Annotated in this window: 57 protein-coding genes and 1 pseudogene (2 of these 58 running past the window's edge); 32 read left to right on the top strand and 26 right to left on the bottom strand. The window is 64.2% G+C overall.

The genetic code is table 11. The features are described 5' to 3' along the window. The 3 genes from IVA79_RS02605 to IVA79_RS02595 all read left to right on the top strand — a co-directional run. Positions 1 to 687, top strand: the end of a protein-coding gene (locus IVA79_RS02605) for an acyl-CoA dehydrogenase C-terminal domain-containing protein (RefSeq protein ID WP_247550214.1). Its footprint begins 1104 nt before the window's first position; only the last 687 of its 1791 coding nucleotides appear in the window; the start codon falls outside the window, past its left edge; the stop codon is at positions 685 to 687. A gap of 55 nt (positions 688 to 742) precedes the next feature. Continuing rightward, positions 743 to 1951: an acetyl-CoA C-acetyltransferase gene (locus IVA79_RS02600; protein ID WP_247550213.1), complete on the top strand. Its 1209-nt coding sequence runs from the start codon at positions 743 to 745 to the stop codon at positions 1949 to 1951. A gap of 169 nt (positions 1952 to 2120) precedes the next feature. Beyond that, positions 2121 to 4334: an FAD-dependent oxidoreductase gene (locus IVA79_RS02595; RefSeq protein WP_247550212.1), complete on the top strand. Its 2214-nt coding sequence runs from the start codon at positions 2121 to 2123 to the stop codon at positions 4332 to 4334. 422 nt (positions 4335 to 4756) lie between these two features. Here IVA79_RS02595 and IVA79_RS02590 read toward each other — a convergent pair whose 3' ends face one another. Both IVA79_RS02590 and gstA read right to left on the bottom strand, forming a co-directional pair. Further along, positions 4757 to 5065, bottom strand: coding sequence for a hypothetical protein (locus IVA79_RS02590; RefSeq protein ID WP_247550211.1), 309 nt, complete (start codon positions 5063 to 5065; stop codon positions 4757 to 4759). A gap of 232 nt (positions 5066 to 5297) precedes the next feature. After that, positions 5298 to 5912 (bottom strand): glutathione transferase GstA, encoded by a 615-nt coding sequence (gstA, locus tag IVA79_RS02585; protein WP_247550210.1) that lies wholly within the window; start codon positions 5910 to 5912, stop codon positions 5298 to 5300. Positions 5913 to 6037: 125 nt separating this feature from the next. Between gstA and IVA79_RS02580 the strand changes: the two genes are divergently transcribed. From IVA79_RS02580 to IVA79_RS02570, 3 genes are all read left to right on the top strand, one after another. Beyond that, the gene (locus IVA79_RS02580; protein WP_018644966.1) at positions 6038 to 6535 is read left to right on the top strand and encodes a MarR family winged helix-turn-helix transcriptional regulator; all 498 of its coding nucleotides are present in this window, start codon (positions 6038 to 6040) and stop codon (positions 6533 to 6535) included. Positions 6536 to 6634: 99 nt separating this feature from the next. Further along, complete coding sequence (locus tag IVA79_RS02575; protein WP_247550209.1) at positions 6635 to 8005, top strand: glutamate--cysteine ligase; 1371 nt, start codon at positions 6635 to 6637, stop codon at positions 8003 to 8005. 107 nt (positions 8006 to 8112) lie between these two features. Next, positions 8113 to 8691, top strand: coding sequence for a PAN domain-containing protein (locus tag IVA79_RS02570; RefSeq protein WP_247550208.1), 579 nt, complete (start codon positions 8113 to 8115; stop codon positions 8689 to 8691). Positions 8692 to 8919: 228 nt separating this feature from the next. Here the strand turns inward: IVA79_RS02570 and IVA79_RS02565 are convergent, their stop codons facing one another. Genes IVA79_RS02565 through tldD form a run of 3 tightly spaced genes read right to left on the bottom strand, consistent with a single transcriptional unit; the run spans position 8920 to position 11706 of the window. Then, positions 8920 to 9486 carry a nucleotidyltransferase family protein gene (locus IVA79_RS02565; RefSeq protein ID WP_247550207.1) on the bottom strand — a complete coding sequence of 189 codons (567 nt, stop codon included), beginning with the start codon at positions 9484 to 9486 and terminating at the stop codon, positions 8920 to 8922. A 16-nt stretch (positions 9487 to 9502) separates the two neighbouring features. Continuing rightward, positions 9503 to 10282, bottom strand: coding sequence for a signal peptidase I (gene lepB / locus IVA79_RS02560; protein WP_247550206.1), 780 nt, complete (start codon positions 10280 to 10282; stop codon positions 9503 to 9505). After that, on the bottom strand, positions 10279 to 11706 hold the full coding sequence (gene tldD / locus IVA79_RS02555; RefSeq protein WP_247550205.1) for a metalloprotease TldD: 1428 nt from the start codon (positions 11704 to 11706) through the stop codon (positions 10279 to 10281). The genes lepB and tldD overlap by 4 nt, the downstream gene beginning before the upstream one ends. A 135-nt stretch (positions 11707 to 11841) precedes the next feature. Here tldD and IVA79_RS02550 point away from each other — a divergent pair, with 135 nt between their 5' ends. Together IVA79_RS02550 and IVA79_RS02545 are read left to right on the top strand one after the other, a co-directional pair. Further along, positions 11842 to 12090 carry a DUF433 domain-containing protein gene (locus tag IVA79_RS02550; RefSeq protein ID WP_247550204.1) on the top strand — a complete coding sequence of 83 codons (249 nt, stop codon included), beginning with the start codon at positions 11842 to 11844 and terminating at the stop codon, positions 12088 to 12090. Further along, the gene (locus IVA79_RS02545; protein ID WP_247550203.1) at positions 12087 to 12329 is read left to right on the top strand and encodes a DUF5615 family PIN-like protein; all 243 of its coding nucleotides are present in this window, start codon (positions 12087 to 12089) and stop codon (positions 12327 to 12329) included. Before IVA79_RS02550 ends, IVA79_RS02545 begins: the two co-directional genes overlap by 4 nt. A 13-nt stretch (positions 12330 to 12342) precedes the next feature. Here the strand turns inward: IVA79_RS02545 and IVA79_RS02540 are convergent, their stop codons facing one another. Continuing rightward, a complete protein-coding gene (locus IVA79_RS02540; protein ID WP_247550202.1) occupies positions 12343 to 12888 on the bottom strand; it encodes an invasion associated locus B family protein in 546 nt (181 codons plus the stop codon). A 461-nt stretch (positions 12889 to 13349) separates the two neighbouring features. On the opposite strand from IVA79_RS02540, the gene coxB reads away from it, so the two are divergent. The 9 genes from coxB to IVA79_RS02495 all read left to right on the top strand — a co-directional run bounded on the left by coxB (position 13350) and on the right by IVA79_RS02495 (position 20444). Next, positions 13350 to 14189, top strand: coding sequence for a cytochrome c oxidase subunit II (gene coxB / locus IVA79_RS02535; RefSeq protein ID WP_247550201.1), 840 nt, complete (start codon positions 13350 to 13352; stop codon positions 14187 to 14189). An 86-nt stretch (positions 14190 to 14275) separates the two neighbouring features. Beyond that, entirely contained in the window at positions 14276 to 15895 is a 1620-nt protein-coding gene (gene ctaD, locus IVA79_RS02530) for a cytochrome c oxidase subunit I (protein WP_247550200.1), read from the top strand. Between the two features lie 61 nt (positions 15896 to 15956). Continuing rightward, positions 15957 to 16901, top strand: coding sequence for a heme o synthase (locus IVA79_RS02525; protein WP_247550193.1), 945 nt, complete (start codon positions 15957 to 15959; stop codon positions 16899 to 16901). Then, positions 16898 to 17074 carry a hypothetical protein gene (locus IVA79_RS02520; RefSeq protein ID WP_063197888.1) on the top strand — a complete coding sequence of 59 codons (177 nt, stop codon included), beginning with the start codon at positions 16898 to 16900 and terminating at the stop codon, positions 17072 to 17074. The genes IVA79_RS02525 and IVA79_RS02520 overlap by 4 nt, the downstream gene beginning before the upstream one ends. A gap of 5 nt (positions 17075 to 17079) precedes the next feature. Continuing rightward, a complete protein-coding gene (locus tag IVA79_RS02515) occupies positions 17080 to 17733 on the top strand; it encodes a cytochrome c oxidase assembly protein (RefSeq protein WP_247550191.1) in 654 nt (217 codons plus the stop codon). 79 nt (positions 17734 to 17812) lie between these two features. Then, positions 17813 to 18709, top strand: a complete 897-nt coding sequence (locus IVA79_RS02510; RefSeq protein ID WP_247550189.1) for a cytochrome c oxidase subunit 3 — start codon at positions 17813 to 17815, stop codon at positions 18707 to 18709. A 98-nt stretch (positions 18710 to 18807) separates the two neighbouring features. Further along, positions 18808 to 19209, top strand: coding sequence for a DUF983 domain-containing protein (locus IVA79_RS02505; protein WP_247550188.1), 402 nt, complete (start codon positions 18808 to 18810; stop codon positions 19207 to 19209). Further along, entirely contained in the window at positions 19206 to 19958 is a 753-nt protein-coding gene (locus IVA79_RS02500) for an SURF1 family cytochrome oxidase biogenesis protein (protein ID WP_247550186.1), read from the top strand. Before IVA79_RS02505 ends, IVA79_RS02500 begins: the two co-directional genes overlap by 4 nt. A gap of 117 nt (positions 19959 to 20075) precedes the next feature. After that, a complete protein-coding gene (locus IVA79_RS02495) occupies positions 20076 to 20444 on the top strand; it encodes a nuclear transport factor 2 family protein (protein WP_247550184.1) in 369 nt (122 codons plus the stop codon). Positions 20445 to 20513: 69 nt separating this feature from the next. Here IVA79_RS02495 and IVA79_RS02490 read toward each other — a convergent pair whose 3' ends face one another. Continuing rightward, on the bottom strand, positions 20514 to 21854 hold the full coding sequence (locus tag IVA79_RS02490) for an ATP-binding protein (protein WP_247550182.1): 1341 nt from the start codon (positions 21852 to 21854) through the stop codon (positions 20514 to 20516). An 85-nt stretch (positions 21855 to 21939) separates the two neighbouring features. On the opposite strand from IVA79_RS02490, the gene IVA79_RS02485 reads away from it, so the two are divergent. The 5 genes from IVA79_RS02485 (at position 21940) to IVA79_RS02465 (ending at position 27268) form a co-directional block, all read left to right on the top strand. After that, positions 21940 to 22584, top strand: coding sequence for a response regulator transcription factor (locus IVA79_RS02485; RefSeq protein ID WP_247550180.1), 645 nt, complete (start codon positions 21940 to 21942; stop codon positions 22582 to 22584). Positions 22585 to 23165: 581 nt separating this feature from the next. Then, the gene (thrC, locus tag IVA79_RS02480) at positions 23166 to 24584 is read left to right on the top strand and encodes a threonine synthase (protein ID WP_247550178.1); all 1419 of its coding nucleotides are present in this window, start codon (positions 23166 to 23168) and stop codon (positions 24582 to 24584) included. Continuing rightward, the gene (locus IVA79_RS02475) at positions 24581 to 25870 is read left to right on the top strand and encodes a pitrilysin family protein (RefSeq protein WP_247550176.1); all 1290 of its coding nucleotides are present in this window, start codon (positions 24581 to 24583) and stop codon (positions 25868 to 25870) included. Before thrC ends, IVA79_RS02475 begins: the two co-directional genes overlap by 4 nt. Before the next feature lie 38 nt (positions 25871 to 25908). After that, entirely contained in the window at positions 25909 to 26496 is a 588-nt protein-coding gene (locus IVA79_RS02470; RefSeq protein WP_212079711.1) for a GNAT family protein, read from the top strand. A 121-nt stretch (positions 26497 to 26617) separates the two neighbouring features. Then, positions 26618 to 27268, top strand: coding sequence for a hypothetical protein (locus IVA79_RS02465; protein ID WP_247550174.1), 651 nt, complete (start codon positions 26618 to 26620; stop codon positions 27266 to 27268). 224 nt (positions 27269 to 27492) lie between these two features. Here the strand turns inward: IVA79_RS02465 and IVA79_RS02460 are convergent, their stop codons facing one another. The 5 genes from IVA79_RS02460 to IVA79_RS02440 all read right to left on the bottom strand — a co-directional run bounded on the left by IVA79_RS02460 (position 27493) and on the right by IVA79_RS02440 (position 30132). Then, positions 27493 to 27978: an ATP F0F1 synthase subunit B gene (locus IVA79_RS02460; RefSeq protein ID WP_247550172.1), complete on the bottom strand. Its 486-nt coding sequence runs from the start codon at positions 27976 to 27978 to the stop codon at positions 27493 to 27495. 5 nt (positions 27979 to 27983) lie between these two features. Continuing rightward, positions 27984 to 28550, bottom strand: a complete 567-nt coding sequence (locus IVA79_RS02455; protein WP_247550170.1) for a F0F1 ATP synthase subunit B' — start codon at positions 28548 to 28550, stop codon at positions 27984 to 27986. 62 nt (positions 28551 to 28612) lie between these two features. Next, positions 28613 to 28843: a F0F1 ATP synthase subunit C gene (locus tag IVA79_RS02450; RefSeq protein ID WP_007599451.1), complete on the bottom strand. Its 231-nt coding sequence runs from the start codon at positions 28841 to 28843 to the stop codon at positions 28613 to 28615. Between the two features lie 53 nt (positions 28844 to 28896). Then, the gene (locus tag IVA79_RS02445) at positions 28897 to 29646 is read right to left on the bottom strand and encodes a F0F1 ATP synthase subunit A (protein ID WP_247550169.1); all 750 of its coding nucleotides are present in this window, start codon (positions 29644 to 29646) and stop codon (positions 28897 to 28899) included. 111 nt (positions 29647 to 29757) lie between these two features. Continuing rightward, positions 29758 to 30132: an AtpZ/AtpI family protein gene (locus IVA79_RS02440; RefSeq protein WP_247550167.1), complete on the bottom strand. Its 375-nt coding sequence runs from the start codon at positions 30130 to 30132 to the stop codon at positions 29758 to 29760. Positions 30133 to 30491: 359 nt separating this feature from the next. On the opposite strand from IVA79_RS02440, the gene IVA79_RS02435 reads away from it, so the two are divergent. Next, positions 30492 to 31013 carry a hypothetical protein gene (locus tag IVA79_RS02435; RefSeq protein ID WP_247550165.1) on the top strand — a complete coding sequence of 174 codons (522 nt, stop codon included), beginning with the start codon at positions 30492 to 30494 and terminating at the stop codon, positions 31011 to 31013. A 136-nt stretch (positions 31014 to 31149) separates the two neighbouring features. Continuing rightward, on the top strand, positions 31150 to 31623 hold the full coding sequence (locus IVA79_RS02430) for a secondary thiamine-phosphate synthase enzyme YjbQ (RefSeq protein ID WP_247550549.1): 474 nt from the start codon (positions 31150 to 31152) through the stop codon (positions 31621 to 31623). Positions 31624 to 31690: 67 nt separating this feature from the next. Here IVA79_RS02430 and IVA79_RS02425 read toward each other — a convergent pair whose 3' ends face one another. Further along, a complete protein-coding gene (locus tag IVA79_RS02425) occupies positions 31691 to 33316 on the bottom strand; it encodes an MFS transporter (RefSeq protein WP_247550163.1) in 1626 nt (541 codons plus the stop codon). Between the two features lie 338 nt (positions 33317 to 33654). Here IVA79_RS02425 and IVA79_RS02420 point away from each other — a divergent pair, with 338 nt between their 5' ends. Next, the gene (locus tag IVA79_RS02420; protein ID WP_247550161.1) at positions 33655 to 34326 is read left to right on the top strand and encodes a response regulator transcription factor; all 672 of its coding nucleotides are present in this window, start codon (positions 33655 to 33657) and stop codon (positions 34324 to 34326) included. 7 nt (positions 34327 to 34333) lie between these two features. Here IVA79_RS02420 and IVA79_RS02415 read toward each other — a convergent pair whose 3' ends face one another. After that, positions 34334 to 37174 carry a tetratricopeptide repeat protein gene (locus tag IVA79_RS02415; protein ID WP_247550158.1) on the bottom strand — a complete coding sequence of 947 codons (2841 nt, stop codon included), beginning with the start codon at positions 37172 to 37174 and terminating at the stop codon, positions 34334 to 34336. A 200-nt stretch (positions 37175 to 37374) separates the two neighbouring features. Between IVA79_RS02415 and IVA79_RS02410 the strand changes: the two genes are divergently transcribed. The 3 genes from IVA79_RS02410 (at position 37375) to IVA79_RS02400 (ending at position 39491) form a co-directional block, all read left to right on the top strand. Continuing rightward, positions 37375 to 37794 (top strand): organic hydroperoxide resistance protein, encoded by a 420-nt coding sequence (locus IVA79_RS02410; RefSeq protein WP_247550156.1) that lies wholly within the window; start codon positions 37375 to 37377, stop codon positions 37792 to 37794. A 35-nt stretch (positions 37795 to 37829) separates the two neighbouring features. Next, entirely contained in the window at positions 37830 to 38858 is a 1029-nt protein-coding gene (locus tag IVA79_RS02405; protein WP_247550154.1) for an alpha/beta hydrolase, read from the top strand. Between the two features lie 72 nt (positions 38859 to 38930). Next, positions 38931 to 39491, top strand: coding sequence for a cytochrome P460 family protein (locus tag IVA79_RS02400; protein ID WP_247550152.1), 561 nt, complete (start codon positions 38931 to 38933; stop codon positions 39489 to 39491). 808 nt (positions 39492 to 40299) lie between these two features. Here the strand turns inward: IVA79_RS02400 and IVA79_RS02395 are convergent. The 4 genes from IVA79_RS02395 to IVA79_RS02380 all read right to left on the bottom strand — a co-directional run bounded on the left by IVA79_RS02395 (position 40300) and on the right by IVA79_RS02380 (position 41672). Further along, a complete protein-coding gene (locus tag IVA79_RS02395; protein WP_247550151.1) occupies positions 40300 to 40629 on the bottom strand; it encodes a GcrA family cell cycle regulator in 330 nt (109 codons plus the stop codon). Positions 40630 to 40668: 39 nt separating this feature from the next. Next, the gene (locus IVA79_RS02390; RefSeq protein ID WP_247550148.1) at positions 40669 to 40845 is read right to left on the bottom strand and encodes a hypothetical protein; all 177 of its coding nucleotides are present in this window, start codon (positions 40843 to 40845) and stop codon (positions 40669 to 40671) included. A 138-nt stretch (positions 40846 to 40983) separates the two neighbouring features. Further along, on the bottom strand, positions 40984 to 41295 hold the full coding sequence (locus tag IVA79_RS02385; RefSeq protein WP_247550139.1) for a hypothetical protein: 312 nt from the start codon (positions 41293 to 41295) through the stop codon (positions 40984 to 40986). A gap of 161 nt (positions 41296 to 41456) precedes the next feature. Beyond that, on the bottom strand, positions 41457 to 41672 hold the full coding sequence (locus IVA79_RS02380; RefSeq protein ID WP_247550137.1) for a dodecin family protein: 216 nt from the start codon (positions 41670 to 41672) through the stop codon (positions 41457 to 41459). Positions 41673 to 41967: 295 nt separating this feature from the next. Between IVA79_RS02380 and IVA79_RS02375 the strand changes: the two are divergent. Next, a pseudogene (locus tag IVA79_RS02375) lies at positions 41968 to 42642 on the top strand (phytochelatin synthase family protein). A gap of 832 nt (positions 42643 to 43474) precedes the next feature. Here the strand turns inward: IVA79_RS02375 and IVA79_RS02370 are convergent. Continuing rightward, positions 43475 to 46984, bottom strand: a complete 3510-nt coding sequence (locus IVA79_RS02370; RefSeq protein ID WP_247550547.1) for a PAS domain-containing hybrid sensor histidine kinase/response regulator — start codon at positions 46982 to 46984, stop codon at positions 43475 to 43477. Between the two features lie 231 nt (positions 46985 to 47215). Between IVA79_RS02370 and IVA79_RS02365 the strand changes: the two genes are divergently transcribed. Together IVA79_RS02365 and IVA79_RS02360 are read left to right on the top strand one after the other, a co-directional pair. Next, complete coding sequence (locus IVA79_RS02365) at positions 47216 to 47518, top strand: hypothetical protein (protein WP_247550135.1); 303 nt, start codon at positions 47216 to 47218, stop codon at positions 47516 to 47518. Further along, entirely contained in the window at positions 47515 to 47940 is a 426-nt protein-coding gene (locus tag IVA79_RS02360) for a PIN domain-containing protein (RefSeq protein WP_247550133.1), read from the top strand. The genes IVA79_RS02365 and IVA79_RS02360 overlap by 4 nt, the downstream gene beginning before the upstream one ends. Before the next feature lie 41 nt (positions 47941 to 47981). Here the strand turns inward: IVA79_RS02360 and hemA are convergent, their stop codons facing one another. The 5 genes from hemA to IVA79_RS02335 form a co-directional block, all read right to left on the bottom strand. Continuing rightward, the gene (gene hemA / locus IVA79_RS02355) at positions 47982 to 49211 is read right to left on the bottom strand and encodes a 5-aminolevulinate synthase (RefSeq protein ID WP_247550546.1); all 1230 of its coding nucleotides are present in this window, start codon (positions 49209 to 49211) and stop codon (positions 47982 to 47984) included. 292 nt (positions 49212 to 49503) lie between these two features. After that, positions 49504 to 50565, bottom strand: a complete 1062-nt coding sequence (locus IVA79_RS02350) for an MBL fold metallo-hydrolase (protein WP_247550131.1) — start codon at positions 50563 to 50565, stop codon at positions 49504 to 49506. A gap of 205 nt (positions 50566 to 50770) precedes the next feature. Further along, positions 50771 to 52924, bottom strand: coding sequence for a methyl-accepting chemotaxis protein (locus IVA79_RS02345; RefSeq protein WP_247550129.1), 2154 nt, complete (start codon positions 52922 to 52924; stop codon positions 50771 to 50773). Positions 52925 to 53086: 162 nt separating this feature from the next. Next, the gene (locus IVA79_RS02340) at positions 53087 to 53812 is read right to left on the bottom strand and encodes an outer membrane protein (protein ID WP_247550127.1); all 726 of its coding nucleotides are present in this window, start codon (positions 53810 to 53812) and stop codon (positions 53087 to 53089) included. 224 nt (positions 53813 to 54036) lie between these two features. Continuing rightward, positions 54037 to 54357 carry a hypothetical protein gene (locus tag IVA79_RS02335; RefSeq protein WP_247550125.1) on the bottom strand — a complete coding sequence of 107 codons (321 nt, stop codon included), beginning with the start codon at positions 54355 to 54357 and terminating at the stop codon, positions 54037 to 54039. Positions 54358 to 54553: 196 nt separating this feature from the next. On the opposite strand from IVA79_RS02335, the gene IVA79_RS02330 reads away from it, so the two are divergent. Then, positions 54554 to 54838: a hypothetical protein gene (locus IVA79_RS02330; RefSeq protein ID WP_247550123.1), complete on the top strand. Its 285-nt coding sequence runs from the start codon at positions 54554 to 54556 to the stop codon at positions 54836 to 54838. Between the two features lie 103 nt (positions 54839 to 54941). On the opposite strand, the gene IVA79_RS02325 is transcribed toward IVA79_RS02330, so the two are convergent. Continuing rightward, positions 54942 to 55151, bottom strand: coding sequence for a hypothetical protein (locus IVA79_RS02325; RefSeq protein ID WP_247550121.1), 210 nt, complete (start codon positions 55149 to 55151; stop codon positions 54942 to 54944). Further along, positions 55148 to 55168 carry the 3' portion of a hypothetical protein gene (locus IVA79_RS02320; RefSeq protein ID WP_247550119.1) on the bottom strand. It continues 153 nt past the right edge of the window, so only the last 21 of its 174 coding nucleotides appear in the window; its start codon lies beyond the right edge, outside the window; it ends in the stop codon at positions 55148 to 55150. Before IVA79_RS02320 ends, IVA79_RS02325 begins: the two co-directional genes overlap by 4 nt.

The raw sequence follows: 55168 nt of genomic DNA, 5'->3' as shown, positions 1-55168 counted from the left end.
CTGAAGAGCGACGTCGCCCACCGCTCCGAAGACCCGAAGGACCGCCAGGCCGCCGACGATCACATGGGCCTGATGACCCCGGTGCTTAAGGGCTTCCTCACCGATTACGGCTTTGCCAACGCGGTGCAGGCGCAGCAGATGTATGGCGGTCACGGCTACATCGCCGAGCAGGGCATGGAGCAGTTCGTGCGCGATGCGCGCATCGCGATGATCTATGAAGGCGCCAACGGCATCCAGGCGCTCGACCTCGTCGGCCGCAAGCTGCCGCGCGACGGCGGCCGCGCCATCATGGCCTTCTTCGGCGAGGTCATGGCCTTCGCCAAGGAGAACGGCGGCGACGAGGCGCTGAAACCCTTCATCACCCCGCTCTCGACCTCGCTCGGCCATCTCCAGCAGGCCACGACCTGGCTGATGCAGAATGCGATGGCGAAGCCTGACAATGCCGGTGCCGCCGCAACCGATTACCTGCATCTCTTCGGCTTCGTCGCGCTCGGCTACATGTGGGCGAAGATGGCCAAGGTGACGTTAGGGAAGATTGCCGAGAGCGGGGCGACGCCCTATCTCTCGACCAAGCTCGTCACCGGCCGTTTCTTCATGGAGCGGATGCTGCCGGAGACGGCCGCCAATCTCGCGCGTATCCAGGCCGGCTGCGCCACCATCATGGAATTGCCGGCGGAAGCGTTCTGAGCCTGCTTCCGCTGCCTGCTCCCAATCGTATCGAACATCACATCAGGAGGGCGTCATGCCTGAGGCATTCATCTACGACCACGTTCGCACCCCCCGCGGCCGCGGCAAGGCGGACGGCGCATTGCACGAGGTCACGGCGCTCGCGCTCGCGACCGTGCCTCTGAAGGCGCTGAAGGACCGCAACAATTTGCCTGAGGATTCCGTCGATGACGTCGTGCTCGGCGTGGTCGATCCGGTCGGCGAGGCGGGAAGCGACATCGCGCGCTTCGCTGCGCTGAAAGCCGGTCTCGGCGAAGCCGTGCCGGGCGTGCAGATCAGCCGCTTCTGCGCCTCCGGCCTTGATGCCGTGAACTTCGCCGCCGCGCAGGTGATGAGCGGCCAGCATGAGCTGGTGATCGGCGGCGGTGCCGAGTCCATGAGCCGCGTCGGCATTGGCGCCTCCGGCGGCGCCTGGCCGATGGACCCGTCGATGGCCGTGCCCGCCTATTTCATGCCGCAGGGCGTGTCGGCCGATTTGATTGCCACCAAATACGGTTTCTCGCGCGACGACGTCGACGCTTACGCGGTGCAGAGCCAGCAGCGCGCGGCCAAGTCCTGGGACGAGGGCCGCTTCAACAAGTCGGTGGTGCCGGTCAAGGACATCAACGGTCTCACCATTCTGGCCAAGGACGAGCACATGCGTCCCTCGACGACGATGCAGTCGCTGGCGCAGCTGCAGCCGTCGTTCACGATGATGGCGCAGATGGGCGGCTTCGACGGCGTCGCGGTGCAGTCGCATCCGGAGATCGAGCGGGTCAATTACGTGCACCATGCCGGCAATTCCTCCGGCATCGTCGATGGCGCCGGTGCCGTGCTGCTTGGCAGCAAGGAGGCGGCTGCGAAATACGGCCTGAAGCCGCGGGCAAAGATCCGCGCGTTCGCCAATATCGGCTCGGAGCCTGCGATGATGCTGACCGGCCCGGTCGACGTCACCGAAAAGCTGTTCGCGCGCTCGGGCATGAAGAAGTCGGACATCGACCTGTTCGAGCTCAACGAGGCCTTCGCCTCGGTCGTGCTGCGCTACATCCAGGCCTTCGACATCGACAACGCGAAGATCAACGTCAATGGCGGCGCCATCGCGCTCGGCCATCCGCTTGGTGCCACCGGTGCGATGATCCTCGGCACCGTGCTCGACGAGCTCGAGCGCACCAACAAGTCCACCGCCCTCGTCACGCTGTGCATCGGCGGCGGCATGGGCACCGCGACCATCATCGAGCGGGTGTAGGTCCGTAGGGTGGGTTAGCCGAAGGCGTAACCCACCGTGCCACGTTAACAAAGTTGGTGGGTTACGCCGAGCAGATGCACTCCGTGCATCTGCAGGGCTAACCCACCCTACGAGACCCCCAATCAACCGCCGCGCCTGAGACCGGCTGCGGCACCGAGGAGCAACCAACATGTCGTACAAGAACTTCAAGGTTGAGACCGACGCAGACGGCATCGCGCTCGTCACCTGGGACATCCCGGGCCGTTCGATGAACGTGCTCGACGAGACCTCGACCAGCGAGTTAGAGGCGATCGTCAAGGCGACCACAGCGGATGCCGGGGTGAAGGGTGTCGTCATCACCTCGGCGAAAGAAGCATTCTGCGCCGGCGCCGACCTGTCGATGCTCGAAGGCATGAATCAGGCCTACGCGAAGGTCTTCAAGGAGCAGGGCGAGACTGCGGCGAACCAGATGCTGTTCGACCAGAGCCGTCGTTTCTCGCAGGTGCTGCGTTCGATCGAGACGTCAGGCAAGCCGTGGGCGGCCGCGATCAACGGCCTCGCGCTCGGCGGCGGTTTCGAGATCACGTTGTGCTGCCACTATCGCGTCGCCGCGGAGAATCCCAAGACCCGTCTCGGCCTGCCCGAGGTCAAGGTCGGCCTGTTCCCCGGTGCCGGCGGTACGCAGCGCGTGCCGCGCCTGGTGCCGCCGCAGGACGCCATGACGATCCTGCTCAAGGGCGATCCGGTTACCGTCGAGAAGGCCAAGGCGCTGAACCTGATCCATGCCATCGTGCCCGCCGCCGACCTCATCAAGGCGGCGAAGGACTGGATCAAGGGCGGCGGCAAGGCCGCCGCGCCCTGGGACGAGAAGGGTTTCAAGCTGCCCGGCGGTCCGGTGTTCTCCAAGGCCGGCATGATGATGTTCCCCGCCGGCAACGCGATCTATCGCCGCGAGACCTACGACAATTATCCGGCGGCGCGCGCGATCATGAGCTGCGTCTATGAGGGCCTGCAGTTGCCGATCGACGCGGCGCTGCGGGTGGAGTCGCGCTACTTCACCTCGGTGCTGCGCTCGAAGGAAGCGGCCGCGATGATCCGCAGCCTGTTCCTGTCGATGCAGGAACTCAACAAGGGCGCGCGCCGTCCGAAGGACGTAGCCCCGACCAAGGTGAAGAAGATCGCCGTGATCGGCGCCGGCTTCATGGGCGCGAGCGTCGGCTATGTCTCGGCCCGTGCCGGCCTCGACGTCGTGCTGATCGACCGCGACCAGGAGAGCGCCGACAAGGGCAAGGCGCATGCGCAGAAGGTGATCGAGGAGCAGATCAAGAAGGGCCGCGCCAAGCCCGGTGATGCCGAGGCCCTGCTCGCGCGCATCACGCCGACGGCGGACTATGCCGCCTTGAAGGACGTCGATCTCGTGATCGAGGCCGTGTTCGAGGACCGCAAGGTCAAGGCCGAGACGTTTGCCAAGGCGCAGCAATATCTGAAGCCGGACGTGATCTTTGCGTCCAACACCTCGACGCTGCCGATCACCTCGCTCGCCGAGAGCTTCAGGGATCAGGGCAAGTTCGTCGGCATCCACTTCTTCTCGCCGGTCGAGAAGATGATGCTGGTCGAGATCATCAAGGGCAAGAACACCGGCGACGTCGCGCTTGCGACCGCGCTCGACTACGTCCGGCAGATCGGCAAGACGCCGATCGTCGTCAACGACTCCAGAGGCTTCTTCGCCAACCGCTGCGTCGGCCGCTATGTCGCCGAAGGCAACGAGATGTTCCTCGAAGGCGTGCCGCCGGCGATGATCGAGAACTGCGCCAAGATGGCAGGCATGCCGGTCGGCCCGCTCTCGCTGTCGGATGAAGTCGCGCTCGACCTCGGCCTCAAGATCATGAAGGCGACGGAAGCCGATCTCGGCCCCAACGCCATCAACCCCGATCAGAAGAAGCTGATGGTGGAGATGGTCGAGAAGCAGGGCCGCCTGGGCCGCAAGAACAGCAAGGGCTTCTACGATTACCCTGAGAAGGGCAAGGGTCAGAAGAGCCTGTGGCCGGGCCTCTCGGCCCTGCAGCCGAAGCAGCTCGATCCTGACACGCTCGACGTCGAGGAGCTGAAGCAGCGCTTCCTGGTGGTGCAGGCGGTGGAAGCGGCGCGCACGGTCGAGGATCACGTCATCACCGATCCGCGCGAGGCGGATGTCGGCTCCATCCTCGGCTTCGGCTTCGCCCCGTTCACCGGCGGCACGCTGTCCTATATCGACTTCATGGGCACGAAGACATTCGTCGAGCTCTGCCACAAGCTGGAAGCGAAATACGGCTCGCGCTTCACCCCGCCGAAGCTGCTGGAAGAGATGGCGGCAAAGGGCGAAACCTTCTACGGCCGCTTCGCGCCGAAGAAGGCGGCGGCCTGAGTTACGTTCGCAACCGGGCTACGCATCCGAACAGCAAAGGCCGGATCATCGATCCGGCCTTTCTATTTTCCATCGCCGAACGTCGAAACGCGCGGCTGATACCACATCGTCTGCGAGACTGGCTTTCGAGATGCCTTCGTCACCGCGGCCGATGCGCACCTCGAAGCGCCAGCCATTCTGGTTGGTGAAGGCGATGTCCGCCCGCTCTTTCCGTCCCAGCTCCGCACTGGCACCGCTCTTGCTAACCAATCCACCGGATGGACTGTTAGCATTGAAAGTGTCCCTTAATGAGCCTCACGGTGTTTCAAGACAGCGCAGCCGGCGCCGCGGCACGACACGCCCCGTTTTTCCTAGCGGGGCCGTGGCCGAGCCGAAGGTTGCTCCGGCGGCGCAGAAAAATCCCCTCGTGGGCCGGCTTGGCCCTACTCGTTCTCTTCGTCGATGTGGCGATGGCCATGCTCGCCTGGTTCGCCGTCGATCTCGTCCTGCATTGACAGCTTCCCTCTGTGCACGTGGAACGTTCCGGCCAAATAGGCAAGCTGGCCGGCAAGGAGACAGCCGACGATGATGGGAATGCCCGTCCAAAATCCGAAGCCTGAAGTCTGAAGAACGGCTGCCGCAAGGATCGCGGTCGCCGGCGAGACCAGCAACAAAGTCCAAACTCGGAAGAAGAGCCCCGTCGCCAATCCAGTGATTGTGCTCGCGAGCAAGAGGAGCAATGCGGTTGTCACGAGAGCCTTCCAGTTCAGCGGCTCGGATCGCGAGCCTTAGCTGAAGTAGAGCCAACTGGATTGCTCTCACAAGGATGGTGACCTCCGCTGAGCGCGCAAGGCAGAGTTATTGTTAACTCCGACAATGCTCGTAAAATTCAGATCAATCTCAAGCGTCCGGTTTTCGCGAACGGTTCTAGCAAAGAGCCGGATCATTGATCCGGCTCTCATCATCTCTGTTGTGGTCTGGCCATTACTTCGCCTGGGCCAGCCCTTCCTTCTTCAACGCCTCCTGCACCTGCGGCCGGGCCGCGACGCGGGCTTTGTAGGCGGCAAGGTCGGGCATCGCCGCGAAGTCGAACTTCATCCGGTCGGCCCAGGTCAGCATCGTGAAGAGATAGCCGTCGGCCACCGTGAACTGCTTGCCCATGAGGTAGTCGCGGCCGGCGAGCTGGCTGTCGATATAGTTCAGCTTGCCCATGACGCGATCCCTGAAGAAGGCCTTGGCTTCGTCGTTCAGCGCCGGCGCGAACAGCGGACCAAAGCTCTTGTGCACCTCGGAGGTGAGGAAATTCAGCCACTCCAGCAGCTTGTAGCGCTCGGAACTGCCATGGGCCGGCGCCAGCGCTTTGCTTGAAGCCTGATCGGCGATCATCTGGACAATCACTGGGCCTTCGGTCACGATCTCGCCGCTGTCGAGGCCCAGCGCAGGGACCTGGCCCTTGGGGTTCAGCTTCAGATAATCCTCACCATTTTCGAGCTTCTTGGCCCGGATATCGACCTTGACCAGCTCATAGGGCAGGCCGGCTTCCAGGAGCGCGATGTGGGGGGACAGCGAGCAAGCCCCGGGCGCATAATACAGTTTCATGGAATTTCCTTCTCTGAAGCTTGGTTCCGCCGAAACAGCGATTACATGCAGTTGCTTGGAATAGTCAAGATTGATGCAGCTGCATCAAATGATGTAAGAGACGGGCGACGAGCTTGAGCGGGACCATGAAACGCAAACCATCGACCGAGGCGACTTCCGCCTGGATCCGCCTGATGCGGGTGCAGAGCCGCGTGCTCGATTGCGTCGAGCAGGACCTGAAGAAGGCCGGCTTCCCGCCGCTGGCCTGGTATGACGCGCTGCTCGAATTGTCGCGGGCGCCCTCGGGCGAGCTGCGGCCGGTCGAGCTCGAACGGCAGATGCTGATCCCGCAATATTCCACCTCGCGCCTGATCGACCGCCTGGTCGACGAGGGCCTCGCCTCGCGGCGCGAATGCAAGATCGACAAGCGCGGCCAGTTCGTCGAGATCACGGAAGCCGGCCGCGAGTTGCAGAAGCGGATGTGGGGCGCCTATTCGGCCGCGATCGAGAAATATGTCGGTTCGAAACTGTCCGATGCCGATGCCGTCAAGCTCAGCGGTCTGCTCGATCGGCTGGGCTGCTCGTGCGGCGAGATGAAGCTGCCGCCCGTCGCCAACGTCAATGAAAGCACGCCGTCGCGATGATCGCGCGGCACACCAGCACGTCCGCGCACCCGGTGGTTCGCGGACGATCCCCATCACCCTGCGCGCATTCGCTCGAAGCGCCTTTGATTAGAGTTTGATATGGCGCGAGACCAGATCGATATGACGCCGCTGCAGTCGCGCGATGAGCTCGTCGCGTGGTTCGAGGCCGGCTGCAAGGACCCGTCCGACTTCCGCATGGGCACCGAGCACGAGAAGACGCCGTTCACGCTCGAAGGCCACCGTCCGGTACCTTACGAAGGCGCGCGGGGCATCGGTGCGTTGCTCGAGGGCATGAAGCTCCTGCTCGGCTGGGAGCCGATCATGGAGAAGGGCAACATCATCGGCCTCTACGACGTCACCGGCGGCGGTGCGATTTCGCTCGAGCCGGGTGGACAGTTCGAATTGTCAGGCGCGCCGGTCGAGAACGTGCACCAGACCCAGAGCGAGCTGATGGCGCATCTTGCGCAGGTGCGCGAGATCGCAACGCCGCTCGGCATCGGCTTCCTCGGTCTCGGCATGACGCCGTCCTGGTCGCGCGCGGAGATCCCGATGATGCCCAAGGGCCGCTACAAGATCATGACCAATTACATGCCGAAGGTCGGCCAGTACGGCCGCGACATGATGTACCGGACCTGCACGGTGCAGACCAATCTCGACTTCTCCTCCGAAGCCGACATGGTCAAGAAGCTGCGCGTTTCGCTCGCGCTTCAGCCGGTCGCAACCGCGCTGTTCGCCAATTCGCCGTTCACCGAAGGCAAGCCGAACGGCTTCCTCTCCTTCCGCTCCGAGATCTGGCGCGACACCGACAATGCGCGGTCGGGCATGATGCCGTGGGCATTCGAGGACGGCATGGGATTCGAGCGCTATGTCGACTACGCGCTCGACGTGCCCATGTATTTCGTCAAGCGCGGCGAGGAGTACATCGACGTGTCGGGCTCCTCGTTCCGCGCGTTCTTCGACGGCCGTAACAACAACCTTCCCGGCGAGCGTCCGACGCTGTCGGACTGGGCCAACCATCTCTCGACGATTTTCCCGGAGGTGCGGCTCAAGCGCTATCTCGAAATGCGCGGCTCCGACGGCGGTCCGTGGGGACGTTTGCCGGCGCTGCCGGCGTTCTGGGTCGGGCTGCTCTATGACGATGTCGCGCTCGATGCCGCCTGGGAAATCGTCAAGCATTGGAGCGCGGCTGAGCGTCAGGCCCTGCGCGACGACGTGCCGCGCTTCGGCTTCAAGGCGCGGATCAAGGACCGTTATCTGTTCGAAATCGCCAAGGAATGCCTTGTTCTGGCACATGCGGGGCTGCGCCGGCGCGGCCGCATCGACCAGCTCGGCCGCGACGAAACGCGGCATCTGGAGCCGCTCGACCGCATCATCGATTGCGGCCGGACGCCGGCCGAGGAAATGTTGGACAAGTTCAACGGTCCCTGGAAGGGCTCGGTGGAACCGGCCTACGCGGAATACGCGTTCTAGGCCGGCAGGCCGATCGGGTCAGCCGTTCATCGCCCATACAGGTTTGCGGCGATCAAATGACCGGCTGAAAAAACCTGAGCGTCGTCAATAACTCGAAAGCTGTTCCGATGGGGAAGGGCCGCCTGTCCGGCGCCGTCATGGCAAAGGTCCTGGCAAGCGTCGTGGCATGTGTCACGCTGCTTTCGCTCGCATGCGCGAGCGTGCCGGCGCGCGCCCAGACTGCGTTCGATCGGCCCGGCGGCGACTATTTCAGCTCACCGGTCGCCTCCGGCGATCCCGAGGATTGTGCGCTGCTGTGCGAGCGTGATCGCCGTTGCCGTTCCTGGAGCTTCAATTATCCCGACGTCGAAGGCGGCTCGGCGGTGTGCTGGCTGAAGAACACCGTGCCGGCGCGCGTGCCCGGCAGCTGCTGCATCTCCGGTGTGCGCGGCGCCGGCGTGATCGAGCCGCGGGTCGAGGGCGTGGAGACGTCGATCGACCGTCCCGGCGGCGATCTGCGCAATCTCGAACTGAAGGAGGGGGACGGCGTAGAGGCCTGCAAGGCCGCGTGCACCGCCGACAACAAATGCCGCGCCTTCACCTATGCCCGCCCCGGCTACACCGGGCGCGAGGCGCGCTGCTTCCTGAAAAAGGAAATCAAGCCGCCGCGCCGCAAGGCCGGCTTCACGTCGGGCGTGGTGCGGTAGACAAGGTGTAGGGTGGGTTAGCCGCGCGGCTGCGCGAAGCGCAGTCCGCACGGCGTAACCCACCACTGTTCGTCTCCGCGGAAGCGAAAGAAGTCGTGCTAGGGTGGGCAAAGGCGCCCTTGCGCCGTGCCCACGATTTTTTCGATCCGGCCACAGACGCGTGGGCACGCTTCCGCCTTCGCTCTCCGAGCTACGGCGGACAAGTCGCTTTGCCCACCCTACGAGATCTCACTCTGCCGCAATCACCGTGAGCTCCGGCCAAAGCGCTTTCCATCGCGCAGCTTTCACAGCGTAATTCGCCGCCGAAAAATTAGGACCTGGATTTGGCCGTACGATCAGCCCTGCGACATCGTCAAAGCCGTGCGGCGCGTAGACCTCATAGCCATCGCCTGCGCGCCTGACGCCGACTTGGGTGTTCTGCGTGAGGAAACGGTCGATGCCTTCTGTCGAGCTTCTCAGGGGCGGATAGGGCAGGCCGTGCTTGTCGGGGTACCACAGATGCACGCGCGCCTGGTTGCGGATCTCGATCTTGACGCCGAGATGCGCCAGCCGCGCATGCAGCTTGCGGATCACCGCGTCCTCCGCCTCCCACGAGGTCTCGGGATCGAAATAGAACACATCATAGTCGGCGATGCCGTGACCGATGGTACGGCCCGTGAGTACGTTCCATACGGTCTGCACCAGGCATCCCGAGACCAGCCACGCATCCGGCAGATCGAGCCGCGCCAGCTCGTCGATGATCGCCCCGTTGACGGGATTTCTCAGCGCCAGCGCGAGGAATTCGTCACGGTTCATCGTGGGGTGAGGAGGCTTAATGCACCGCGGTGAAGAACCGTGCCAGCCTGAATCCGGACAGCCAGGTCCACACCGGCTGGCCGCGGATGCCGAGATCCCAGGAGCCGAGCACCGCATCGGCACGGCCGATCAGATTGTCGATCGGCAACAGGCCGACGCCGCCGGACCGCAGCGGCACGCGGCTGTCGGCGGAGTTGTCGCGGTTGTCGCCGAGCACGAAGAGGTGCCCGGCCGGCACTGTCACCTCAGGCGTGTTGTCGAGCGGACCGTTGTCGCGCATCTTGAAGATCAAATGCGAGACGCCGTTCGGCAGCTTCTCGACATAACGGTAGGCGGGCTCGCTGCCGCCATTGTCGTCCTCGGCCGCACCGACGCCGTCCGGCTTGAGCTCGGCGGGGCGGTCGTTGATGAAGAGCTGGCCCTGCCGCATCTGGATGCGATCGCCGGGCAGACCCACGACGCGCTTGACCCAGGCCTGCGAACGATCGCCCGGCCAGCGGAACACCACGACGTCGCCGAGCTTCGGCGTCTCCGCGAACACGCGTCCGGTCTCGGGCAGGCTGATCTGAATCGGCAGCGACGAGGTGCCGTAGCCATAGGGAAACTTCGAGGCGAGCAGCGCATCGCCGATCAGCAGGGTCGGCTCCATCGAGCCCGACGGCACGTAGAACGGTTCGGCGAGCGCGCCCTTGGCGATGAAGACGGCGGCGACGATACCGGCGAGCTGAACGATCTGCCCGCCCCAGCCGCTGCTCTTCCGCTTGGGCGTGACAGTGACCTTTTCTTCCACGCTCATGCGCCCGTTCCACCCACCGTGATGCGTTCCATCAGCAGCGACGGCTGGCCGACGCCGACAGGCACGCCCTGGCCGTTCTTGCCGCAGGTGCCGATGCCGGTATCGAGCGCAAGGTCGTTGCCGATCATGCGGATGCGATGCAGGTCGGTCGGCCCGTTGCCGATCAGCATGGCGCCCTTCAGCGGTGCGCCCAGCTTGCCGTTCTCGATCTTGTAGGCCTCGGTGCACTGGAACACGTATTTGCCCGAGGTGATGTCGACCTGGCCGCCGCCGAAATTCGCGGCGAAGACGCCGTTCTTCACCGAGGCGAGGATCTCGGCCGGATCGCGGTCGCCCGCGAGCATGTAGGTGTTGGTCATGCGCGGCATCGGCACATGGGCATAGCCCTGGCGGCGGCCGTTGCCGGTCGGCTTCATGTTCATCAGGCGCGCGTTCTGGCGGTCCTGCATGTAGCCGACCAGGATGCCGTCCTCGATCAGCACGGTGCGATTGGTCGGCGTGCCCTCGTCGTCGATCGACAGCGAGCCGCGGCGCGAGGCAATGGTGCCGTCGTCGACCACGGTGACGCCCTTGGCCGCGACCTGCTGGCCCATCAGGCCGGCAAATGCCGACGTCTTCTTGCGGTTGAAGTCGCCCTCGAGGCCATGGCCGACCGCTTCATGCAGCATCACGCCGGGCCAGCCGGCACCAAGCACGACGTCCATCTCGCCGGCCGGCGCCGGAATCGATTCCAGATTGACCAGCGCCTCGCGCAGGGCGCCGTCGGCGGCCTCGCGCCAGTTCTTGCTCTCGATGAATTCGGCATAGCCGGCGCGGCCGCCATAACCCTTGCTGCCGCTCTCCTGGCGATCGCCCTGGCCGGCGACGACGGAAATGTTGACGCGCACGAGCGGGCGGATGTCGCGATAGCTCTCGCCGTCGGGCCGCAGGATCTCGACCACCTGCCAGGTTGCGCCGAGGCTCACGCTGACCTGCCGCACCCGCGGATCCTTGTCGCGCAGGTAAGCGTCGATCTCGGCGAGCAACTTGACCTTGGTCTCGAAGCCGGGCGCATCCAGCGGGTTGTCGTCGCCGTAGAGGCGCACATTGGTGTGTGGAGGCGGCGCGGCAAAGCTGCCGGAATAGCCGCCGCGCACGGCCGCGACCGCGTCCGCGGCGCGGATCAGCGCCGGCACCGACACGTCGGAGGAATGCGCGTAGCCGACCGCGTCATCCTTGACCGCGCGCAAGCCAAAACCTTGCGACGTGTCGTAGGTCGCCTGCTTCAGCCGCCCATTGTCGAACATCAGCGCTTCGGTCTGGCTGTATTCCAGGAACAGCTCACCGTCGTCGGCGCCGGCGAGCCCGCGCGCCACCTCGTTGCGAACCTGGTCGCGGTCGAGATTGGCGCGGTCGAGCAGGGAGGTCGTGGCAGGATTGGTCATGCGTCCGTCCATTATCGGAAGATCTGGGGCAAGATAATGGTTTCGGACCGGTTCCGCGAGGGGCGGGGCGGCAGATTACGGAAAGGATAGGGTGGGGCGAAGGGTCGATGGGGATGCTGCATCCAGTGCGGATCGATGATATCCTATGTCCATGGATTACCGGATTACCGAGACATCATCTCGATTGAGCCCGGCAAGCGTGGAGGGCGACCGTGCATCCGCCACATGCGGATCGCCGTGGCGGATGTGCTCGGCTGGTTGGCTGCCGGTCAGACCCATGCTCAGATCCTCGATGACTTCCCTGAATTGACCGAGGGCGATATCCGCGCTTGCCTGGCTTACGCCGCTGACCGCGAGAGGCGATTGGTGACCGCGCCGACATGAGGCTGCTGTTCGATCAGAATCTCAGCTTCAAGCTTTGCCAGATGATGGCCGATCTTTTTCCGGATTCCGCTCATGCCCGGTCTCACGGACTCTCGGAAGCGACTGATCGTGTCTTTTGGGAGTTTGCAAAGGCAAATGGCTTTGCAATTGTGAGCCAGGACGTCGATTTCGCCGAGATGGCAGGTCTGTTGGGCTCGCCTCCCAAGGATCGTAGCGCGGCGTGTCTGGAGATTTATTAGGTCCGACTTGCCCCTACGGCAGCTTGTCATACCCCTCGCCGAGCCCGTTCAGGCTGAGCGGGAAGCCGATGCCTTCTTCGGGGGTCTCGAAGATGATGAAGGTGGCGGTCTTGGCGGTGCGGAGCTGGCCGAGCAGCTTGTCGTCCATGACGACCTCGGCAACGCAGCCATTGGGCAGGCAGCGGACGAATCCGGCACGGCCGACGTCCTGGTTGTCGAGCTTGAGGCCGAGACCGGAGGGCAGCAGGACCCCCAGGGGCGCGACCACACGCATCAGCCGGCTCTTCTGGTCGGCGGTCTTGAGCACGATGACGGTCAGGCCGGCATTGGAGCGGTCTTCCGCCACCACGCTCTGGATCAGGGCGCATTGCTCGCTCTGGGCGCCCGGCGGCGTGTCGCAGCGGATCTGCCAGTCGCCATGAACGGAGCGGACCGCGCCCTGCGCATGGGCAAGGCCAGGAAGTGCCAGAAGGACGAGCGCAGCGAGCAGGGCGGCCAGCGCCGGGAGGCGGCTAAGCTGCCGTGTAGCCGGCCTTGCCATCGATTTCGAAAGCCCCATCGGGTCGGTCCCTCTGCTCGCCTGGGTCGCTCGCGCTTGGCGGACTAGTCTGGCGGACTGATACGGGAATGACGGCGTCTTGAAGGCGATTCCCAAGCAAATTCCACGCCGCCTCGCGCCGCCGCCGCCCGCACGAATCAGGTTCCTGCGCGGCCATCTGCCAGTGCCTACCGCGGGCAATTCCGCTGTCAAGCGGCAGCATCCCGAGAAACGGTATTTTTGTCTGATCTTACTAGGAAATATCTTGCGGGTGATCGCTGTCAGATCGGGCTCAAGACTGCATTGCGATAGATCAAGAATTATGGTTTGAGAGGCTTGATTTCGGCGTTCTAGCGATCTGGCCCCAATTCCTCTTAGAGGTATTCTTGCGCGGCGGTTTGTCAGGCGGGCGGATCGAATAAGCGTTTCCCGGACACAGGGCGGCGCACTTGGGGTGATTTCGTAAGGGGAGCGCGAACGGCATGAGGATGTCGATGGGCCGGATGGGCCGGCAGTTGCTGGGATTGGCCGTGGCGGGTCTGACGCTGGCGACGGGCGGTGCGGCATTTGCCGAGCTCGGACAACCGAAGCCCTGGGAATGGACGCTTCAGGAATCCGCTTCCCCGGTGATGGACAACATCGTCTGGTTCCACAACTTCCTGTTCGTGCTGATCACGCTGATTACGCTGTTCGTTCTGGCGCTGCTCGTGGTCGTGGTCGTCAAGTTCAACGCGCGGGCCAATCCGGTGCCGTCGCGCACCACCCACAACACGCTGATCGAAGTGGCCTGGACGCTTGTTCCGGTGCTGATCCTGGTCGGCATCTCGGTGCCGTCGTTCCGGCTTCTGTTCCTCGAGCTCGACGTGCCAAAGGCGGATATCACCATCAAGGCGACCGGCAAGCAGTGGTACTGGTCCTATGCCTACCCCGACAACGGCAAGTTCGAGTTCGATTCGCTGATGGCGCAGGACAAGCAGCCCCGCCTGCTCGGCGTCGACAACGAGATGGTGGTGCCGGTCAACAAGGTGATTCGTGTCCAGGTTACCGGCGCCGACGTCATCCACGCCTTCGCGCTGCCGGCTTTCGGCGTCAAGATCGACGCCATTCCGGGGCGGCTGAACGAGACCTGGTTCAAAGCCAGCAAGACCGGCATGTTCTACGGCCAGTGCTCGGAGCTCTGCGGCAAGGACCACGCCTTCATGCCGATCGCGATTCGTGTCGTGGAGGACCAGGAATTCGCCTCCTGGGTCGAGACGGCGAAGAAGAAATATGCGAGCGGCGGCGCCAGCACCTACGCCTCCGCGGCCGGCCCGACGCAGTGAGCGTCGGGGCACGGCTTGAGGGACTGAAAGCGACATAAGGGCGGGACCTCCAAAGGTCCGAATGGGACGCAAGGCAGGATTTGAAAATGGCAACGAGCGCAGCGGCACACGGCGATCACGCCCACGGACATGACGAGCATGCCCATCCGACCGGATGGCGCCGTTACGTCTATTCGACCAATCACAAGGACATCGGCACGATGTACCTGATCTTCGCGGTCATCGCCGGCGTCATCGGCGCCGCGATGTCGATCGCGATCCGTGCCGAGCTGATGTATCCGGGCGTGCAGGTCTTCCACGAGACGCACACCTATAACGTGTTCGTGACCTCGCACGGCCTGATCATGATCTTCTTCATGGTCATGCCCGCGATGATCGGCGGCTTCGGCAACTGGTTCGTGCCGCTGATGATCGGTGCGCCCGACATGGCGTTCCCGCGCATGAACAACATCTCGTTCTGGCTGCTGCCGGCCTCGTTCGCGCTGCTGCTGATGTCGACCTTCGTCGAGGGCGAGCCGGGCGCCAACGGCGTCGGCGCCGGCTGGACCATGTACGTGCCGCTGTCGAGCTCCGGCCATCCGGGCCCGGCCGTCGACTTCGCGATCCTGTCGCTGCATCTGGCGGGCGCCTCCTCGATCCTCGGCGCCATCAACTTCATCACCACGATCTTCAACATGCGCGCGCCGGGCATGACCCTGCACAAGATGCCGTTGTTCGTGTGGTCGATCCTGGTGACGGTGTTCCTGCTGCTGCTGTCGCTGCCGGTGCTCGCCGGTGCGATCACCATGCTGCTCACCGACCGCAATTTCCACACGACGTTCTTCGCGCCTGATGGCGGCGGCGATCCGGTGCTGTTCCAGCACCTGTTCTGGTTCTTCGGCCACCCCGAAGTGTACATCCTGATCCTGCCCGGCTTCGGCATGATCAGCCAGATCGTCTCGACCTTCTCGCGCAAGCCCGTGTTCGGCTATCTCGGCATGGCCTATGCCATGGTCGCGATCGGCGGCATCGGCTTCGTGGTGTGGGCGCACCACATGTACACGGTCGGCATGTCCTCGGCGACGCAGGCCTATTTCGTCGCCGCGACGATGGTCATCGCGGTTCCGACCGGCGTGAAGATCTTCTCGTGGATCGCCACCATGTGGGGCGGCTCGATCGAATTCCGCGCCCCGATGATCTGGGCTGTGGGCTTCATCTTCCTGTTCACGGTCGGCGGCGTCACCGGCGTCGTGCTGGCGAATGCCGGCGTCGACCGCGTGCTGCAGGAGACCTACTACGTCGTCGCGCACTTCCACTACGTGCTGTCGCTCGGCGCGGTGTTCGCGATCTTCGCCGGCTGGTACTACTGGTTCCCGAAGATGTCGGGCTACATGTACAATGAGTGGCTCGCGAAAGCGCATTTCTGGGTCACCTTCATCGGCGTCAACCTGGTGTTCTTCCCGCAGCACTTCCTCGGCCTGTCCGGCATGCCGCGCCGCTATGTCGACTATCCCGATGCCTTCGCGGGCTGGAACCTGGTCTCGTCGGTCGGCTCCTACATCTCCGGCTTCGGCGTCCTGATCTTCCTCTACTGCGTGGTCGACGCCTTCATGAAGAAGGTGCCGGCGGGCGACAATCCGTGGGGTGCGGGCGCGACCACCCTGGAATGGACGCTGCCCTCGCCGCCGCCGTTCCACCAGTTCGAAGTGCTGCCCCGCGTGCAGTAAGCCACCTCCCGCGGCGCCCATGACGGGCGCCGCGGCGCTATAACGAAGCGAGTTGAATTTAGTGTCCGTCCTCGACCACAACGCCCTCGACATCAATCCCCGCATCTCCGAGGCGGAGGTCGGCGACTACATCGCGCTGTTGAAGCCGCGGGTGATGTCGCTGGTGATCTTCACCGCGCTGGTCGGGATGGCGATGGCGCCGGGACACTTCCACCCCGTGCTCGCCTTCACCTCGCTGCTCTGCATCGCCGTCGGTGCCGGCGCCTCCGGCGCGCTCAACATGGCGCTCGAGGGCGACATCGACGCCAAGATGTCGCGCACGGCGAACCGTCCGATCCCGCGCGGCCGCATCACCCGCCCCGAGGCGATGGCGTTCGGCATGACGCTGTCCTTCTTCTCGGTGATGACGCTCGGCATCCTCGTCAACTGGATCGCGGGCGCGCTGCTCGCCTTCACCATCTTCTTCTACGTCGTGATCTACACGATGTGGCTGAAGCGCTGGACCGCGCAGAACATCGTGATCGGCGGCGCCGCCGGCGCGCTGCCGCCGGTGGTGGCCTGGGCCGCCGTGACGGGCACCGTCGACGTCGAGCCGCTGCTGCTGTTCGCCATCATCTTCTTCTGGACGCCGCCGCACTTCTGGGCGCTGGCGCTGTTCCGCTCCGACGACTATGCGCGCGCCGGCATTCCGATGCTGCCCAACGTCGCCGGTCCCGATGCGACGCGCCTGCAGATCCTGCTCTACACCATCGTGCTGATCGCGGTCGCCGCCGCGCCCTGGGCGCTCGGCTATTTCGACGCCGTCTACGGCATCGTCTCGCTGATCCTGGGAGCCGGCATGCTGGTGCTCGCGATCAACGTCTATCTGCGCCGCGAGCGCAGCCAATCGCTGCGTGCGACCCGCAAGCTGTTTGCCTTCTCGATCCTCTATCTGTTCGTGCTGTTCGCGACCCTGCTGGCCGAGGTCGTGTTCCGGGCACTGGCTCCGATGGTTGGGGGCGCATGATCACAGCGATGGCCGACAAACCTGAGACAGACGGAATCGTCCTCACCGAGGCGCAGAAGAAGAGTCGTCGTCAGCGCTCCATTGCCATCGCCTTGGCGCTCGGCGTGCTCGTGGTGCTGTTCTTCGCCGTCACCATGGTCAAGGGGCCGGCAGTTCTCGTGCGGCCGATGTAGCAAACATGGATCACGAGCCGACCATATCGCGGGATGTCAGTGCCAAGCCGGCCAATCCTAAGCCGGCCAAGCGCCGCGGGCTGGGTCGCGATGCGCTGGTCGCCTCGATCTGCGGCGGCGTGGTCGCGCTGATGGTCGGTGCCTCCTACGCGGCGGTGCCGTTCTACAACTGGTTCTGCCGTGCCACCGGTTTCAACGGCACCACCCAGGTTGCGACCTCCGCGCCGGCCACCGGCCCGATCGCGCGAAAAATCTCGGTGCGCTTCGACTCCAACGTCGCGCCCGGCCTGCCCTGGAAATTCGAGCCGGAGCAGAACGAGATCGAGGTCAATATCGGAGAGGTCACGACCGTGTTCTACACCGTGACCAACCAGGCCGCGCGCACCACGGCCGGGCAGGCCGCCTACAATGTCGCGCCACTGACGGTCGGCTCCTACTTCCAGAAGATCAACTGCTTCTGCTTCACCGAGCAGACCATGGCGCCCGGCGAGAAGCGCGAGATGCCGGTGGTGTTCTACGTTGATCCCTCGATCGCCAGTGACCACGAGAACGACGGGCTGAACACGATCACGCTGTCCTACACCTTCTATCCGGTGAAGGATCCGGTGGTGAAGCCGCTGGCATCGGGCGAAGGCGACAAACGCAAGGGAAATCTCTGATCGCCGGGCGCGCGCTCGAGAGGTCGGAACCAAGGGGATAAGTGCCCGACAGGCACGGGATTGAGGAGAGAGACCGCAAATGGCAACGGCGCACACCAAGCATCACGACTATCATCTGGTCGATCCCTCTCCGTGGCCGGCCGTCGGTTCGCTCTCGGCCTTCATCATGGCGGTCGGCGCGATCGCCTGGATGCACCACATGTTCTCGGCCGCGCCGATCGTGTTCGGCATCGGTACCGTAGGCGTGCTCTACACCATGGCGAGCTGGTGGGGCGACGTGATCAAGGAAGCCCAGTACAAGGGCGACCACACCCGCGTCGTGCAGCTGCATCACCGCTACGGCATGATCCTGTTCATCGCCTCCGAGGTGATGTTCTTCGTCGCCTGGTTCTGGGCCTATTTCAACGCGGCGCTGTTTCCGGCCGACGCCGTCCACGCCACCCGCGACGCCGTGTTCGGCTGCGGCCTCGGCACCCAGGCCGGCGCCTGCGCGGTCCCCGGCACCTGGCCGCCGAAGGGCATCGAGACCTTCGATCCCTGGCATCTGCCGCTGCTGAACACGCTGATCCTGCTCACCTCGGGCACGACAGTGACCTGGGCGCACCACGCGCTGCTCGAGAACGACCGTCAGGGCCTGAAATACGGCCTGATCCTCACCGTCGTGCTCGGCGCGCTCTTCACCTGCGTGCAAGCCTATGAGTACGGCCACGCGGCGTTCTCGTTCGGCGGTAACGTCTATGGCGCGACCTTCTTCATGGCGACCGGCTTCCACGGCTTCCACGTGCTGGTCGGCACCATCTTCCTGCTCGTCTGCCTGATCCGTGCCTATGCCGGCCATTTCACGCCGAAGCAGCACCTCGGCTTCGAGTTCGCCGCCTGGTACTGGCACTTCGTCGACGTGGTCTGGCTGTTCCTGTTCCTCTGCATCTACGTCTGGGGACACGGCGCCGAGACCATGGCCCACGGCGCGCACTGAGCCGCGACGATCAGATCAGAAAGGGCGGCCGAGCGGCCGCCCTTTCGCTTTTGGGCCGCCGGAAGCCTCAGCGAAAACTGTGATAGAGTCCGCAAATCATGAACGACACCGCCGGCAAACCCGAGCCCGAAACCACAGTCCTGCAAAGCGCGCTGCGCGGGCTTGCCTGCAGATGTCCGCGCTGCGGTCAGGGCAAGCTCTATGCGGGCATCTTGACGCTCGCGCCCGCCTGCGACCGCTGCGGACTCGATTACGCCTTCATCGATAGCGGCGACGGTCCGGCGATCTTCATCATCATGCTGGCCGGTGGCATCGTCGTTGCGGCCGCACTCATCGTCGAGGTCAAATACCAGCCGCCGTACTGGCTGCATGCGGCGCTGTGGTTGCCGCTGATCCTGGCCACCACGCTTCTGCCGTTGCGTGCGATGAAGTCGCTGCTGATCGCGCTGCAATTCCACCACAAGGCGGCGCCGGGCCGGTTGGTCGACCGCGCGAAATGAACCAGCCTGCGCGCAAGCCCCGCGTGGCCGGCTTCGCGCTGTTCACGCTGTTCCTGACGGCCGTCTTCGTCGCGCTCGGCGTTTGGCAATTGCAGCGCCGGACCGCCAAGCACGAACTGATCGCGGCACTCACCGAGCGTCTGGCCGAGGCGCCCATCGCGCTGCCGCCGCCGGCGCAATGGGCTGCACTCAATCCCGCGCGCGACGAGTTCCGCCGCGTCAGCTTCACCGCGACCTATGCAGCGCTGCCCGATGCGATGGTCTATTCCTCCGGTTCGGCGGTGCGCAAGGATGCCTCCGGCCCGGGCACCTGGGCCTTCCTGCCGGCGCGGCTTCCCAGCGGCGAGACGGTCGTGATCGATGCGGGCTTCGTCGAGAACAGTATGCAGGACCGCAGCGTCGAGGATCGCGCGGTGAAGAAGCTCGTCACCGGGCAGCCGGCCGCGCTCACCGGTTATCTGCGCTTTCCCGAGCCGTCCGGCTGGCTGACGCCGGCGGAGGATCGCAGCAAGCGGCTCTGGTTCGTGCGCGATCATCTGGCAATCGCAAGCGCACTCGGCTGGGGCGCGGTTGCGCCGTTCTATGTCGATCTCGAGCGGCCGGCGCCCGAGAACGGCATTCCGCGCGTGGGGCCGCTCGACGTGCATCTGAAGGACGATCACCTGCAATATGCCATCACCTGGTTCACGCTTGCAGGCGCGGTGCTGATCGCCTTCGCCGTGTGGGCAAGAGGCCGGCGGCAGAGCTGAGCAGGCCGAAGGTCCCTGGGGGGAACCCGGTATCGCCCGGGGTTTATTATTCAGCGCACATTCACGAGTGTGGTCCTAAGCCGCACGTGATGTCCCGCGGCAGACAGGGATTGCGACGTGAGCGATTTCGATCAGATGGGAATTGTCGTCGACTGGGTGGACGCCTGCCGGAAGGGCGACCTCACGATGTTGCTCGACCTCTATGCGGACGACGCCCAGGTCGAATGCACGTGCAACGGCGCGCAACGCTATCGCGGCCGGAGCGAGCTCGAGGCCTATTGGCAGCCGCGGCTCAGTGCCTTCTCCCTGGCGGGGTTCGGGCTGGAGGAGATCCGCCCCTCGCCCTATGGCGTCGATCTCGAATATTCCGTCGCCGGCGCGCTGCGCATTCACGCCTCGTTTCGCTTCAGCCCGGAAGGCAAGATCCGCAGCACGCTGTGCGAGCCGGCGCGACAGAACGCGCATGATGGTTGCTGTGCATGCTAAGGCATGATCCGGAAAAGTGCGAAGCGGTGTTCCGAAGAGATCATGCTCAAACAACGACCTGAAGCGCGATCAGTCGCCGGCCTGCGCCTCGCGCACCGGTTCGGCCGGCAGGCGGCAGCGTACATAGGTTCGTTCGTCCACGCGCAGCAGTGACAGCGATCCGCTGAGCGCGCGCACGCGCTCATGCATGCCGGTCAGGCCACGGCCGAAGACATTGTCGGCGGGAAAGCCGCCGCCGTCGTCGGAGATCTCGATGACGAGCGCCTCACCGTTGACGGTCGCCTGGACGTGGGCGCTGCTGGCCTTGGCGTGGCGCAGCACGTTGGTCAGTGCCTCCTGGATCACCCGATAGATGGTCCGCGCCAACGGCCCGTCGATCACGTTCAGCTCCGGATCGATCGTATCCGTCAGGACGATATGCGGTGCCTGCTTGCGAAAGTTCCGGAGCAGCGTCTGCACGCTGGTCGCAAGGCCCAGCTCCTCGATGTACAGTGGCCGCAGCCGATCCAGGATGCGGCGGTTGGTCTGCTGGAGCGCCTCGACCGATTGCAGCATCTGCTGGGCCGAGTTGCCAAGATTTCCCACCGGCGGCGAGGCTTCGATCAGCGCGATCGCACCGGCGCGGATGCTGAACAGCAGCGGTCCGAGCTCGTCATGCAATTCGCGGGCGAGATCACGCCGCTCGTCGTCCTGGAGCGACACCAGGCGGTGCATCAGATCGCGATTGTCCTGACTCAATTGCGCCAGCGTTGCAGCCAGCGCATTTGCTTCCGCACAGCTCCGCCGAATCTCCGGAGGCCCTCCGACCGGGATCGGCTTTGCGTAGTCGCCACACCGCATCCGAGTGAGGCCCTCACCGAGATTCTGCAGGGGCCGCAGCGCCGACCCCGCGAAGACGTAGGCGATGATCCCAGTGAGCACCGTCAGCACGGCGACGAGGCTGGTCAGCGCCAGGAAGCCGATCCACTTCTCGAACAGGTCGGCTGAGAGGTCCGGCAGGAACACGATATCGCCGATACGCTTGCCATCGATCAACACCGGGGCCGCAGCGTCCGTGTCCGGCACCACAAGCAGGTTGACGAACCATTGCGGTACTCCCTGCAGGTTGCGCGCGGCACTGTTTGGCGAAGACGCAGGCCGACCTTCCGCGGGGCGGAACTGGATATCCGAGGAGGTGGTCAAGGATTGGACAAAGGCGTCGAGTATCTTCTGCGGATTGTCCGACGCGCGCAAAGTGTTGTTGAGTGCCGTGGCGATCGTTCGGGTCGAACGTCGAGCGGGCTCGTTCTCGTCGGCCAGCTGATCAGTTGCAAAGATCTGCAGCAATATGCCGCCTAGGATCAAGGCTGCGAGAAAGCTCGCGCCGAGTGGAAGAAACAGTTGCGTTCTGAACGACAGTCGTTGCCACATTAGGTCAATTCTAACGCGCATCGGCGGGATTTGCTCTTTCCATTTGTTCCCGCCGGTCTAAGAGTCAAAAAAAAGCGAGTGCGCGATGCAAGATACCGCCAAGCCGGGGACCCGGGTCCTGATCGTCGACGACCATCCCGTGGTGCTGTCCGGTTGCCGCACCCTGTTCGCTTCGGACCATTCGATCCGTATCGACGAGGCGACGGACGCCAAATCCGGGCATCGCGCCTATGTCAGCAAGCGGCCGGACGTCGCCGTGATCGATATCAGCCTGCCTGATGTCTCCGGCTTCGAGCTGATGCGCCGCATCCGCAAGGACGACCCCGACGCCAAGATCATCCTGTTCAGCATGAACGACGATCCGGCCTTCGTGGTGCGGGCAGTCGAGCTCGGTGCGCAGGGCTATGTGTCCAAGGGCGACGATCCCAGGATCCTGCTGAAAGCGGTGCGCAAGGTGGTCGCAGGCGACAATTTCATCTCGCCGCAGCTCGCGGAAGCCGTGACGTTTTCCGGCGCGGCGATCAAGGCCAACCCGGCCTCGCAGATGACGCCGAGGGAGCTCGAAATTCTCCGCCTGCTCGGACGCGGCGACAAGATCGTGGAAGTCGCCGAGGCGCTCGGCATCTCCTACAAGACGGTCGCCAACACCACGTCCCTGCTCAAGCAGAAGTTAGGGGCCAAGAATCATTCCGACCTGATCAGGATCGCGGTGGAAATCGGGTTGAATTGACGTCGCGGGCGCTTGGCGCCCGGGCACTGCCGGCCCGGAAGCACCGAACCGGCTACTCCAGGATGCAGCCGGTTCGGCGGGGCGGATCGGCGTCAGCGTGCAGCCGGGCAATGCATGGACACCGCCGACACCCATCCGCGGACACAATGAGCCCAGCTGGCAATCGTTCCGATGCTATCCGCAACTGTCGGGACAAAACGGCAATCGGCGGGGCGAATTCGCTCGAACGGGCTCATAAGAGCTCGGGCGCCTCGGGAAAAATAGGAACATGTTCTCGCACGCCTCGTTTTCGCCCTTGACGGTTTCGTGACAGGGGACGAAAGGTTGCGCGAACAGTTTTGACGGGTCGGCGACCCGACAGAGGCAAACCGGTCTGCACACATCAACGACAGACCTTCCAAGAGAGGGCTGCGGCATGGCCGCAGCCCTTTTTGCTGCGAAGGGGCGCGGATGGGGAAGCGGTTTCCCGATGCCGCAAAACACTTTATGGTGGCCCAAAGCCTCTGGCTGTTAACAAGTAATTTCGTGAAATCAAAGGCTTAAGGATCGCGCTTCGGTTCGGCCTGCCTTTGGAGGGCAGTTTGACTCGTTATATCTCGACCCGGGGCGAGGCCCCCGAACTCGGCTTCTGCGACGTGATGCTGACCGGGCTCGCCCGGGATGGCGGCCTGTATGTGCCGACCATCTGGCCGCAACTCTCCACCGATGCCATCGCCGGCTTCTTCGGCCGTCCCTATTGGGAGGTCGCGGTCGACGTGATTCGTCCCTTCGCGGGTGGCGAGATCAGCGACGCCGAACTCGGCCGCATGGCAAACGAGGCCTATGCGACCTTCCGCCATCCGGCGGTGGTGCCGCTGCGCCAGATGTCGCCGCACCAGTTCGTGCTGGAGCTGTTCCACGGCCCGACGCTCGCCTTCAAGGACGTGGCGATGCAGCTGATCTCTCGGCTGATGGACCACGTGCTCGCCAAGCGCGGCCAACGCACCACCATCGTGGTCGCGACGTCAGGCGATACTGGTGGCGCCGCGGTCGAGGCCTTTGCAGGACTTGAGAATGTGGACCTCGTCGTGCTGTTCCCGCACGGCCGCATCTCCGAGGTGCAGCGGCGGATGATGACGTCGACGGGCGCGGCCAATGTCCATGCGCTCGCCATCGAGGGCAATTTCGACGATTGCCAGGCGCTCGTGAAGGGAATGTTCAACAACCATCGCTTCCGCGATGCGACCTCGCTGTCCGGCGTCAATTCCATCAACTGGGCGCGCATCGTCGCCCAGGTGGTCTACTATTTCACCTCCGCCGTCGCCGTCGGCGCGCCGGCGCGCGCGGTGGATTTCGTCGTGCCGACCGGCAATTTCGGCGATATCTTTGCCGGCTATGTCGCCAAGCGCATGGGCCTGCCGGTGCGGACCCTGCGCATCGCCGCCAACGTCAACGACATCCTGGCGCGCACGCTGAAGACGGGGATCTATGAGGTGCGCGAGGTGCACGCGACGGCGTCGCCGTCGATGGATATCCAGATCTCGTCGAATTTCGAGCGGCTGCTGTTCGAGGCCGGCCGGCGCGATGCGGCGAGCGTGCGCCGTCTGATGGATTCGCTGAAGCAGTCAGGACGTTTCGTGCTGCCCGATGCGACGCTGGCCGCAATCCGCGAGGAGTTCGACGCCGGGCGCGCCGACGAGACCGAGACCGCGGCTGCGATCCGCGCCGGCTGGCGCGAGGCAGGCGAGCTGGTCGATCCCCATACGGCGGTGGCGCTCGCCGTCGCTGACCGCGACACCACGGATACGCGGGTGCCGAGCATCGTGCTCTCGACCGCCCATCCGGCCAAATTCCCCGACGCTGTCGAAGCGGCCTGCGGCCAGCGGCCGCAATTGCCGGCCTGGCTCGACGGATTGATGACCAAATCCGAACACATGAAGGTGATGAAGAACGATCAGGCCGAGATCGAGCGGTTCGTGCTGTCAGTCAGCCGGGCCGCAAAGCAAGGAGTTGCCGGATGAGCGTCGAGATTTCCAAGCTTGCCTCCGGCCTGACCGTCGTCACCGACAAGATGCCCCATCTCGAGACTGCGGCGCTCGGCGTCTGGGCCGGCGTCGGCGGACGCGACGAGAAGCCGAACGAGCACGGCATTTCGCATCTCTTGGAGCACATGGCGTTCAAGGGCACGACCAAGCGCTCCTCGCGCGAGATCGTCGAGGAGATCGAAGCGGTCGGCGGCGACCTCAATGCCGGCACCTCGACCGAGACCACGTCCTATTATGCGCGGGTGCTCAAGGCCGACGTGCCGCTGGCGCTCGACGTGCTCGCCGACATCCTCGCCAATCCCGCCTTCGAGCCCGACGAGCTGGAGCGTGAGAAGAACGTCATCGTGCAGGAGATCGGTGCCGCACAGGATACGCCGGATGACGTCGTGTTCGAGCATCTCAACGAGCTCTGCTATCCCGACCAGCCGATGGGCCGCTCGCTGCTCGGCACGGCCAAGACCTTGCGCGCCTTCAACCGCGACATGCTGCGCGGCTATCTCTCGACGCATTATCGCGGGCCCGACATGGTGGTGGCCGCGGCAGGCGCGGTCGATCACAGCCAAGTGGTCGCCGAGGCCGAGAAGCGCTTTGCGAGTTTCGAGGCGACGCCGGGCCCGAAGCCGCAAACCGCCCAGTTCGGCAAGGGCGGCGCCAAGGTGGTGCATCGCGAGCTGGAGCAGGCGCATCTGACGCTGGCGCTGGAAGGCGTGCCGCAGACTGATTTGTCGCTGTTCTCGCTCCAGGTCTTCACCAACATCCTCGGCGGCGGAATGTCGTCGCGCCTGTTCCAGGAGGTGCGCGAGAAGCGCGGCCTCTGCTACTCCATCTACTCGTTCCACGCGCCCTATACCGATACCGGCTTTTTCGGTCTCTACACCGGCACCGATCCGGCCGATGCGCCGGAGATGATGGAGGTCGTGGTCGACATCATGAACGAGTCGGTGGAGACGCTGACCGAGGCCGAGATCGCGCGGGCCAAGGCACAGATGAAGGCTGGTCTGCTGATGGCGCTGGAGAGCTGCTCGTCCCGTGCCGAGCAGCTCGCCCGGCACGTGCTGGCCTATGGCCGGCCGCAGACGGTCGAGGAGCTGGTCGGCCGGATCGACGCCGTCAGCGTCGAATCGACCCGGGACGCGGCGCGTGCGCTGTTGTCGCGGAGCCGGCCCGCCGTTGTCGCATTGGGCAGTGGCAGGGGTCTGGACACGGCGGTGTCTTTTGCGGAAGGATTGACCCGGGCACGTGCCAAGGCGCGGTTGCATTAGGAGCCGCGCGCGGGCGATCTGCCCCGGGAAGCATCACCATGGCCCTCTTTCGCCTGCCGTCCAGTGGACCCGCCGCCCTCGCGCCGCGCGGCAACGGGTTGTTGTTGCGCGCGCCGCAGATGTCGGACTTCCTGCAATGGGCGCATTTGCGCGAGTCCAGCCGGGACTACCTGACGCCCTGGGAGCCGATCTGGCCGTCGGACGATCTCACCCGCTCCGGCTTCCGCCGACGTCTGCGCCGCTATTCCGAGGACATCGCCGCGGACCGTTCCTATCCGTTTCTGATCTTCCGCGAGCTCGACGGCGCCATGGTCGGCGGCATCACGCTGGCCAACGTGCGGCGCGGGATCGTGCAGGCCGGCACCATCGGCTATTGGGTCGGGCAACCCCATGCCCATCGCGGCTATATGACGGCTGCGCTGCGGGTCCTGCTGCCGACGCTGTTCGGCGAGCTCAATTTGCATCGCGTCGAGGCGGCCTGCATCCCGACCAATGCGCCGTCGATTCGGGTGCTGGAGAAGTGCGGCTTCTCCCGCGAGGGGCTGGCGCGCCGCTATCTCTGCATCAACGGGATCTGGCAGGACCATTTGCTGTTCGGCCTGCTGCACGAGGATTTCCGCGGCTGAGCAGCCCGATTCGTGCGGCCAACTCCCCCTTTTTGCTGCCTTGGGTTCGCCGATTTTGGCGATATAAGGCGCGAGGCCTACCGGTGATCGGCCGGGTTTTTGTCATGGAGTAGGGGCTTTGATGGGGAAGCAGCTTCGGTCATCGCGGAATGTGCTGCGGCGGATGCCGGCGATCGCGCTTGTCTTGTCGGTGTCGTTCGCAGCGGTGTCGCCGGTCGCGGCGCAGTCACTGACCGACCGCTTCAAGAGCCTGTTCGGCGGCAAGTCCGACCAGCCAGCCGAGCCCAAGCCGGCGCCTGCGCCCGGCCAGCCCGCCGAAGACGATCTCGATTGCCCGCAGGTCACGGTGCGCGCGGGGGCCTCGACCTACGCGGTTGGAGCCACCGGCAAGCCGGCCGTTGGCAATGAAATCCGCTTCCAGGCCTCGATCACCAAGATGGCGCGCGAATGTGCCCGCAGCAGCGCTGGCATCACGGCCCGGATCGGCATCCAGGGCCGCGTCATCGCCGGTCCCGCCGGTGCGCCTGCCTCCGTCGAGGTGCCCCTGCGCATCGCCGTCGTGCAGGGCGGCGTTGGCGAGAAGGTGATTGCCTCGAAGGCCTACCGGACCACGGTCGATATGACCGCGGGCGGCAGTGTGCCCTTCACCTTCGTCGCCGAGGATATGACCTATCCGGTGCCGTCGGCCGCGGTCGCCGATAATTACATTTTCTATGTCGGCTTCGACCCGCAGGCGCTGTCGCCGGAGCCGAAGGGGCGGAAGAAGAAATAGCCGAAGATTCGTGCCCCGGACGCAGCGCAGCGCTCCCGGCGATGCGAAGCATCGTCCGGAGCGGTGCGCTGCAGAGCCGGGGCCCGTCCGGCTGTAAGAACTGGATCCCGGCTCTGCGTCGCGTCATTGCATGCCGCGCCGCGTCCGGAACACGAGAGTCTTTCAGACAAACAAAAAAGCCGGCGCTCATCGCGCCGGCTTTTTGATTGGTGAAGGCAGATCCCTCAGTTCAGCTTCTGCCGGACTTCGGTGATGCCCTTGGCGAGCAGATCGTCGGCAACCTGGCCCTTGACCGACTGCGACAGGATCGTGGAGGCAGCCTGGACAGCGGCTTCCGCGGCTGCGGCGCGGACATCGGCCAGCGCCTGGGCCTCGGCGAGCGCGATCTTGCTCTCCGCGGTCTTGGTGCGGCGGGCGACGAAGTCTTCCATCTTCGCCTTGGCATCGGCCGCGATGCGCTCGGCTTCGGCCTTGGCATTGGCGATGATGTCGGCGGCTTCGCGCTCGGCGGTGGCACTGCGCGCCTTGTAGTCGGCGAGCACCTTGGCCGCTTCCTGCTTGAGGCGCTGGGCGTCGTCGAGCTCGGCCTTGATGCGGTCGGCACGATGATCGAGCGCGGTCATCGCCGACTTGAAGACCCCGAGATAGCCGAACACGACCATCAGGATCACGAAAGCGATGGCGACCCAGGTTTCAGGATCGAAGAACATCTCGACTAACCTTTCAGCGACGCATCGACCGCTGCATTGACTGACGCGGCATCGGGGACGATGCCGGTGAGCTGTTGCACGATCTGACCTGCCGCATCGGCCGCGATGCCGCGGACATTGCTCATGGCGGCGGTGCGGGTCGAGGCGATGGTCTTTTCCGCCCCGGCGAGCTTGGCCGCCAGTTGTTCTTCCAGAGCCTTGCGCTCGGCGTCCGCCTGCGCGTTCGCCTTGTCGCGGGATTCGTTGCCGATCGCCTGCGCCCGCGAACGCGCCGCAGCGAGTTCGCTTTCATAGGCCTTCAGCGCCGCTTCGGACTGGTCCTTCAGCTTCTGCGCCTCAGTGAGGTCACCCTCGATCTTGTTCTGACGCGCTTCGATCGCCCCGCCGACCTTCGGCAGAGCGAGCTTGGACACGATCACATAAAGCACGACGAAGAAGATCGCGAGCGACACCAGCTGCGAAGCATAGTTGCTGCTCTCGAACGGCGGAAAGCCGCCACCGTGGTGACCACCGTCAGCCCCGGTGTGGGCGCCCGCCGCCGGACTCTTCGCCCCGCCATGACTCTCAGCCATGGAGTACTCCTGTTGCTGTCATGCGCGCCGCTTCGGTTGAAGCGGCGCGAAGAACGTCGTCCTCAGAGCGGAACGAACAGCAGCAGCAGCGCGATCAGCAGCGAGAAAATGCCGAGCGCTTCGGTCACGGCGAAGCCGAAGATCAGGTTGCCGAACTGGCCCTGAGCGGCCGACGGGTTACGAACGGCCGCGGCGAGGTAGTTGCCGAAGATCACGCCCACGCCGACGCCCGCACCGCCCATGCCGATGCACGCGATGCCCGCGCCGATAAGTTTTGCTGCTGCCGGATCCATTTTAGACTCCTTGGAAGAAAGATTGGGTTTTGGGTGGAAATTCCCCGGACCGCTCAGTGTCCCGGATGAATGGCGTCGTTGAGGTAGATGCAGGTCAGGATCGCAAACACATAGGCTTGCAGGAACGCGACCAGAATCTCGAGCGCGTACAGCGCGACCGTGAGCGCCAGCGGCAGCACGCCGCCGACCCAGCCGAGGGCGCCGAGCGAGAAGCCGAGCATGGCGACGAAGCCCGCGAACACCTTCAGCGCGATGTGGCCGGCCAGCATGTTGGCGAACAGACGGACGCTGTGGGAGACCGGCCGCAGGAAGAACGACAGGATCTCGATGAACATCACCAGCGGAAGGATGTAGCCGGGGACACCGTGGGGCACGAAGATCGAGAAGAATTTCAGGCCGTTCTTGGCAACGCCGTAGATCAGGACGGTGAAGAAGACCAGCAGCGCGAGCGCTGCGGTGACGATCAGATGGCTCGACACCGTGAAGGTATAGGGGATGATGCCGACCAGGTTCGAGACGCAGATGAACATGAATAGCGAGAAGATCAGCGGGAAGAACTTCATGCCTTCCGCGCCGGCTGTCGAACGGATGGTCGAGGCTACGAATTCGTAGGAGATCTCGGCGACCGACTGCAGGCGCCCGGGCACCAGCTGCGTGCCGCTGGCAAGCATCAGGAGCGAGATGATCGCCACCGCCACCAGCATGTAGAGCGACGAATTGGTGAAGGCGATCGTGTGATTGCCGATATGGCCCAGGGTAAAGAGAGGCTCGATGTTGAACTGGTGGATCGGGTCGATTTTCATCAGCGCGGCATCTCTTGGTCTGCCGGGCAATGCCGGCGGGTCTCGGTCTGCCGGCCGGGCCGGCCCGTACCGGCGAAGCCGGCACGATCATTCCTCTCTTGGTGGGACGGCTTACGAACCACCGCGCCTGTTTTGACCCGCGCCCGCCGTTCTCACCACATTCACCACGCCGGCGACGAAGCCCAGCAACAGGAACACGATAAACCCGAAAGGCGACGTCGACAGCAAGCGGTCGAACCCCCAGCCAATCCCCGCTCCGACCACGACACCGGCGATCAACTCCGAGGATAATCGGAAACCAAGCGCCATCGCCGAAGCTCTGGCCGCTCTGTCTTCACCGTCACCTGCGGGTTGCTCGGTCTTGATCCGGCGGTCGCGAAACTCGGACAACCGCTGATCAAGATTTCCGAGCCGTTCGGAAAGCGCAGCTTCCTCGGGCGATTTATCGCGATCTCCATTCTCGCCGTGTCCCGTGCCCTGTGTCATGCAACGAAGACCCGAAACGCCGCGGCTGAATGGAAATTACGCCCGCCACCCTCAAAAGCCGCGCGGACCATACTGATGGCCCATAATCAAGTCAAGCCAAGTCACGATTGCGTCGCTTTCGGTTATGTGGCTGATTTATTTGATGATATTGGCGCGCACGGCAGCGCTGCACACAGCGTGACGCCGCACCGCAGCAGCTCGCCTCGGGATCGGTGAAGGCGGTCGTCCTTTCGCCGCGCTGCCGGGATCAAAGACGTCGCCGCGATCGTTGATGTCAGTACACGTTTTGGGCGGCGGACCGTCTCACCGGGGTGTAGAATTTGCCGGATTGCCACCTGCAGATCGTGGCGGAGAGCGCGATGAGACCCGTGACATCATCCACAACATCCTGGCTTGCGGCGGCGGCATTTGCCGCGGCGATGGCCGTCAGTGGCGGTCTCGAGGCCGCGCAATCCGCGCCCGACAGCGAAAACGGTCGCTACAGCATGACACCGATCCCCGAAGGCGTGCTGCGGCTCGACACGCGCACCGGCACGGTATCGACCTGCACCAAGAACGGCGCCGGCTGGGCCTGCTACGCGGTGCCCGACGAACGGACGGCGCTCGATGCCGAGATCGGCAGGCTCCAGGCCGAGGTCGAGAAGTTGAAGGGACAGCTCGCGGCGGGGCCGACGGTGTCGGGCAAGATCGACGAGGCGCTGCCGAAATCCGACCCGTTGAAGAAAGCCGAGCCCAAGGTCGGCGACGGCGAGCGCAAGATCGAGATCCCGCTGCCGAGCGATCAGGACGTCGATCGCGTGATGTCGTTTCTGGAAAAGGCCTGGCGGCGGCTGATCGACATGGCCAACCGCGTTCAGAAGGACGTGTCGGGGAAGATTTGACACGAAGCGAGGTGCCGTAGGGTGGGCAAAGGCGTTCTTACGCCGTGCCCACCATGTCTCTAAAATCATGAAAAAAGACGTGGGCACGCTTCGCTTTGCCCACCCTACGGCGGCTTTCCGAATTGAGAGACCTATGATGACATCAGGCAAATCCGTTACCCGCTCGGCGCCATCGACGGTGCAAGCCACCGTCATCTCATCGTCGCTGCTGACCGTGCAGACGTCGGGCCGCGGCTTCACTGATCTCACCGGCGAAGCCGCAAAATTCGTCGCCGAGGCGCACGCGCATGACGGCGCGTTGACGCTGTTCATCCGCCATACCTCGGCCTCGCTGACGATTCAGGAGAACGCCGATCCTTCCGTGCTGGTCGACCTCACCACGGCGCTGTCGCGGCTCGCGCCGGAAAACGGCGGCTGGACGCACGATACGGAGGGGCCCGACGACATGCCGGCGCACATCAAGACCATGCTGACGCAGACTTCGCTTCATGTGCCGGTCCTGAACGGCAAACTTGCGCTCGGCACCTGGCAGGCGATCTACCTGATCGAGCATCGCAGCCGCCCGCACCACCGCGAGATCGTGCTGCAGTTCATCGGCAGCAATCAGTAAGCGCTCAAAACAAAACCGGCCGCGGAAGCCGCGGCCGGTTCGTGTTGGTTGAGATCGCTGCTGTCGATCAGGTCGCCTTGATATCGACGTCCTTGGTCTCGGGCAGGAAGAAGAAGCCGATCACGACGGTAATCGCGGCGAAGATGATCGGGTACCAGAGGCCGGCATAGATGTCGCCGGTCGAGGCCACGATCGCAAAGGCGGTCGCCGGCAGCAGGCCGCCGAACCAGCCGTTGCCGATGTGGTAGGGCAGCGACATCGAGGTGTAGCGGATGCGGGTCGGGAACAGTTCGACCAGCATCGCTGCGATCGGGCCGTACACCATGGTGACGTAGACCACGAGCACGAACAGCAGTCCGATGATCGCCGCCACCTGCGGGCGGAAGATGTCGAGCGGATGCGCCATCTTCACGATGCCGGCATCGCCCGTCTTCGGATAGCCCGCCGCCTGCACCGCAGCGAGGACGGCAGGGTTGCTGTCCTTGGCGTTGGCGTAGGGCACTTCCTTGCCGTTGACCACGACCTTCACGCCCGATCCGGCGGCGCCGTAGTTCGTCGAGTACTTGACCGACGACTGCGACAGGAAGGCACGTGCAGTGTCGCAAGGCGCGGTGAAGACGCGGGTGCCGACCGGGTTGAACAGATCGCCGCAGCCCTTGGGATCGGCCACCACCTCGACCTTGGTCTGCTCGATGGCCTTTTCCAGCGCCGGGTTGGCGTTGGTGGTGATCATCTTGAAGATCGGGAAGAAGGTCAGCGCCGCGATCAGACAGCCGCCGAGGATGATCGGCTTGCGGCCGATCTTGTCGGACAGCATGCCGAACACGATGAAGAAGCCGGTGCCGAGCAGCAGCGACCATGCGATCAGCAGGTTGGCGGTGTAGCCGTCGACCTTCAGGATCGATTGCAGGAAGAACAGCGCGTAGAACTGGCCGGTGTACCAGACCACGCCCTGGCCCATCACGCCGCCGAGCAGGGCGAGCAGCACGAGCTTGCCGTTCTGCCAATTGCCGAAGGCCTCCGTCAGCGGCGCCTTCGAGCCCTTCCCCTCTTCCTTCATCTTCTGGAAGATCGGGGATTCATTGAGGCGGAGCCGGATCCAGACCGAGATGCCGAGCAGCAGCACCGAGACCAGGAACGGGATGCGCCAGCCCCACGCCGCGAAGTCGGTCTCGCCGAGCGCGGAACGGGTGAACAGGATCACCAGCAACGACAGGAACAGGCCGAGAGTCGCCGTGGTCTGGATGAAGGAGGTGTAGTAGCCGCGCTTGCCGTTCGGCGCATGCTCCGCGACGTAGGTCGCCGCACCACCATACTCGCCGCCGAGCGCCAGGCCCTGGGCGAGGCGCAGCGCGATCAGGATGATCGGAGCCGCGATGCCGATAGTCGCCGCGTTCGGCAGCAGGCCGACGATGAAGGTCGACAGGCCCATGATCAGGATGGTGACGAGGAAGGTGTATTTGCGGCCGACGATGTCGCCGATCCGGCCGAACACGATCGCGCCGAACGGACGCACCAGGAAGCCGGCTGCGAACGCAAGCAGCGCGAAGATGTCGCGGGTTGCCGGCGGATAGGCCGAGAAGAACTGGGCGCCGATGATGCCGGCCAGTGAACCGTAGAGGTAGAAATCGTACCACTCGAAGACGGTACCGAGCGAGGAAGCGAGAATGACGAACCGTTCGTCCTTCGTCATCCCTCCCGAGCCTGCTTGAGATACAGCCATTGTCGACATGTTGAGTCGCTCCCCAAATGCGTTTCCTCGCGCCCCAGACGTCCGGACATGCCGGATCAACCCAGGTCTTGCCCGCAAGGTAACATCGGCGTGAAACCCGCCCCAATACGACTTTCGGCCTTGCGCACTGACGTGCAGCTGACGCCCGGTATCGGGCGCCGGCCTGCGGTCACGGCGGCTTCCGGATTAACCCCTTTGCAGCAAAGGGATAATGTGCACTTGCATGCCACGGCCGCTCGGGGAAGAATTGGCCAAATCCGGGATCTGTCCGCCGGCCCGCGAACGACAGCAAGAGAACGATGAACGCTCCCTCGACCCATCTCGTCATCGCCGATGACCATCCGCTTTTCCGCGACGCGCTGCGACAGGCGGTGGCCGGCGTCCTGACCTCGGCCCGAATCGACGAGGCCGGATCGTTCGAGGATCTGACCAAGCTCCTGGAACAGACCTCGGACGTCGACCTGATCCTGCTCGACCTCTCGATGCCCGGGATCTCAGGCTTTTCCGGCCTGATCTATCTCCGCGCGCAATATCCGGCGATCCCGGTGGTGATCGTTTCGGCCTCCGACGACAGCGCCACGATCCGCCGCTCGCTCGATTTCGGCGCCTCCGGCTTCATTCCGAAGCGGTTCGGCGTCGAGACCTTGCGCGACGCCATCCTCAAGGTGATGGAGGGCGACGTCTGGGTTCCCGCCGACACCGACCTCTCGGCCGCGGCCGATCCCGACATGACGCGCCTGCGCGACCGCCTGGTGACGCTGACGCCGCAGCAGGTCCGGGTCCTGATGATGCTGTCGGAAGGGCTACTCAACAAGCAGATCGCCTACGAGCTCGGGGTCTCCGAGGCCACCATCAAGGCCCACGTCTCCGCGATCCTGCAAAAGCTAGGCGTCGAGAGCCGTACCCAGGCGGTGATCGCAGCCGCCAAGATCGCCGGGGGGCAGTGGACGCAGGGCACGCCGACGGGGTGATCCCCTGCTACAGCGTCTTCAGTAGCGCATCGGCGGCCCTGATATCCGCCGTTTCCGAGTCCTTGGCGAAGCCTTCGAGAGCCGATTGGAGCAACAGCCTTGCTTCCTTGCGGCGGTGCGGGTCGGCAACAAGCTGCGCAAGATCGACCGCGGCACGCAGTTCCCAGGCTTTCGCGCCCTTGCCGCGGCTGAGTTCCAGCGACTGCATGAGGCAAGCCTCTGCCTCCTCGATCCGGGGCTCCGGCAGCGACAGCAGCACCTTGCCCTTCATCCGCAGCAGCTCGGGCCTATAGAGGTGATCGCCGCCTTGCTCGACCAGGCGGATCGCATCGTCGATCAGTTCTGCGCCCTGCTCGATCTGCCCGAGCGCCAGCAAGCCCTGAACCAGCGCGATGTTGAACGTCGTGGTGAGCAGCTCGTAGCCGGCATCGTGGAGCTCGCGCAGGCAGGTCCTGATCGTCTCGACGCCACCGGCGGCGTCGCCGCGACGGATCGCCAGCTCGCCTTTGACGCCGCGGCCGACGGCGAGATAAGGCCCCATCGAGCGCGCATTGGCATGCGCGATGAAACGGTCGATGTTTTCGTCCGCGCCGTCGAGGTCTCCGCTCCAGAGGTCGATCGAGACCGCCCAGATCAACGCGATGCAGAGCGTGATCGGGTGATCCATTTGCGCGGCCTCGATGACCGTCTGCTGCGCCAGTTGCCGCGCATCGGCGGGCCGACCCTGCAACCAGAGCTCGCGGGCCAGCGTGATGCCAGCCCGGTTGCGATGATCGAAGCCGTAGACCGTGCTGATTCGTTCCGTGCCGGGTCCCCGCCAGGCGACTTCCAGCATTTTCAGCGCGTCGCGATGCTCGCCGGCCAGATGTAGCGAGACGCCGAGGAGCGAATGGGCGAGGGCGATCGAGGCGGGGTCGCCCAGCGACCTCGCCACCGCGAGGCTCTGCTGCGCGTAGCCAAGCGCGGCGTCGAACTCTCCCATCCGCTCGTGAAAGATATGCATCCGGCCGAGCAGCTGGAGCTGGTTGATTTCGTCGCCACGTGCCTCGGCGATCGCAAGGCTCCGGCTCAAGGCGTTGCGCGCCGCTTCGCTGCCGCCGCGGGTGAACATCAAGGTCAGTCCGAGGGCGGCCTGGATGTGCATTTCCTCTGGTCCGCCGCGCGCGGAGGGGACCATCGCCTGCAGTGCCCGTTCCGACCAGCGCCGGCATTCGATCAACAGGGACATCGCCAGGAAGATCGGCGCCGCGGCGGCAGTCAGCGCGATGCCGATGCCGACATCGCCGTCGGCGCCGAAGCACCAGTCGAGCGCGGCGCGCACATTGTGAAGCGCGGAGAAATGAGCCGCCCGTTCGTCCGCGCTCGGCACCGTGGCCCATGTCACGCCGGCCTGTTCCAGCCATCGCCGGTAGTAGTTCGCGTGGCGGACGGCGAGAGCCGCGTCATCAGGTTCGGTCTCGAGCAGATAGGCGCGCGTCGTGTCGAGCAGGCGGTAGCGCATCATGGCGCCGATCGGTCGCGGCGCGACCATCGATTTGGCAACGAGACTGTCGACGGCGTCGAACAGGTGGGCGTGGTCGACGCGCTCGTCCGGCACGATCTCGAGCGCTGCATCGATGGTGAAATGTCCGGCGAAGACCGCAAGCCTGCGCAGCACGAGGCGTTCGACATCCGACAACAGTCCGTAGCTCCAGTCGAGCGTGGCCTGCAATGTCTTCTGCCGGGGTGGCGCCGTTCGCTGTCCCTGCCAGAGCAGATTGAGACGCTCGTCGAGCAGCGCGGCCGTCCGCTCCAGGCCATAGGCTTCGACCCGGCCGGCGGCGAGCTCGATCGCCAGCGCCATGCCGTCGAGCTTGCGACAGATCCTCGCGACGATCGTGGCATTGACGTCATCGAGCGTGATCTGCGCGCCGCTGGCTGTGGCACGTTCGAGAAACAGTTGAAGCGCAGGATAGGTCTGGGCTGCGGCGACCGTCAGCGAGGGGCCGTCGGGCGGAACCGCGAGTGGGGCCAATCGATAGACGAGCTCGCCCTCGACGCGGAGGGCTTCGCGGCTGGTCGCGAGGATGTGGATATGCGGCGCCGCTTGAAAGATGTCCGCCGCCAGCGGTGCAACGGTCGCGATGACATGCTCGCAATTGTCGAGGATCAGCAGCATCCGCTTGTCGCGGAGATGGGCAAGCAGGGCGGGCAGGGGATCGTCGGTCTGGGCCGGTAGACCAAGCATCAGCAGGATCGAGGTGATCACGAGATCGGGATCGCTGAGCGCGGCAAGGTCCACGAAATGTGCCGCATCGGAGAATGTTCCGAGCAGGTCGTGCGCGATCGCCACAGCGATCGCGGTTTTGCCGACGCCGCCCGGGCCGACGATCGTGACGAAGCGCGAGGTGATGAGCTTGTCGGTGACGGCGGCGATCGCATCGTCGCGCCCGACCATCCGCTGCAACCGGTTCGGCAGTTTAACAAGCGGCAATTCCAGCCGAGGCGCGGGGCGCTGTGTTGTCGCAATGTCCGTTTGCGAGATCGGCGCCACGAAGCAATAGCCGCGGCCGGAGAGCGTCGTGATATAGCGGGCGCCATCCTTGCCGTCACCGAGCGCCTTGCGAAGCGCTGCGACATGAAAGCGCAGATTGGCTTCTTCGACCGTGAGGCCGGGCCACACCAGCGCCATCAGGTCCCATTTGCTGACGACCTCGTTCGGCCGTGACATCAGCGCAATCAGCGTGTCGAAGGCTTTCGCGCCGAGCGGCAACGCGACGCCGTCGCGTGTCACCAACCTTTCATGCGGCGTCACAGAGAATGGCCCGAACGACACGGTTCCAGTCGCGGTGCCGGCCGGCTCAGTCATGGCGAAATCCTGGTCCCTTTCACGGGGCTCGATAGCAGATGGTTGCGATCCGGCAAGGCGCCTCCCTGCATCGGCATCAGACCGTGGATGCAGGCCTTGTGAGCCGCGCGAGCTGCAACAACCTCACAACTTCTCACAAGTCCAAACGGGTGTGCTGCGACAGCCGCTGCTAGTCAGTTGCGCAACGGAAGGAGACTTTCATGACGCAAGCGGCAAAACTGCTCTACACAGCCAGGACCCACACCAGCGGCGGACGGCACGACGGCATGTCGCGCAGCTCTGACGGTCGCCTGGACGTCAAGCTGTCGCCGCCGGGCGACACAGGGGTTGGCACCAATCCCGAGCAATTGTTCGCGGCCGGCTGGTCGGCGTGTTTCGAGGGCGCCATGGAGATCGCGGCCCGGAAGCGGAAGATCGAGCTCCCCAGGAAATGCGCTGTTGATGCGGAGATCGATCTCGTGCTCGAGGAGGGCGCCTATTCGCTGCGGGCGCGCCTCAATGTCAGCCTGCCAGGCCTCGACCCCGAGATCGCGCGCGGCATCATCGATGATGCGCATCAAACTTGTCCCTATTCCAAGGCCGTTCGCGGCAACATCGACGTCACGGTCGCGCTGATCTGACGCACCATCTCCAACCAGCAAAAGGTAGCACGACCATGAAGCCAATCATCGACCAGCATCGTCGCAAGTTCTTCGGCGTCGCCGCCGGAACCGTCGCCGTCGGTCTCGGCGTGATCGACCTCGCGCGCGCCGAAACGGAAGCGCCGCGATCGCAGGCATCGACTGCGTCCTTCGGCGCGATCAAACAGATCGATGCCGGTGTCCTCAATGTCGGCTATGCCGAGGCAGGCCCGTCGAACGGTCCCGTGGCGATCTTGCTGCACGGCTGGCCTTACGACATTCACGCCTTCGTCGACGTCGCGCCGATCCTGGCGCAGGCCGGCTATCGCGTGATCATCCCGCACTTGCGCGGCTACGGCTCGACGCACTTCCTCTCTGGCGAGACACCGCGCAACGGCGAGCCCGCCGCGATGGCCGCCGACATCATCGCGCTGATGGACAAGCTCGATATCAAGAAGGCTGTTATCGCCGGCTTCGACTGGGGCGCGCGCACGGCCGATATCATCGCCGCGCTCTGGCCGGAGCGTTGCCGCGCGCTGGTGTCGGTCAGCGGCTATCTGATCTCCAGCCAGGCCGCGGGCAATGCGCCGCTGCCGCCGTCGGCCGAGCTGCAATGGTGGTATCAGTTCTACTTCGCGACCGAGCGCGGCCGAGCCGGATACGAGAAGTACACGCACGATTTCGCCAAGCTGATCTGGAAGCTCGCCTCGCCGCAGTGGAAGTTCGACGACGCCACCTTCGCCCGCAGCGCGGCGGCGCTGGACAACAAGGATCATGTCGCGATCACGATCCATAATTACCGCTGGCGGCTCGGGCTCGCCCAGGGCGAAGCGAAATACGAGCATCTCGAAAAGAAGCTCGCGGCGGCTCCCGTCATCGAGGTGCCGACGATCACCATGGAAGGCGACGCCAACGGCGCGCCGCATCCCGATCCCGCCGCCTATGCCAAGAAGTTCTCGGGCCGCTACGAGTTTCGCCTGATCATCGGCGGCATCGGCCACAATCTGCCGCAGGAAGCGCCGCAGGCCTTTGCCAAGGCCGTGATCGACGCCGATGGCGCCTGATCATTTGTCAACACCTCGGTCCAGCCTTGCTGGGCCGAGGATCCCCCGTTGATCCCAGCCAGATGAAACCTCATGACGCCCATCGAATCCAAAACGAAAAAGAGCTCCTCTGCCACGGCTATCACCTTGGCGGCGCTCCTCCTCGTCGTTCTCCTGACTTGCGTGCCATATCTGATTTCGATCGCGCTTGCCGAAAGGCCTGCGCAAAGCACGGCCGACGCGTCACCAATCTTCGGCGTCACCATTCCGCCCGGCTACAAGCAGTGGGAGTTGATCGCGCCGGCTGAAGAGGCGGCGCCGCTCGACGAGCTTCGTGCCGTCATCGGCAACCAGACCGCAATCGACGCGTATCAAGCCGGCAAGCTCCCGTTCCCGGACGGCACCATTCTGGTCAAGCGCGCCTGGAAGCGGCAACAGTCGCCGGAGTTTGCGTCCGCGACGATTCCCGGTGCCGCCACCACGGTCCAGGTGATGGTCAAGGATTCCAAGAAGTACGCCGCGACCGGTGGCTGGGGCTTTGGCCGCTTCATCAACGGCAAGCCGGTCGACGAGGCCCAGCACCGCACCTGCTTTGCGTGCCATGAAGCACGGGCCAAGAGCCGAGACTACGTCTTCACGCGGCTTGCGCCGTGAACGGATCTTGGCCGGCAATCATTCCGCCGCCACCATCAGGCCCACGCTCCGCGATCCTGCAAGAGCAATGCGTCATCGACCTGCTTTTCATCGTAGCAGTGTTTTTTGTAGTATTTTACATGACACGGTGACGGGCTGCCCCATAAGCTTGATCGAGGTCGAAGTTTCCCGACCCAACAACCTAAGCTTCGCAAGGTGGGCTACACGAGAGACCAGCGATTTTTCATGACCAGTCGAGCCGATCAGCTCAAATCAATGAGCCCAGAGCTCATAGCGGACTTATGGTTGTACCCGATCGAAGATGGAGGTCGTGAACAGGCCATTGGATTGGGCTGGGGCTGCCCTTGCACTATTCAATCAGAACAAGGAACAGGGTGGGTTGGGTACGATGGTTGGCCGCTGCTAGGCGATCAACCCATGATGCCGGGCGAGCGGCGCCGAGTTGGTTACGTCTTTCTCGCTGGACAGCAGGCCATCGGATACCTCCGATCTGCTCCAAAGTTCTACGTATGGGAGGGCCGGATCATTGGCGAAGCAACAATCATTAGCGATCCAATTTCAAACTGAGACACTACCAAATTGAGACACAAGCGATGCTTGGGCCGATGTCAGCTTCTGGGGCCCTGAGCCGACGTCCAGCTGAAGCTCTGGCATGTCCTCTTTGGGAGGCAGAGCAGATCGTGTCTTGGCTAGCCTCGAAATTCCGCCGTTGACCCGATGCAGACGAACTTGGGAAGGGGGCACGACAATCCAACCCATCGAGCCGAGCCAGGCACTGACGGAAGCGCAGCGCCGTTCGCGTTGATCCCTAGCCAGTATTTCTGATCGCATCAGCCAGCATGTCGTAAAGCTGCTGCCTGCTGAACTCCTTGGGCTGCTGCCTCTCCGCTTTGTTTCGCGACACCTTCTTTGCGACGGGACGGGCGCAAGCTGCCGACGACGCCGGCCTCAGCTTCGGGGGCGGACGTATCTTGGGCCTTGCCGTAGGCGGCTTGTGGCCGCGCTTCAGGCCCTGACGGGTTAGCATGCCGCAGACCGCGTTACGACTGCATCCGAGACGACGCGCTATCTGCGCCGCGCTCTGTCCTGCGGACCAGAGTCTAGTGAGGAGCTCTATGTCTCTCGCATCCCAGCCCATGGGAGATATTATATCGCCGACTGCCGAACACGGATTAGTCTAATCTTCGTCCGGCTCGCGCACGACCGCCGGTTCGTCAGCGTCATCTTCGTCCTCCTCATCTTCTTCCTCGTCCTCTTCATCAGGATCTCTTGGCGGCATCGCAGTGCCCATAGGCAGGAGCGGTGTCCAGCAGATCGCTGTGATGGAGAATGCGTCGAAGGTGTGTTGCTTCATGGTGTTGCTGCTCCTCGAAAAGCACCCGCGCTCGAATTCCTAACTGGCGGCACGCATAGATCCAAGTCGCGATCGTCTCGGAGGGTGACATCACGTCTATGACATGAGCAAGGCTGCCCTGCCACGCAAGTGGCGACGCTACTTCATGCTCGTAGATTCATTAGACACTAGGTCCACCAAAACCTCGCCGCTGATGACTTCGGGAACCCCAAGATCGAGGTCATGTAGGCTCGCCTGAACAAACGCCAGTATCTTGGCGTTCGCTGCGTCGGCGCTTTCGCGGTCGTCAAATATCATCACGGCGATACCGACACCGTCGCCCGCATCCAGCACCTGGTAAGATCGAAATCCCTGCGATTGCCTTAGGATCTCACCGACGCCGCTCTTGGCGCGACGAGCGGCGTCCGCTACCGAACGAACCTCCGTGTACTTGCGAATGATCATGTACATGGGACCACCACCCGCCATACGCTTCCTTGCATCAGAGCATATCGGTACCAGCTGGACTAGTGCCAACTTCCCGGAGGGACCACAGCGTCCGATTGGGCGGATCGCGTAGCGCGCTTTTTTCAATGAGCCATCCTCGCCCACAAGGGGCGAGGTGCTGAGGCTCAGGAGCCCTCGAACTTGAACGATACGTTGAGCTTGGCTCGATAGACCTCGACTTTTCCCTTGTCATCCAGTTGCATATCGAGCTTGACGACCTCTGCGATGCGAAGATCTCGGAGAGATCTAGCGGCTTGCTCGACCGCATTGGCGGCGGCCTTCTCCCAGGAGTCTTTGCTGGTGCCGATCAGTTCAATGACCTTGTAGACGCTCTCGGGCATGTCGTCCTCCTATTCGGTGGAGCTCGAAATCTAGCATCTGAATCTCGGTGCTGATACGTGGCCGGGGATGCCGCGGGAAGGGTCCGATTGGCTGTCACTTTCCTGTTTGACCCAAAAGGAGCTCTTTCGCCCGTCGGGATGCGGTCGCATTGCAGCCAAGGGACGCGCGTACGCAACCTTCTTCCCCCTGGTTGGCTCCCGGATATAATTTTGGCGGCCGATGTAGTCATTGCCGCTAGGTTTTGACCCATGAAGCTAAAGGCACCGCGTAAGCATCAGCAGCCTGGTTGTCGCCGTGTGTCTGGTGTGTGCCGCGGCCCTGTTGGTCAGTCGATCGCACGTTCCATCAGAAGCCATAGCTTCATCGGTAACACGTACTCCTGAGCTCATAGAGCGTGCGTGGCACTTGCCCGTGGCTGCTACATTCCAAAGACACGTTGATTGGCAGTCAAATGGCTCTGGCTGCGGGCCTGCCGCTGTTGAGAATGTGTACCGGTCTCGGCGAGGCGGCTAGGACGGAGGGCAAGGTGTTGGCCGGCATGTGGAGCTGCTGGACAGGCGTATGCATGATGGGTCTCACGCTTGAGGAGCTGGCCGAAGTTACCAGTCCCACACCAGCCGGAAAGTTACGATCTTGCGCGATCTCAGCGAGAAGCAGTTTCTGGAGCATCTCCGTCGCTCCAACGATCCTGGGCGACGCTACATCGTGAATTTCGATCGCACTCAAATTGGTGCTGGTAGCGGACACCATTCCCCAATCGGCCCAATCCAGAAGTTGGACAATGCCGCGTTTTGCGCTGCTGCTGAGATCAGCGGACATCACGTGCGTTCCTCAAGACGTCTTTTGGGGGGGGCGACCTGCCCGGGTCACCCCAAGGGCTTGGGTGATCCGCCGGGCAAAACAGCAATGGCTGGGTCAATCAGCGCGAGGCGAAAGATTCTGCTTTACAGAAATTCGGAATTATCGTAGTTGTCGCCGACCTGATCCACGAAGAGGGGCGGTCGTACGTCGTCACGAGCCGCGGATCGGGTTGCGGTGGACGCATTGGCGCCGTCGCGGATGTGAGACGCAGGGCGGGGGGATGGATTGAGCCGATCCCTGTGAGCTTTTCGCAAGCCGCGTTGTACGAACGGCGCTGTTGCGTGCGGCAAAACCGTGTGGTCCTGGCCGTCGTTGCCACGGTCAAGTCTTGCGGATGCGGCATGGCGCCAACCGGCGCCAGGTCGGCGAATTCCGTGAGGCGAGGGAGGCCAGAAGGAAAGTTCGGCTCCCGGGAGAGCGCGGCATAAGCCGTCCGACCATCGCGCGGGGAAGGCCGTGTGTTCGGCTCCACCTGTATGCTGCTGTGCGGTTCTTCCTGCGTGTGCATTTCGCGCAGCGGACCGCGGGTGCCAGCCGGCACCCGGCCTTCCCTGCGCCCTTTCTCCAGGAGGGCGTGACGAGAAGCGCAAAACTCGGGCGAAACGCGCCGCGAGAAGGCGAAGGCGTGTCTACGAAACGGGATGCCGATTTGAAGGCGACAACATTTCACCTCGCTCCGTCATTGCGAGGAGCGAAGCGACGAAGCAATCCAGAATCCTTCCGCGCAATGGCGAAGATCCCGTAGGGTAGGCAAAGCGCAGCGTGCCCACGCCTCGTTGCTCATGGAGGGAGATCGTGGGCACGGCGCAAGTGCGCCTTTGCTCACCCTACGGCACTGCTGCTGGGATGCGCACTGGAGCATCGCGATGTCGCCTCATACTCCGCAATGACGCGGTGGGCCCCGGTCAACGCAGTGACCGACGTCGACCGACGGGGCGCTTCACTCCGCCGCCACCATCTGCTGCGTGCGCCACTGGCCAAGAAGCGCACGGAGCGAGGCCGGCTTGACTGGCTTGTTCAGCACCGCGACCTTCTCGTCGCGCGCCGCCACCTGCACGGCGGGGCTGCGGTCGGCCGTGATCAGGATCGCGGGGATGGTATCGCCGAAGCGGCGGCGAATGTCGCGGATCGCGGCGATGCCGTTGCCGCGGTCGAGATGGTAGTCGACCAGAAGGCCGGTGACGCGTCGTCCGGCGGTCTCGATTGCGGCGATCGCCCCTTCCGGATCGGCGACCGCGATCACCTCGGCATCCCATGCCTTCAGCAGCGTGCGCATGCCGTCGAGGATCGCTGCATCGTTCTCGATGCAGACGATCAGCGCGCCCGAGATCGGCGTGCGCGCCAGCGGCGTCGCACTGGTCACGGCCGCGGTATGGGTGATCGCCTTGGCGGTCGGCACCGTCACGGAGAACACCGAGCCGCCGCTCTTGTTGCCGTCGATGGCGATGCCGTGCTTGAGCACGCGCGCCAGCCGTTCGACGATCGAGAGGCCAAGCCCCAGCCCGCGCGCGATCCGCGCGCCCTGCTCCAGGCGATGGAACTCCTTGAAGATCTCGCCGCGCTTGACCGGCGGGATGCCGACGCCGGTGTCGTAGACGCAGATCTTGAGCGAAGGGCCCTGGCGGCGACAGCCGACCAGCACGCGGCCGCGCGGAGTGTATTTGATCGCGTTCGAGATCAGGTTCTGGAGCAGGCGCCGCAGCAGCAGCCGATCCGACTCGACCGGCAGCGAGCAGGGCACGAAGGCGAGTTCCAGGCCCTTGGCGCGCGCGATCGGCGCGAACTCGATCTCCAGCGAGCGCATCAGATCGGCCATCTTGAAGCTCGAGATCGAGGTCGTCATCGCGCCGGCGTCCAGGCGGGAGATGTCGAGCAGCGCACCGAGAATCTCTTCGATCGCCTGCAGCGATTCGTCGATGTTCTCGACCAGCCGGGTCTCCTCGCCGCTGTGCTGGCGCTCGACCAGGCTCGTGACGTAGAGCCGCGCCGCGTTCAGCGGCTGGAGAATGTCGTGGCTGGCGGCAGCGAGGAATCGCGTCTTGGAGATGCTGGCGTCTTCCGCCGTGCTCTTGGCCAGGGCCAGCTCGGAGTTCAGCCGCGTCAATTCCTCGGTGCGGTCGCGCACGCGCTTTTCCAGCGTCGCGTTGGCGCGCTCCAGTGCTTCCGCCGCTTCGAAGCTGGGCGTGACATCGGTGAAGGTGATGACGAAACCGCCGCCGGGCATGCGGTTGGTGAGCACCTCGATCACCATGTGGCGTTCCGACAGGCGTTCGAGATAGGGCTCGCTGTCGGTGGTATAGGCGGCCAGGCGCCGCTCGATCATCGCCTCACGGTCGACCTGATGGTCCGGATCGCTCACGCCCATGAATTCCAGGATCTCGCGCAAGGGCGTGCCGAATTGGACGATGTGCGGGGGAACGTTGAGGAGATCGCCGAACTGCCGGTTGGAGCAGATCAATTGCAGGTCGGCATCGAACACGGCGATGCCCTGGCGCACGTGGTTGAGCGCGGTCTGCAGGATCTCGCGGTTGAAATGCAGGGCCGCGTGGGAGTCGTCGAGCAGCTTGAGTGCGGCTTTGGCCGAAACCGTGCGCTTGCGCAGCAGCAGCGACATCACGAGGCGGGAGGAGGCCGCGCCGATCGAGGAGGCGATCAGATGCTCGGCATGCTGCAACAGCTCGAAATCGGCGGGGGCTCCGGACTCCAGCCGGACATTGCGCCGTGCCGAGAATGCCTCGAAGGAATGCCGGGCGCGGTCGGGTCCGAGATATTGCGCGACGGTGGTCTGAATGTCCTGCACGGTGATCGTGGTGCGCCAGCGGCCGAAGCCCGGGGAGATCGGCGCGAGCGTGTTGGGCACGAACAGATCGGCCTGCAGCAGCTCGATCGACGAGGGCCTTCGCGCCAGCGACAGCAGCACATAGGTTAGGATGTTGAGCGACAGCGACCAGATGACGCCGTGCATCAGCGGCGGCAGGTCGGCACCGAACAGCGCCTGCGGTCGCAGCGCCTCGATGCCGAACGGTCCATGCTGGAGCAGCAGGATTCCCGTGGTCGAGGTGTCCATGAAACTCGGAATGAACAGCGTGTAGAGCCACACCGCGAAGCCGACCAGCATGCCGCCGATCGCGCCGCGTGCGGTGGCGCGCCGCCACAACAGTCCGCCGAAGAAGCTCGGCGCGAGCTGGGCGATGGCGGCAAAGGAGAGCAGGCCGATCGCCGCGAGCTGGGTATTGCCGAGCGCGCGGTAGTAGAAATAGGCCATCACCATGATGGCGAAGATCGCGAGCCGCCGCGAGCGCAGCAGGAAATCGCTGAAATCGGCGCCGCCGGTGCGCCCCTCAGGCCGTCGTTGCAGCACCAGGGGCACCACGAGGTCGTTGGAGACCATGATGGAGAGCGCGACGCATTCGACGATCACCATCGCGGTTGCCGCCGACAGGCCGCCGACGAAGACGGCGACGCTGAGCAGATCCGCACCGCCCTCTATCGGCAAGGCCAGCACATACATATCGGGGTCGGCCACGCCGAACGGGAAGCTGACGAGGCCGGCGAGCGCGATCGGAATCACGAACAGATTGATGGCGATGAGGTAGAGCGGGAACAGCCAGCGTGCGCGGCCGACCTCGGCATCTGAGGAGTTCTCGACCACGCTGACGTGGAACTGGCGCGGCAGCAGCATGATCGCGCATAGCGACAGCAGCGTCATGGTGAGGAAGTTGCCGATCGACGGCGAATAGTTGATGACGCGCACCGCCTCCGGCGTCTTCATGGCGCGCTCGATCAGTTCTTGCGGCGAGAACATCCAGAAGGTGACGAAGATGCCGGCGGCGAGGAAGGCGACCAGCTTGACGATGGATTCGGTCGCGACCGCCAGCATCAGGCCGTGCTGGTGCTCGGTGGCGTCGGTCTGCCGCGTGCCGAACAGCACCGCGAAGGCCGCCATCGCCAGCGTCACCATCAGCGCGACGTCGCCGAGGATCGGGATGTGGGAGAAGGCCTGGTCCTCGCTCAGGATCGTCTCCAGCGAGGACGCGACCGCCTTGAGCTGGAGCGCGATGTAGGGCACCGAGCCGATGATCGCGATTCCGGCGACGGTCGCCGCCACCGCCTGGCTCTTGCCGTAGCGGGCTCCGATGAAATCGGCGATCGAGGTGATGTTGTGGGCTTTCGCCAGCTGGATCACGCGGCGCAGGACGCCGGCCCCTAACCCGATCATCAGGATCGGGCCGACATAGATGGCGAGGAAGTCGGTCGAGGTGCGGGTGGCGAAGCCGACCGAGCCGAAGAAGGTCCAGGAGGTGCAGTAGATCGCCAGCGACAGCGGATAGATCAGCCCGGAGGCGCGGCCGCGCCCGGCCGGCGAGCGGCGGTCGCCATGGCTCGCCACCAGGAACAGGAAGCCGATATAGCCGAAGGCGGCGGCGATCACGCCCCAGTCGTGCAGCATGGCGAGCGCGCTTCTCGAAAGGGCGCCAACGGCGCCCAAGCTCATTTTCCCTGCAAATCTAGCGCGTTGAGGCACCGCAAGCGACAGCGATTTTTCCAAGAGGGGGTAGGAACCGGGGGCGTCGTTAAGTCAGTTGGCGTATCGACATCATCACCCGAAAGAAACCGCACCTTTTCGGCCACTTGCCCCTAGGTCTCTTCTGGATATATTACTGGATATATGGAGGATCGGATGGGCAGCAGATCGCAGAAGCGTGCCGTCAGGAATTACCGGTCGCGTCTCCGTACGCAGGGGATGGCACGGTTCGAGGTCCTGGGCCTCGACGGCGACCGCGACCTCATCAGGTCCCTGGCACGACGGCTAGCGGAGGACGGGCCGGAGGCGTCGCGACTGCGGGATGCTGTCACTCAGACGATGTCGGGCGCACCACCCAAGAAGGGTGGCATTCTCCAGGCGTTGCGGCGTTCGCCGCTCGTCGGCACTGACATTACGCTTGTTCGTGAATTCGATCCGGGACGTAAGGTCGAGTTGTGACCCGCTATCTGCTCGACACCAACATCATCAGCAACGTCACACGACCGGCGCCTTCCGATGCCCTGCTGGTCTGGATGGGCGAGCAGCCCGACGAGAATCTCTTCATCGCTTCGCTAACTCTCGCTGAAATCCGGCGCGGCATTCTGGAGCTGCCGTCCGGCCGGAGGCGTGACCGGCTCGATGCCTGGTTTTCCGGGCCGGAGGGACCCCCGTCACTCTTTGCCGGTCGCGTATTGTCGTTCGATGACAAGGCGGGGCTGGCCTGGGCTCGCATGATGGCCGAAGGAACGGCGAAGGGAAAGCCGCGCAGCGCGCTCGACACAATCATTGCAGCTGTTGCCGAAGCCAATGACTGCGTTGTCGTCACCGACAACGAGAAGCATTTTCCCGATATCGAAATATTCAATCCACTTCGGAATTGAAAAGCCGAAGCGTGGCGTCCTGCGAGGACACGAGCAGCGTCCTACTCCGCCGCCAGCGACTTCGCGCGCAGCGGCAGGCCGAGGCGGTCCCACACTTGCAGCAGGGCTTCGGCGAGCTGATCGATCAGGCCGTCGTCGTGATAGGGCGAGGGCGTGATGCGCAGCCGCTCGCTGCCCTTGGCGACCGTCGGATAGTTGATCGGCTGGATGTAGATGCCGTGCTCCTCGAGCAGGAGGTCGGACGCCTGCTTGCACTTCTCGGGATCGCCGACGAACAGCGGCACGATGTGGGTGTCGCTCGACATCACGGGCAGGCCGGCGGCGTTGAGGATTGCCTTGACGCGGGCGGCACGGTCCTGGTGGCGCTCGCGCTCCCAGCTCGACGTCTTCAGATGCTTGATCGCGGCGGTCGCGGCCGAGCAGATCGCCGGCGGCAGCGCGGTCGTAAAGATGAAGCCCGGCGCGTAGGAGCGCACGGCATCGATGATCTGGCCGTTGGCGGCGATGTAGCCGCCGAGACAGCCGAACGCTTTCGCCAGCGTGCCTTCCAGAATGTCGATGCGGTGCATGACGCCGTCACGCTCGGCGATGCCGCCGCCGCGCGGGCCGTACATGCCGACCGCGTGGACCTCGTCGACATAAGTCATCGCGTTGTACGTCTCGGCGAGATCGCAGATCTTGGCGAGCGGGGCGACGTCGCCGTCCATGGAATAGAGGCTCTCGCAGACGATCAGCTTCGGCCGGTTCGGGTCGGCCGCTTTCAACAGCGCCTCGAGATGCGCAAGATCGTTGTGGCGGAACACGACGCGCTCGCAGCCCGACTGGCGGATGCCTTCGATCATCGAATTGTGGTTGAGCTCGTCCGACAGAATGAGACAGTTCGGGATGAGCTTTGCGATGGTCGGGATGCCGGTCTGGTTCGAGACATAGCCCGAGGTGAACAGCAGCGCGGCTTCCTTGCCGTGCAGATCGGCGAGCTCGGCCTCGAGCTGGACCAGCGGATGATGCGTGCCGGCGATGTTGCGAGTGCCGCCGGCCCCGGTGCCGACGCGGGTTGCGGTCTCGACCATGGCGCCGACCACCTTCGGGTGTTGGCCCATGCCGAGATAATCGTTGGAGCACCAGATCACGACGTCGCGCTTGCCCTTGGGCGAGTGCCAGGTCGCGTGCGGGAACCGGCCGGCCGTGCGCTCGAGGTCCGCGAACACGCGGTAGCGCCGCTCGGCGTGGAGACGATCGAGGGCGGAATCGAAGAACTGGTTGTAATCCATCGGCAAAACCTGCAACGGAACCCGGCCATGGCGGTCGCTCATTTTTAGAGCTTTTCCAGCTCCAATGTCCATGCGCCCGCACACATTTCGTGACGCGGCGCGCGGGTATATTGATAGCGTCGCATCGCCAGCGATTGTTGATTTGGATCAAACGCCTAACACGGGCCTGCCCGCGGGGACCGAGGCTCCAGGGAAAGGCTGGGACCCCGGCTGCTGCCATGGACATTTTGTCCAAGGCGCGTGCTCTGTGCGAATTCCGACCTCTCTGCGCAAGCGGGGCGAGGTGAAGAGTTCACGTCGTCCGGAATTGCAGCACGCCGTCCTTCGTCTCCGCCGTCAGCCGGCCCTCGACGATCATGTAGTTGACGTGGGCGACCAGCTCGCCGGCGGCGAATCCCATCTGGTGCTCATCCAGCACGTGCTTGTTGAACACGACGGGCACCAGGGCGCGCGAGGTCTGCGGCACCTCGCGGCAGGCTTCCGCGATCAGGCGGCAGCGCTCCTCATGGTGGTCGGCGAGCTGCTTGATGCGGGTCTTCAGTCCGTAGAACGGCACGCCGTGGCCTGGCAGCACCAAGACGTCGTAGGGCAGCGTCGTGGTGAGGCTGGCGAGCGAGGCCAGATATTCGCCGAGCGAGTTCTGGTCGGGCTCGACCGCCCAGACGCTGACATTGGGCGAGATCTTGCTCAGCACCTGGTCGGCGGAGAGGAACAGCTTGTCGTCGGCGCAATACAGCATCACCTGGTCGAGCGCATGGCCGCCGCCGGTGATCACCTTGAAGCGGCGCGTGCCGATCACGACGTCGTCGCCGTGGGAGATGCGCCGGTAGGAGGGCGGCAGCACCGAGACGCGCTTGAGATAATCCTGGCCGCGGCCCAGCAGCTTTTCGGTGAGCGACTCGTCCATGCCATGACGGCGGAAGAACAGCCGCTGCGCTTCCTGCCGCTCCGCGGTGCCGCGGTTCTGGTGATAGACCGATTGCAGATATTCGACCTGCGACATCACCAGCGGGCAGTTGAACCGCTCGACGACCCAGCCCGCGAGTCCGACATGGTCGGGGTGGGAGTGGGTGACGATCAGGCGCGTGATGGTGACGCCCTTCAGCGGTCTGTCGAACAGCTTGGTCCAGGCCTCGATCGTCTCCTCGTTGCCGAAGCCGGTATCCACCATGGCATAGCCGTCGCCGTCAGCGAGCAGGTAGACGTTCACGTGGTTGAGGCGGAACGGCAGCTTCAGCCGCGCCCACAACACGCCGGGCCTGACCTCGACGATCTCGTCGTGGCCGGGATGCTGGTCCCAGGGGTAGCGCAGGGCCTCGGCCGAAGACTGTGCGGTGTCGGTTTTTGAGCTCATGCTACCGGCTTAAACCCGCCGCGAGCGGGGCGCCAGCCGAAAAAGGACGGAGCGTGGTCTGCGCATGGCGGTCATACCGGGGGCATTTTCCGTAGCCCGGATGGAGCGAAGCGCAATCCGGGGTTCGTGCCACAAGCAAGAAGTCCCGGATTTCGCTGCGCTCCATCCGGGCTACCGCCCCGGTCCCAGCGCTACGGGCCGGCGCTTACGCCGCCCGCATGTTGTTGAGGAACGCGTCGATCTCTCCGCGCAGCATGTCGGCCTCGCGCCGCAGCGCGTCGGAGGCGCCCAGCACTTCGTTCGCCGCGGCGCCGGCTTCGGCCGAGGCGGTGGAAACGCCGACAATGTTGCTGGAGACTTCGCTGGTGCCGCCGGCCGCATGCTGGATGTTGCGTGCGATCTCGCGGGTGGCGGCGCCTTGCTCCTCGACCGCGGCCGCGATCGTCGTGGTCACGCCGTCGATCTCGCTGATGATCCGGCCGATGCCCTGGATGGCGCCGACCGCCGATGTCGTGATGTCCTGCATGCTGGCGATCTGGGTGCGGATTTCCTCCGTCGCCTTGGCGGTCTGGCTCGCGAGACTCTTCACCTCGGAGGCGACCACCGCAAAGCCGCGGCCAGCCTCGCCCGCACGCGCCGCCTCGATGGTGGCGTTGAGCGCGAGCAAATTGGTCTGCGATGCGATGGTCTGGATCAGATCGACCACGACGCTGATGCGGCTCGCGCTGTCGGCAAGGCTCTGCACCGTGGCGTCGGTGGCGCCGGCCTCGTCGACGGCCTTCTTGGCGATTGCGGCCGAGGTGACGACCTGCCTGCTGATCTCCTCGATCGAGGACGACAGCTGCTCGGTGCCCGACGAGACGGTCTGCACGTTGACGGAGGTCTCCTCGGCGGCGGAGGCAACCGCGTTGACCAGCGCGTTGGACTGATCGGCGGTGGTCGACATGCTCTGCGCGGTCGATTGCATCGAATTGGCCGACTGCGCCAGATTGTCGAGCGCCGAGCGCACCGTGTTTTCGAATTCGGCGATCTTCGCTTCCATGCGCGCGGCCCGCTCGGCCTTGGCGATGCGGTCCTTGTCTTGCTCGCCGGCGAGCGCCCGGGCTTCGATCATGCTGTCTCGGAACACGGTCAGCGTGTCGGTCATCGCGCCGATCTCGTCATTTTGCCTGGCGCGCGGAATCTCGGTGTCGAGATCGCCGGCCGAGAGCCGTTGCATGGCGCGCTGCAGGCCGGTGATCCGGCGCAGGATGTTGCGGCCGACATAGAGCCAGACGAACAGCGCTGAGCCGACCAGCATCAAAGCGCCCAGCGCCAGCATGACTGACGTAGCGAGCGAAATCTCCTGCTGCGCCTGGAAGGTCGAGGCGTTGGTCTCCTTCTGCACGCCGTCGACCAGCTGCTGCACGCTGATGCCGAGGCCGACATTGAGCTTGCGGGTCTCGTCCAGGATGGTCTGCCCGTAGTCGACGGAATCGAGCTCCTTCTCGCGCAGATTGAACACGCCGGTCTTGCCGGTGCCGAGCGCGAGCAGCTTCTCCGCCGTCTCGCGCAGCATCTTGCTGCCCTGATTGTCGGGCAGCAGATCGAGGTTGGAGCGCAGGCGGCCCTGTGCCGTCTTGAACTCCTTCTGGATGTCGTCGAGCTTGTCGCTGGTGTTGGCCGACAGCGCCGCGCTCATGTTGGCGGCTGCGAGATTGCCGCTGGCGACGACGTTGCCGAGCTGGCCGACGATCTGCGCGGCATCGGAGGCGTCCGCGGTGGACAGGTCGGCCGAGCCGAGAATGGCATTGACCCGGGTCTGCGCGTCGAGCATCGCCGGGCTGGCCGCGCTGACGAAGGCGCCCTGCGCGCTGCGCAGCGCGTCATATTGCTTGTCGTGAAGGGCGGCAATGTCCAGCCGTTCGCGGGCGGCCTTGGCCAGGCTCTGGGCCGCCTCGTTGATGCTCTTCATCGTCTCGCTGAGTCCGGAGACGATGGTCTTGTCGCCGCCGAGCTCGATGATCTCGTTGAGCTTCTTCTGCGTCTGCTCCTGCAATTCCCTGAGCTTCTTGGTGCGCTCGTTCAGGGCGTCCTCGGTTTGAGCCGCAAGCAGCGCCGGCCCCTGGGCCGCAAGGCTCGCGCTCAGTGCCGACAATTGCAGGCTAGCGGCAAGGCGCGGAATGTCCCGCCCGCTCAGTTCGGTCATGCGTCCGCCGAGATTCTGCAGCACGAGGCCCGCGCCGGCCGAGATCACGAGGCCCATGCCCGCGATCGCCGCGAAGGCCGCGAACAGGCTGCCGCGCACGCCCCAGCTCGGCATTTTGAAACGAGGCCGCATGCGGCCAAGTGAGCCGCTAAGGCTGAGACGGATCGCCATGGAAATTCCCCCAACATTCTTGCTTCTGCTTGTGGCCGGCAGTATCCGCACGGCGAGTTAAAAAATCGCAATCTCCGCAAACGGTTGCGCGTGTTCCGCAGGGCGAAAAAAGAAGGGCCGGCGAAATCGCCGGCCCTCTCATGGTAAGATTGCGGTAACCGATCAGTAGCGCGCCACCGCCGGGCTCGCCCAGTTGAAGCGGTAGTTGACGCCCGCCTTGATGGTGTGGTCGTCGGTGGTGAAGCTGCCGGTGCCCGCCAGCGGGCCGCCGGTGAAGCTCGCGTCGCCGAAATTGTAGTACTGGTACTCGGCCTTGGCCGACCAGTTCGGGGCGAACATGTATTCGAGGCCGGCGCCGACGGTGTAGCCGTTGCGGTGATCGCCAGTGATCACGAAGGCGGTCGGCACGCCACCGACCGTCACCTTCTCATTGTTGTCTGAATAGGCATAGCCGCCCTTCACGTAGACGAGGCCGGGTCCCCAGGTGTAGCCGACGCGGCCGGTGATCGAGCCGAGGCCGCGCTGGTCGTTGGTGTAGGCGATGCCGCCCGGAAACACTGCGCCGACGCTGCCGGAGAGCCAGGAATACTGGCCTTCGACACCGACCACGAAGTTCGGGTTGAACTGCCAGTCTGCACCGACCTGCACGCCGCCGAGGAAACGGCCGTTGCCGTTGTTGCCGGTAGAAAGGCCGTTGAAATTGTTGTCGCTGGAGAACGCGCCGCCGATATGGCCACCGACGTAGAAACCGGTCCAGTTGTAGATCGGCGCGGCATAGGCCGGCGCGGGCGTCTTGTAGTAGTTGCGGTTGCCGAGATCGGCACCGACGGCCGGCGCAGCAGCGCCCATCACGAGCAGCGCAACGGTCGCAAACAGAATCTTCTTCATCGTCTTGAACTCCAGCACTCAATGTCCCCGGCAGGCGCGCTTTCCGCGCCGCGTTGGTTTTGCAGATAGCTCGCTTTTGACGAAAATGCTGTCACATGCGTGGCACAGCGAGGCCCAAGCTAACTTATTGGGTCGCAAATGATTTTCGTGCTTAATGCCGGCTTAAGAAATGCTGAAGGAAGGCTTAACTTCACCTCTTCCCGGTAACCTCTGCGCGTGCTTCGTTAACCAAGACGGCGCCGCGCCTCATCGCGCATCTGTTCGCGGAAGGCCGCGCGCTTTGCAGGTCGGTCCTCCTCGCGCACGTCATGGCGATCGAAGATGTCGAACTTCTCCAGGATCGGATAGCGTTCGCTCGCCATCGCGAGCACGCGCAGCACTTTGGTCGCCGACGGCGTCGGACCGCTGACCTCCCAGCGCCGGATGGTGTCGGCGCCGCCCTTCTCCGGCAATCCGCACAGCCTTGCCATGTCCGCCGCCGTGAGCTTGCGCTCAAGCGCGTCGGAGAGATCGTTGCGGAGTTGCTTCAGTTCGGCGCCGGTCATGCTGCTCGCGTCCAGGGAAGTCACTGAACGCAATGCACTAACGCTGATTCGGGTCCATCCGAAGGCGGCGGATGCACGGCTCCCTGCGCTCCGGCACCTTCATCCGCGCACGGAGTTATGAACCGAGACCTATGGAAATTGTCCGGCGAATGAACAGTTGGAATATTGGGGCGTGCAGCGGGCGAAAGGATCAGCCATGAAAACCATCAAATTCGCCATTGCCGCGCTCATTGCGACCGGATTGCTTGCCGCGCCTTTCGCGGCTGAAGCAAAGAAGGTCCGGTCGAGCCGACATTACAGCACAGGTGTGGTGGCGCCGAGCTATAGCGGGGCGGGAGCATCGGCAACACAGCCGAGGGCGTCCTACGGGTCATCCGGACAGACGGTCGGCACCGTCACGGCGCCGTCGGTCGGCTCGTACAATTGGCCCTCGGTCGGCGTGACCAACTCGGTCCCCACCTGGAACAATACCACGCGATAGAGCGATGCCGATCAGCGTGTGCCGGCGAGGCGCGAGCAAGTTGATCCGCCGGTAGCGGATTGTCGTCACCGTGTGACCTGCTCGATCGCAAGGAGCTTCGTTGCTAGATCCCCTTGCCGTTCTGCTTCCCGATCACGCAGCGCCACGCAGCCAGGCGCTCCGCCGGATGCTGATTCATCCAGTCGGCAAGCTGCGGCGCGCCCATCAGGCAGGATTGCACCGAAATCTCGGCGAAGTCGGAGGTGGTCACGATCTGCTCGTGACAATTGCTCGGAGAGGCGAGGCTGCAGAGCACGGCGATGATCTTGATCATGCGAGGTGACTTCCGTT

This window comes from Bradyrhizobium sp. 138, assembly GCF_023074075.1.
Taxonomy (GTDB): domain Bacteria; phylum Pseudomonadota; class Alphaproteobacteria; order Rhizobiales; family Xanthobacteraceae; genus Bradyrhizobium.
This window is presented reverse-complemented; position numbering and strand designations above follow the sequence as displayed.

Coding starts and splice junctions, on each gene's coding strand:
- IVA79_RS02365 (WP_247550135.1), top strand. CDS start 47,216: ATGGGCAGCAGATCGCAGAAGCGTGCCGTCAGGAATTACCGGTCGCGT.
- IVA79_RS02340 (WP_247550127.1), bottom strand. CDS start 53,812: ATGAAGAAGATTCTGTTTGCGACCGTTGCGCTGCTCGTGATGGGCGCT.
- IVA79_RS02385 (WP_247550139.1), bottom strand. CDS start 41,295: ATGTACATGATCATTCGCAAGTACACGGAGGTTCGTTCGGTAGCGGAC.
- hemA (WP_247550546.1), bottom strand. CDS start 49,211: ATGGATTACAACCAGTTCTTCGATTCCGCCCTCGATCGTCTCCACGCC.
- IVA79_RS02350 (WP_247550131.1), bottom strand. CDS start 50,565: ATGAGCTCAAAAACCGACACCGCACAGTCTTCGGCCGAGGCCCTGCGC.
- IVA79_RS02570 (WP_247550208.1), top strand. CDS start 8,113: ATGGGGAAGGGCCGCCTGTCCGGCGCCGTCATGGCAAAGGTCCTGGCA.
- IVA79_RS02485 (WP_247550180.1), top strand. CDS start 21,940: ATGCAAGATACCGCCAAGCCGGGGACCCGGGTCCTGATCGTCGACGAC.
- IVA79_RS02540 (WP_247550202.1), bottom strand. CDS start 12,888: ATGGGGCTTTCGAAATCGATGGCAAGGCCGGCTACACGGCAGCTTAGC.
- IVA79_RS02395 (WP_247550151.1), bottom strand. CDS start 40,629: ATGGGCTGGGATGCGAGAGACATAGAGCTCCTCACTAGACTCTGGTCC.
- IVA79_RS02460 (WP_247550172.1), bottom strand. CDS start 27,978: ATGTTCTTCGATCCTGAAACCTGGGTCGCCATCGCTTTCGTGATCCTG.
- IVA79_RS02380 (WP_247550137.1), bottom strand. CDS start 41,672: ATGCCCGAGAGCGTCTACAAGGTCATTGAACTGATCGGCACCAGCAAA.
- IVA79_RS02415 (WP_247550158.1), bottom strand. CDS start 37,174: ATGACTGAGCCGGCCGGCACCGCGACTGGAACCGTGTCGTTCGGGCCA.
- IVA79_RS02400 (WP_247550152.1), top strand. CDS start 38,931: ATGACGCCCATCGAATCCAAAACGAAAAAGAGCTCCTCTGCCACGGCT.
- lepB (WP_247550206.1), bottom strand. CDS start 10,282: ATGAGCGTGGAAGAAAAGGTCACTGTCACGCCCAAGCGGAAGAGCAGC.
- IVA79_RS02325 (WP_247550121.1), bottom strand. CDS start 55,151: ATGATCAAGATCATCGCCGTGCTCTGCAGCCTCGCCTCTCCGAGCAAT.
- IVA79_RS02390 (WP_247550148.1), bottom strand. CDS start 40,845: ATGAAGCAACACACCTTCGACGCATTCTCCATCACAGCGATCTGCTGG.
- IVA79_RS02420 (WP_247550161.1), top strand. CDS start 33,655: ATGAACGCTCCCTCGACCCATCTCGTCATCGCCGATGACCATCCGCTT.
- IVA79_RS02520 (WP_063197888.1), top strand. CDS start 16,898: ATGATCACAGCGATGGCCGACAAACCTGAGACAGACGGAATCGTCCTC.
- IVA79_RS02475 (WP_247550176.1), top strand. CDS start 24,581: ATGAGCGTCGAGATTTCCAAGCTTGCCTCCGGCCTGACCGTCGTCACC.
- IVA79_RS02445 (WP_247550169.1), bottom strand. CDS start 29,646: ATGAAAATCGACCCGATCCACCAGTTCAACATCGAGCCTCTCTTTACC.
- IVA79_RS02515 (WP_247550191.1), top strand. CDS start 17,080: ATGGATCACGAGCCGACCATATCGCGGGATGTCAGTGCCAAGCCGGCC.
- IVA79_RS02435 (WP_247550165.1), top strand. CDS start 30,492: ATGAGACCCGTGACATCATCCACAACATCCTGGCTTGCGGCGGCGGCA.
- IVA79_RS02490 (WP_247550182.1), bottom strand. CDS start 21,854: ATGTGGCAACGACTGTCGTTCAGAACGCAACTGTTTCTTCCACTCGGC.
- IVA79_RS02595 (WP_247550212.1), top strand. CDS start 2,121: ATGTCGTACAAGAACTTCAAGGTTGAGACCGACGCAGACGGCATCGCG.
- IVA79_RS02465 (WP_247550174.1), top strand. CDS start 26,618: ATGGGGAAGCAGCTTCGGTCATCGCGGAATGTGCTGCGGCGGATGCCG.
- IVA79_RS02580 (WP_018644966.1), top strand. CDS start 6,038: ATGAAACGCAAACCATCGACCGAGGCGACTTCCGCCTGGATCCGCCTG.
- IVA79_RS02500 (WP_247550186.1), top strand. CDS start 19,206: ATGAACCAGCCTGCGCGCAAGCCCCGCGTGGCCGGCTTCGCGCTGTTC.
- ctaD (WP_247550200.1), top strand. CDS start 14,276: ATGGCAACGAGCGCAGCGGCACACGGCGATCACGCCCACGGACATGAC.
- IVA79_RS02545 (WP_247550203.1), top strand. CDS start 12,087: ATGAGGCTGCTGTTCGATCAGAATCTCAGCTTCAAGCTTTGCCAGATG.
- IVA79_RS02565 (WP_247550207.1), bottom strand. CDS start 9,486: ATGAACCGTGACGAATTCCTCGCGCTGGCGCTGAGAAATCCCGTCAAC.
- IVA79_RS02510 (WP_247550189.1), top strand. CDS start 17,813: ATGGCAACGGCGCACACCAAGCATCACGACTATCATCTGGTCGATCCC.
- coxB (WP_247550201.1), top strand. CDS start 13,350: ATGAGGATGTCGATGGGCCGGATGGGCCGGCAGTTGCTGGGATTGGCC.
- IVA79_RS02470 (WP_212079711.1), top strand. CDS start 25,909: ATGGCCCTCTTTCGCCTGCCGTCCAGTGGACCCGCCGCCCTCGCGCCG.
- IVA79_RS02405 (WP_247550154.1), top strand. CDS start 37,830: ATGAAGCCAATCATCGACCAGCATCGTCGCAAGTTCTTCGGCGTCGCC.
- tldD (WP_247550205.1), bottom strand. CDS start 11,706: ATGACCAATCCTGCCACGACCTCCCTGCTCGACCGCGCCAATCTCGAC.
- IVA79_RS02330 (WP_247550123.1), top strand. CDS start 54,554: ATGAAAACCATCAAATTCGCCATTGCCGCGCTCATTGCGACCGGATTG.
- IVA79_RS02370 (WP_247550547.1), bottom strand. CDS start 46,984: ATGCTGCACGACTGGGGCGTGATCGCCGCCGCCTTCGGCTATATCGGC.
- IVA79_RS02505 (WP_247550188.1), top strand. CDS start 18,808: ATGAACGACACCGCCGGCAAACCCGAGCCCGAAACCACAGTCCTGCAA.
- IVA79_RS02425 (WP_247550163.1), bottom strand. CDS start 33,316: ATGACGAAGGACGAACGGTTCGTCATTCTCGCTTCCTCGCTCGGTACC.
- IVA79_RS02335 (WP_247550125.1), bottom strand. CDS start 54,357: ATGACCGGCGCCGAACTGAAGCAACTCCGCAACGATCTCTCCGACGCG.
- IVA79_RS02450 (WP_007599451.1), bottom strand. CDS start 28,843: ATGGATCCGGCAGCAGCAAAACTTATCGGCGCGGGCATCGCGTGCATC.
- IVA79_RS02575 (WP_247550209.1), top strand. CDS start 6,635: ATGGCGCGAGACCAGATCGATATGACGCCGCTGCAGTCGCGCGATGAG.
- IVA79_RS02455 (WP_247550170.1), bottom strand. CDS start 28,550: ATGGCTGAGAGTCATGGCGGGGCGAAGAGTCCGGCGGCGGGCGCCCAC.
- gstA (WP_247550210.1), bottom strand. CDS start 5,912: ATGAAACTGTATTATGCGCCCGGGGCTTGCTCGCTGTCCCCCCACATC.
- IVA79_RS02550 (WP_247550204.1), top strand. CDS start 11,842: ATGATATCCTATGTCCATGGATTACCGGATTACCGAGACATCATCTCG.
- IVA79_RS02345 (WP_247550129.1), bottom strand. CDS start 52,924: ATGGCGATCCGTCTCAGCCTTAGCGGCTCACTTGGCCGCATGCGGCCT.
- IVA79_RS02410 (WP_247550156.1), top strand. CDS start 37,375: ATGACGCAAGCGGCAAAACTGCTCTACACAGCCAGGACCCACACCAGC.
- IVA79_RS02430 (WP_247550549.1), top strand. CDS start 31,150: ATGACATCAGGCAAATCCGTTACCCGCTCGGCGCCATCGACGGTGCAA.
- IVA79_RS02440 (WP_247550167.1), bottom strand. CDS start 30,132: ATGACACAGGGCACGGGACACGGCGAGAATGGAGATCGCGATAAATCG.
- IVA79_RS02600 (WP_247550213.1), top strand. CDS start 743: ATGCCTGAGGCATTCATCTACGACCACGTTCGCACCCCCCGCGGCCGC.